Genomic DNA, 57,046 nt, shown 5'->3' on the forward strand with positions numbered 1-57,046 from the left:
GCTCGCCAGCGGCAATGACCTCGTCTCGCTCAGCGGACGGGTGATCAATCCGACCGACGCGACCCAGGCGGTGCCCGCGCTTCAGGCCGACCTGCGCAATGGAGCCGGCAAGCTGGTTTACAGCTGGACGATCGCCCCGCCTGCGCCGCGCCTGCCACCGCGCGGCAGCACCAGCTTCAACGCCGCAGAACTCGGTGTGCCGGCCGACGCGACGTCGCTGACCCTCCGCTGGGCTAACTAAGCTCCTAGCTTTTCAGGGAAATTCGACCAACTGTGCAGACTGCCGCTGGCCGTCGATGCGGACCGATGCCCGATGAAACAAACCGCTCTCCGACGGGCGCGATCGGTCGAAATGCACTCTTGCACCCTCGATGATCCGAACCATTACGCGGGCTTCTCCATGAACTCGGCCGTTCGGCACGAAGCCAATCGGCCCACGCGCCGGCGCGGTGGCATAAACGCTGGCCGCGGCGAGGAGGAGCGCGATCATGCCCCCTCAACGCACGTCCTGGCGCCAAGGTAAACAGCGCGTTTACCACTGTCCCGCGCCGGGACCCGATCGTGCCCGGCCGATTGGCCCACGCCGTGACCCCAGCGGGCGCGGCCGATTGGCGTTGCGCGGCCGGAAACGCTTTGCTAGTGGCCGCGCCTTGCCAGAGGCTCCCGATCGTTGAGCCTGTTCACGTGCGGTCGTGGCGGAATGGTAGACGCGCAGCCTTGAGGTGGCTGTGGCCGAAAGGCCGTGGAAGTTCGAGTCTTCTCGACCGCACCAGAACCGAGCGACCCGCTCACCGCCCCCCAACGGCGAAGTCGTCTCAGACGACTATGGTTAATGCAGGGCCGGTCCCGGCGACGCATTGGACGCGATCTGGGGCAGGGTCGTCGGGCGGATCGGCCCGAGCCGGACGGTCGGCTTGCCGCCAGTGACGACAATCGCCGTTTCCAGCGTGGTTGCCGAATGGATCGCGGCGGCCGAGGTAGCTGCGATGCGCGCGGTGTAATGACCGTAAGCAACCGAATCGAAGAGAAAATATCCGTCATAGTCGCTTCGCGTGGTCGCGACGGTCCTGCCGGCAGCGTCGACCAGTTCGATGTCGACACCTTCGAAGCCGCCGCCGCCCTCCTTGACCAGCACGCCTTCGACTGTGCCCGCGCCGACCAGACCGATTTCGACCTCGGCGGCGATGCCGGGGCGCGGGGTGACGACCTGCAGCGCCTTGCGCGGCGTGAGTGTCGGATCTCTGAGGCTCGACTGGTCGATCCCGACCGCAACCGGCTGATAGATGGCGAGGCCACCGACCGTCGCCTGGCCGCGCTTGTCGGTCGGCTGGGTCGCGGTCCGGGTTCCGGTGGTGATCAGCGCGCCGGGCTCGTCGGGTTCGCCCGGATCGCGCTGGCCATTGTCGTTGGAGTCGCGATAAACTCGCGCGCGGACCATGCCGGCGCTCGCCAGCGGCTGGCGCGACGGGCGGAAGCCGCGCGACGGGTCGAGCGAGAAATTGAGGTTGAAGCCGACCGCGACCGAACCGTCGGTCGCCGCCTCGGCGGTCAGCGCGACCGCCATCGAGTCGAACCGGCGGATATGCGACAGGCGGGCGCGACCGCGGCGGAACTGGCCATCATAGCCGAGCCCCGCCTCCCAATCGGCCTTTTCCGAGGCCGACCAATAGGCCGAAAACTCGACCTGCTTGATGCGGGTCGAGGGTTTGACGTCGAACGTGCCGCTGCCGCGCAATCGAACCCGGCCGATATGGCCAGCGCCGATCAACGAGGCTTCGACGGTGTCCGGCGGCGCCGGGCCGTGCGCGTTGCTGGTGTGACGGTAGCGCAGGTCGGTGCCGAGGTTGAATCGCCCGATGTTCGCCGACAAGCGCCCCGCAGCCTCGAGCTCGCGCGACGAATCGGCGCGGTCGACGATCCGCAGCGAGGCGGTCGCGGGGACGACCGCACGGCCGATATGGAGCGGTGCCGACAGCGCGAGTTGCGCCTGGCGAATCGATCGCTCGCGGATCCCGTTGAGGCGGAAGTCCCTGGCAACCAACGCTTCTCCGGAAATATTGAGGCCGCCGAGCTTGGCCAGCAGCGCGCCCCGGCCGGCGAGCCCGCCGTGACTGTCGCGCACCCCGGCGACTTCGATCAGCGCCTTGCCGATCGACCGGCGCACCGTTCCCTCGACGAAGGTGAGCCGCTCGTCGTTGACCATCTGCATCGTCGCGGCGAGCCCGATCGAGGTGCGTTCGTCGAGGCCGTGTTCGAGCGCGGCGGTCGCCTGGAGCTTCGGCACCAGCTTATTGTCGCGTGGTGCGCTGCGAAGTGCGACGAGGTCACGCGCGGGCTGGTTGACCCCGGTCCAGTACCAGGTCTTGCCGGGCGGCGCGGCGGCGTCGGCGACGTTGACCGTCTCGGTCCGGCTGCGCAGCTGGCCTTGCGGGCCGTAGAGCCGAATTTCGACCTGGTTTTCGCCATAGTGCAACGGCACGTCGTCGAAATGATAGCGCTGGTCGCTACTTGCCGGCGCGAATCCGAGCAGTTCGCCGTTGCGATAGAGTTCGGCCTCCCATCCGGCGGGCAATTCGCCTTCGAAATGGGTGCGGTCGAACGCGGTCGGGGTGAACAAGGGGCGATTGGTGACGACCGCGCCGCGACCGACCGCGCCCGATCCGATCAGCCGGCTGTCGAACCCGGCGACATCGCCAAACCCGAAGTGGGTCGCCTTGAGCGGGCCGAGCAGGGTGGCGTCGGGATCGGACTTGAAGGCGTGGAAGCGCACGCTGTTGGGCTTGCCGCGCACGTCGGTCGCCATTTGCGCGTCGTAGGACAGCGTCGCGACTTCTCCGGCGGCGAGCAGCGAGGCGCGGCGATCGACGCGGGTGCCGCTGCGCGCGTCGTAGGTCACCCCGCCGCTGACGACGAAATCGAGCGCCGGGGCGCGCCACAGTCGGTAGGGTAGGCGGACCTGCGGCAATTCGCCGAGGCTGAGGCTCGCCTTGTGGAGCCTGGCGGCGCGATCATGGCGTTCCCTGGTCAATTCAACCGGCAATTTTGCTTCGGATTCAAGCAATAACATCGATCCGGCGAGCGACGGCTTGACGCCAATCGCGAACCAGCGGGCGAGCGCCCCAGTCTCGACGCACCAGCCCTCGGGGGTTTCGCGGACGGTTCCGCTCGACAGCATCTCGTGCTTGCCCGCGCCATAGGCGACCTGGCCGGTGCCGAGGTCGATGCTGATCCGGTTCTTTTCGTTGAACGCCCAGCCGCTGGCCTTTTTCGCCGCGAGGTCGATGTGCATCGGCACGTCGAGCGTGGTCAGGAAATCGCCAAGCAGGACGCACGTCCCTTCGGGGGTGCCATAGGCGCGGACCCCGTCGCCAAGCCGCAACTGGCGGATGTTGACCTCGAGCATATACTGGTCCTCGGGGTCGGCGGTCCACGACGCGCCCGAAGGGGCCGAGGCCGCACCCGTGGCGACGCTGCCCGCGGCGAGCGCCGGCAGCGTCAGCGCGGCAACGAGGCCGCGGACCAGGCTGCGGGCAAGCCGCAAGCGTATGTGCCCCCTGGCCTTCCCGTGGTCCTAGCGCAGCACCGCGCTGGTCTCGGCGATCACTTCGGGTCCCATTTCGGTGGTTTCGACATATTGCACCGTGACCGGGCCGCTGGCCGAGGCGAGCAGCTTTTCATTGACCGGGATGGCGATGCTGCGCGTGGCCAGTTCGGTATAGATCGCGACGCCACGCTGGATCGCGATCGGATCCTTGATCCCCGCCTTCATCACGCGCACTTCGCCGAACGTCGAGCGGGTGCCGCTGCGGCTCAAGTCGAGCGCGACCGCCGGCTTGCCGTCTTCCTTGACGAGGTGGACGTTGGCGATGCCGGCCTTCGCCTGGAGATTGCCGAGGCGGACGATCACCGGGATGGTCACGCCATAGACCGGGGTGAGCGCAAAGCTGATGCCCTTGGCCTCGGTGGTCGGGGCGGCGACCGGGCGTGGCGCCGGGATCGCGCGAAACAGCAGGTGGACGCGATACTCGCCATCGGCCAGCCCGGCCGGAGCGCGCGCGGCGATGTTGATCGTCTGCGGCTGGTTGGGCGGTAACGTGACCTTGCGCGGGGCGTAAAGGATCATGTCGGATGCGGCCTGTTCGGCGCTGTTCGGGGTCGGCACGTCGACCAGCGTCCCGTCAGCGGTCATCCGGCGCATTTCGACGCTGATGCGTTAGGTGGCGACGTCGTCACCGATGTTGTTGAGGATGATCTGCGTGCCGCGGCTGCCGTTGAGCACGATCCGGGTGGGCGCGACGAGCAGGTCGCCGATGCCGGCGCTGGCCGGGGTGGCGACGGCGCACAGCGCGAGTGGCGCGATGACGGCGAGGCGGGCGATACGCGAAAAAATGGTCACGAGCAGGTCTCCATCCAATGTGGAGCTTTTCTGCGTCCGAACTGGTTACTTTATCGCTAACCATCGCGAAACGAATTGCCGGCGCGCCATGGTCGGGTCACGAAAAAGGGGCCGCCGTTGCCGGCGACCCCTGCTGGTCTTCGATCGAACGCGTCGAACTTAATAGTCGACCGTCACGATCAGGTTGCCGGTGTAAACGCCATCGGTCGTCGCGGGGTCGATGGCGAACGCCCCGCCGACGTTGAAATTACTGCCCGGTGCTCCCGAGTTGGTCAGCAGCACGGTGGCCGGCGCGCTCGGTGTGAACAGCAGGTTGGTCGTGCCGTTGGTGATGTTGGCGGCGGTGGTGGCGATCTTGACCGTCTGGTTGTTCGACCCGGCGACATTGAAGATCGCCTGCTTGCCGGTGGCGGAGCAGGTCAGGCCGGTGCCGCAGGTGATCGCGCCCGCCTGGCTGATCGACACCGCGGTCGAAGCGGTGACGGCGGTCAGCAGGATCGTGCCGAAATCGATGCTCTGGGTCGCAGTAAGCACGAGCGGCTTGACGATCTGCGCCCTGGCGGTGGCTGGCGTGGTCGCGCTGACCGGGGCGGCGAGCGCCGGCGTTATGGTTAGCGCAGCGGCGGTAACGACGGCGGTGGCCGCCAGGATACGAGCGAAATTCATAAGATCAGTCCCCACTGGTCTCGACCCGAACCGACGGGCCGTGGTGAGGAGGCTGTTAACCAAGGCGGGTTGCGACTTTGCTCAGCGATATGGTTACCGCGCCGTTTACGAAGCCGCCGGATCGGATCAGCTTCTTGCAACGAAAAAGGGGCCGCCGTCGCCGGCAGCCCCCCAAACTCATACCAACGGGTTATCGAAATCAGTTATAATCGACGGTGACGTCCATGTTGCCGGAATAAACGCCGGCAGGGGTCGTCGGAGCGACGGCGATGCTGCCACCGACCGCGAAGCTCGCGGCGCCGGTTCAGCTGAGCGTCAGCGGGCTGGCCGATGCCGCGGCGGGCGTGAAGAGCAGCGTCGCCGCCCCCGGGCCAGTGATCGTGGTCGGGGCGACGTATACCTTGACGACCTGGTTGGCCGAGCCGGCGACATTGAAGTTGGCCGCGCTGGTGGTTCCGCCGCACAACAGCTGGCTGGTGCACGCGACGACGCCGGCTTCGCTGATGTTGACCGTCTGGGTTACGACCATGCCGTTGCGGATCAGCGTTCCGAAATTGAGGTCGCTGGTCTTGGTCAGCGTCAGCGGATCGACGATCTGGGCGGTGGCGGTTGCCGGAACCGCGGCCCCGACGGGCGCGGTCGCGGCATAGGCCGGCGCGGCGAACGCGGCGCTGGCGGCGAGCATGGTCAGCGTACGAGCGAATCTGGTCATCTGAAGTCCCCACTTGGTTGCAAAAGCTGGCGGTTTTCCGGACCGACCGGCCAACCGTGAGGAGCGCATTAACCGTGTCGGCTTTCGCTTTTCCTCCGGGACAGGGTTACCGGCGTGTTCACGTTTGATCCGTGGTGGATGTATTTGCCCGGCAGGTCCGCGTGACGTCAAAGATAGTCGACGTCGACCTGGAAATCGCCGCGGAAGTCGCCGTCCACGGTCCCGGTGACGTGGAGCTCGCCGCCGAAGCGAAAGCTCAACATCCCGTTCGCCCCGATGCGGGGGAGGGTCGGAAGATCGCTGCGGATCGAATCGATGCGGACCTCGCCCCCCGAAGTTCCAAACAGGCTGATCGACTGCGGCAGGCCGATGCGCACCGCGCGCCCGGGCTCGCCACGCACCGTGACGGTCCCGGCCATCGCCCGCCCGCCGATCGACATGACCGCGCCGCTGGTCTGGTGCGATCCGTCGGGGCCGAGCGTCGCCGACCCCGCGCCAACGCCGGCGAGGACCAGCCGGTCGAAATCGAGATTGGTCTCGACCTCGAGCTTGACGGGTATCGTGGAGTCGGTTTCGGGCGTGGCGGTCGGCGCGACGCACAACCGGCATTGGGCCGCGACCGGCTGCGCAAGCGCAAGCGCCGCAAACCCCAGCGCGACCGCTGGCAACAAGGACAAGATGCGCACCACCATGCATCCTTCGCTAGCAAGGAGGCGTTGAAAGAGGGTTAAGCGCACCCTAACTGGATGGGCGCCTTCCAATCGCGGAGTAAAGCATGGCCGACAAGATCGAACGCAGCGAAGCCGAGTGGCGCGAGCATCTCGGCGAGGAACGGTACCGGATCCTGCGCCAGGCCGGCACCGAGGCCGCCTTCTCCGGCGAGTTGCTGAACAACAAGGGCGACGGCGCCTATGTCTGCGGCGCGTGCGGCGAGCCATTGTTCGCGAGCAGGACCAAGTTCGAAAGCGGCTCGGGCTGGCCCAGCTTCACCGCTCCGGTCGCGGGCGAGGCGGTCGAGGAAATCACCGATCGCAGCCACGGCATGACCCGCACCGAAGTGCGCTGTGCCAAATGCGAAGGCCATCTCGGGCACGTCTTCCCCGATGGCCCCGGACCGACCGGCTTGCGCTATTGCATCAACTCGGCCTCACTCGATTTCGCGCCAGGGGACGAATCCGCGAAGGGTGAACCGGCGGCCAGCGGGGAGCGGCGTTGAACGAGGCGCTTGGCGAACCGACCGGCCGCCTCTAACCTTCGTCGCCAATGGCTTCCGCATCCTCCGCCCGCTCGCGGTTCAAGAGCATCCTCATCTGGGCCGGCGCGATCCTCGCTTTCCTGCTGGTCGTGCTCGGCATCGCGGTCGCCGTCGCGACGTCGCAGCTGCCCGACTATGACCAGCTAAGGAAGCGCAGCGACCTTGGCCAGATGATCCGCATGCGCGCCGCCGACGGCACCGTGCTGGTGTCGCTCGGGCCCAGTTTCGGGCGCTGGCTGACGTATGACGAGATCCCGCCGACGATGCGCGCGGCGATGATCGCGATCGAGGACAAGCGCTTTCGGTCGCATCCCGGCGTAGATCCGATCGGCATCGCGCGATCGCTTCAGGTTCGGGTCGCCAGCGGCAAGTGGAAGCAGGGTGGGTCGACGATCACCCAGCAGCTCGCCCGCAACATCTTCCTCAACAATAATCGCACCCTTTCGCGCAAGCTGCAGGAGGCGGTCCTCGCGCTCGCGCTCGAGGTGAAGTTCAGCAAGAACCAGATCCTCGAGCTCTATCTCAACCGCGTCTATTTCGGCGGCGGGTCCTATGGCATCGATGCGGCGGCGCGGACGTTTTACGGACATGGCGCCGACCGGCTCAGCCTCGGCGAAGCGGCGATCATCGCCGGGCTGGTCAAGGCGCCGTCCAATTACTCGCCGACCGCCGACGCCGAAGCCGCCAAGAGCCGCGCCAAGGTCGTGCTCAACTCGTTGGTCGAAAATGGTTTCATCAGCCGCGCCGCGGCCGACGGCGTCGATCCGGCGACGGTCCGCCTGACCGCCGCGCCGCGCCAGAACAGCGTGCGCTATTTCACTGACTGGGCGATGCCGCAGCTCGACACGCTGATCGACGAGACGCGCGAACCGATCGACGTGTGGACCACGCTCGATCCCGGGATGCAGGTCGCCGCCGATCGGGCGATCAACGCCAATGCGCCGGGTGGAGCGCAGGGCGCGCTGGTCTCGCTCGATCGCGACGGAGCGGTCCGCGCGATGGTCGGCGGGCGTGATTACGTCAGCTCGATCTACAACCGCGCGACGCAGGCACAGCGCCAGCCGGGGTCGTCGTTCAAGCTGTTCGTGTACCTCGCCGCGCTCGAAAGCGGGATGAAGCCAACCGATACGATGGTCGACGAGCCGGTCGAAATACAGGGCTGGAAACCGCGCAACTCGACCCGCGGTTTCGCCGGGACGGTCACCCTGCGCGAGGCGTTCTCGCGCTCGATCAACACGATCAGCGCGCAGATCGGCGCGAAGCTCGGCTTTTCGACGATCGCCGACATGGCGCGCCGCTTCGGCCTGACCAGCGAGATCTCGACCTACCCGGCGATGGTCCTGGGCACGAGCAATGTCCGGCTGATCGAGATGACCAAGGCGTTCGCGTCGGTTGGCAATCACGGCGTCGCGATCGTCCCCTATGCGATTCGCAAGGTGGTCACCGCCGACGGTCGGCTGCTCTACAATCGCGAAGCGAACGACAGTCGCGTGCTGGTCGCGCCGTGGGTCGCGGCGGAAATGACCGACCTGCTGCAGTCGGCGGTGCTTTCCGGCACCGGCCGCGCGGCGCAGATCGGCCGGCCGGTGGCGGGCAAGACCGGGACCACCAGTTCGAACAAGGACGGCTGGTTCATCGGCTTCTCGTCGGGGCTGACGACCGGCGTGTGGATGGGGCGCGACGACGCCCGGCCGATCCCGGGCCTGCAGGGTGGCACCGCTCCGGCGCGCGCCTTCCACGACTTCATGACCGTCGCCACCGCCAACCGCCCGATCGAGCAATTCGAGACGCAGGTGCCGATTCCCGACTGGCAGCTCGAGCCCGACGAGGAAGCAATGGGGCTCGGCCTCGACGGCAATCTCGTCGCACCCGAAGCGCCGCTGGTCGATGCCGACGGCAACCCGATCCCGCCGACCGATCGCCAGCTGCCGATGCCGAATGGTACGCCAGGACAACCGGCGGTCCGCCCCGATGGCACCGGGCCCGACCAGAACTGGCTCGACGACGTGCTCAATCGCGGGGCGCAGCGCAGGCCCGCCGCACCGGCGCCCGTGCGTCGCCCGCCGCCGGTGCCGTCAGACCCGGCGACCGACCCGGCGCAGGACGGGGCTCAGCCGCCGCAGTAATAATCGCGCCGGAGCGACCGGGCCGCCGTAGAGTGCCGCTTCCGCCGCCTTGAAGCGCGGGCCGTGGTCCATGTGGAGACGGTGTGCGACTTCATGCGACACGACGAAGCGGCGGACATGCGGCGGCGCGAGGATCAGCCGCCAGCTGAAGCGGATCGCGCCCGTCGCCGAGCAGCTGCCCCAGCGCGAATCGGCGTCCCCGACCGAGACCGCGCTAACCGTCACGCCGGCTGCTTCGGCGACTGCCCTGGTTTCAGCCGACAGCGTGTCGCGGGCGCGGCGCCTGAGCCACGCCTCGATCCTGGTCGCGAACGATTCGCGCGGCCCGCCGCAGCTGAGTGCGCCGGGGGCGTGGACTATCGTGCGGGTCGCGCCTTCGATCCAGCTCAGGAGCACCTCCTCTCCGTCGAGCGGGATCGTCACGCCGGGTTCGAACGGCAGCGGGTGCGGCTGGCGAGCGAGCTGTGCTTCGACCCACCGCTGCTGCTCGGCCGCCCAGGCGAGCGCGGCGCGGCGCGGGGTGCGCGGCGGGACGGTCAGCATCAGTCCGCCGCTCTTCTCGTCGAAGCGCAGTTTGAGCCGCCGCGCGCGCGGATGGACCCGCAGCGTGAGCGGCACCCCGGCGACGAAATCCTTAGAGAGGGCGGTCGACAATATGATGCTCGAGCTCGCCGGCGTCGACTTCGCTGACCGTCCAGCCACGGGTCGACTGGCCCGCCGCGTGGACGCTCTCGCGGTCGCCCGAGATGAGGTAATGCCATTCGAACAACGGCTGGTCGTCGCCGCGCAGGCGATAGGCGCAGGTCGACGGCAGCCATTCGAGTTCGTCGAGCCGGTCGCGGTGAAGCACGACGCAGTCGGACACATATTTGCGCCGATGCGTGTAGTCGGTGCATTGCGACGTCTTGCGGTCGAGCAGTTTGCACGCGACGTTGGTCGGGTGAAGCTCGCCGCTGTCCTCGTCCTCGAGCTTGTGCAGGCAGCAGCGGCCGCACCCGTCGCACAGCGCCTCCCACTGTCCGCGATCGAGTTCGCGCAGGGGTTTTTCCCAGAACGGCATTGGCTTATTCATTTAGAGCCTGATCGGTTGAGGTGGAAGCGCTTCGCGCTTCCACCGAGAGCGTGAATCAGGCTCTAATCATATGCTTAGACCATGATTCACGTTTTAGACTGGTTCAGTCTAAAACGATCATGGTCTAAAGGCCAGCAATGGGCTGGCACGGCGACGGGTTCAAGGTGAGGCGGAGAAATATGCGCGGCAGGACAGGCTTGGCGATCATCGCGCTGGCGCTCGCGTCCGCTCCGGCGGCGGCGCAGTTGGGCGGGGCCAAGGGCGAATCATTCCTGAGCGCGGTGCGCGACGTCGACGGCAACAAGGCGACCGAGCTGCTCGACGCCAATGGCTCGACCGTGCTGTCCTATCGCGGCGCGAAGGGCGAGACCGCGCTCAACATCGTCACGCGGCGGCGCGATTCGACCTGGCTCGGCTTTCTCATCAGCCGCGGCGCCGATCCGAATGTCGGCGACGACCGTGGCGAGAACCCGCTGCTGATCGCGGCGCGGCTTGGGTGGGAAGATGGCGCGACGCTGCTGCTGGGACGCGGAGCGCGGGTCGATTTCACCAATCGCCTCGGCGAGACCGCGCTGATCGTTGCGGTCCAGCAGCGCCAGACGGGGCTTGCCCGCCAGTTGCTCGAAGCCGGGGCCAATCCCGACAAGAAGGACGCCGCCGCCGGCTTTAGCGCGCGCGATTATGCCAAGCGCGACAATCGCGCGACCGACCTCGTGCGATTGATGGAGACGGTCAAGCCGACCAAGAAGATCATCGCCGGACCCATCTGGAAGTAAAGCGACGGGCGCGCTGAGACTTTAATTCCAGCCGCCGAACGTCGGGTCGATCTGCGCCGACAGGCGCCGCGCCGCGCGGCGGGCGAAGCGGAGCAGTTCGGCCTTGCGCCGCGCCGGGGCGAGCGGGCGCAGGACGGGTTCACGCAGCACCGCGGCATCATAACGGTCGGCGACGATCAGCCCCGCTGCCTCGGGCAGGAAATGCTCGGCCTCGGTCAGCTGCGCCAGCGACTGCGGCACCGCCCAATAGAAATGGTCGCAATAATCGAGGTAATCGCGCCACTTGCCGTCACCGAGCAGGTCGGCCTTGGCGACCTTAATCTCGACGATCGTCAGCTGGCCCCGGGCGTCGATCGCCATCAGGTCGGCGCGGCGTCCGTTAGGCAGCGGCACTTCGCAGATCGCGAACAGGTCGCGGCGGCAGAACAGCCGCGTGACGCCGCGAGCCACTTCCCCCGCGATCGGCGGGGCGTCGACGAAACAGTCGGGAATCAAGACACTCGCCATCCGCTACGCCTAGAACAAAGCAGGACCGGATGCCAGTGACATCCGGTCCGCCAGGCCCTCTCCCAGAGGGTGTTCTCCGCCGTTGTGGCGGTTGAAGCCTGTCCGACCGCCTCAGCGGTAGAAGATGTGGTTGCCGATCGTCGCGACCCGGGTCGCGTGCCACGCCGGCGAGACGCGGGTGGCGTGGAAGAACAAGGCACGCGGCGCGGCAGAGTTCTTCAGCCGGGCGTCAACGATCGCGGCGATCGCGACGGCGGTCTTCCACTGGTTGCCCGAGCGCGCGATGCCGGGCATCGCGTGACCGCGCACGAAGCTGAACTGGCCGCGCTGGAACACCACACCGCAATAGGTCGAGGCGAAGCGGCCGGACTTGGCACGGTTGGCGATGACTTCGCCGACGGCAAGCTGGCCGGCGAGCGGTTCGCTCTTCGATTCGAAGTAGATCGCGCCGGCGAGGCATTCCTGATCGCGGCTGGCGGGGGTGGCGCTCTTCAGGCGCGACACCATTGACGCCAGCGATTCGCCGGGAACCGATTTGATGACATTGATGTCTTGCTGATCGGACCCATCGCTTTGGGGGCCCGCGGTCACCACGGGATCAGCTTCGGGAAGCGCCTCGACCGGGACCGGCGTGATAATTCTGGGAAGCTCGTTGGAAGCAAGGAGCGGTTCGGGTGCCATGTTCGTCGAGGTGACGAGCGAAGCAGGAAGAACCTGCGCCGGGGCGACCGAGGAAGAGGCCAAAGCGGCCAGCACCAGGATGGTGGTGCGAAACGACACGGGCATTCAAACCATTCAAGATGCGGTGATCAGGCGCGAGGAGTGAGGCGTATTCGCCTTCTGTTTCCCTCGGACTTGGTCCCCGTCTGCGTGGCATTCCCAGGCCCGAATGGCCGCGCGGAATGCCCCCCGCTCTGTGTGAGCGGCGGCTGTTGACCGTCACGGCGGTGTAATCAACCCGCCGCGCTCGTTTCAGCGATGAATCGTTCCGCCGACGGGATGTCCAGTTCAATCTGCCACTCGTCGGGGTCGTTGCGGCGGCGTTTTTCGAGGAACGAACTCAGGATCGCCGAATCGGCCGGCGGGGGGCCGACGCGTATCCATTCATAGCCATTGCTGCCGAGCGACCGCGCCAGGCAAGCAACATGCTGGCCGCGCTCGGCGATCGCGAGGAGCAGCGTGCCGCGCTCGGCATCTCCGCGATGCAGCACCGTCCCAAAGCCTCCCTCGACCTCGGCGCGGCGAACGAAGGCCGAGGCCTCGAACCCCGCCGCCAGCCGCGGTTGATCAGGCGGCGTCGCGCTCATCCGCCCCCATCAGCACCGCTGCGAAGGCATCGCGGCTCCGCGCCCCGCGCAGCTTCTCGATCGTCGCGGCATTGCGTACCACCCGGCTGATCGCGGCGAGCGCCTTGAGGTGGTCGGCCCCCGCATCCGGCGGCGACAACATCAGGAAGACGATATCGACCGGCGCTCCGTCGACCGCCTTGAAATCGATCGGGTCCGATAGGCGGACGACCATCGCATAAACGGTTTTCAGGCCCGCGACCTTGCCGTGCGGGATCGCGACTCCGTTGCCGAAACCTGTCGATCCGAGCCGTTCGCGCTCAGCGATGCACGACTGTACGGCGTCGGGATCGAGCCCCATCCGCTGAGCCGCGTACAGGCCAAGCTGGTTGAGCAGGGCGCGCTTGGTCTTGGCCGAAACGCCGGTGCGGATCGAGTCGAAATCGAGCAATTCGGATAGCAGCATTGAAGGCACTCACCCTTGACGACAGGCCCGTCGCCTTCCCCCGAAGCGCCAAAGCCTGATCGTTCGCGCTTTTGCCGGACACGTAAATCAGGCTCTGATCATATATTTAGACGACGATTCACGTCTTGGATTATATCCAATCCAAAACGATCATGGTCCGCGCCGATAGGCCCAAGCACCATGAATGTCAGGCCCCGCCGGGTTCAACCCAGCCGATCGTGCCGTCGTCCCGCCGATAGATCATGTTGAAGTCGCCGGTTTTGGCATTCTTGAACATCAGCGCGTTGGTGTTGCGCAGGTCGAGCATCATCGCCGCGTCGCCGACGCTCGCCTCGGGGATGTCGACCCGCGTTTCGGCGATGATCGCTGGGCTGCCGGGAAGGGGCGCTTCGTCGTCCTTGGGCGCCGCGAACACGGTGTAGCCGGCGTTCGACGGGATCTCGATCGCGGTGCCCGTCTCCGCGCCATTGCCGCGCCGCTCGCGCAGCCGCTTCACATAGCGCCGCAACTGCTTCTCGATCTTGTCGGCCGCGCCCTCGAACGCGATATGCGCATTATTGGCGCGGTTCGACGCCTTCAGCACGACCCCTTGCGCGACCGGCGAAACGATGTCGCAGGTGAAATCGTCATACGGCCCGCGTCCGAAAGTGACGTTGGCCCCAACCGCGCGCGAGAAATATTTGTCGGTGATCGCGCCCAGCCGATCGCTGACATGCGTGCGAAGTGCTTCACCGGTATCGACCTGGTGACCCGAAACCCTGATGTCCAATCTTGTTCTCCTGTCGCGAATGTCGACGGCGCGATTTCCGTTCAAACTCAGACCGCCGGCAGGAAACGCTCCCACAGCGGCTGCTTGAGCCGAGCAATGAACGCACGATGGCGGGCAATTTCTTCGTCGCTCGCAAAATGAGGCCGCGCTTCCCGGACGGGCCGGTCGATTGGCGCGGTCGCCGTTGCCTGTTCAACCGCGGCAACCTCGGCGACCAGCCCCAGACCGATCTGGCGCCCGCCGGTCAGCTCGATATAGACCTGGGCCAGCAATTGCGCGTCGAGCAGCGCGCCATGCTTGACCCGCTGGCTGCGATCGACCCCGAACCGGCTGCACAGCGCGTCGAGGCTGTGCTTCGCCCCCGGGTGCCGACTGCGCGCCATGACCAGCGTGCACACCATCCGGCTGAGGCTGATCGGGTCGCGCCCGCACAACGCGAGCTCGCGGTTGAGGAAGCCGAAATCGAACCCGGCGTTGTGCGCGACCAGCGGCGCGTCGCCGAGGAACTCGACCAGTTCGTCCGCCTTGTCGCGGAACAGCGGCTTGTCGCTGAGGAATATGTCCGACAGCCCGTGGACCGCCTCGGCCTCGCTCGGCATCGATCGTTCGGGGTGGAAATAGGCGTGGTATTCGCGCCCGGTTTCGACCCGGTTGATCATCTCGATACAACCGATTTCAACGATGCGGTCGCCCCCGGCCGGATTGACCCCGGTCGTTTCGGTATCGAAAATAATCTCGCGCATGGCCTGCTTATCGACCCGTTGGCAGCCCGAGACAAGCGAGGATCCGCGTGACATCGGCGCGGGTTTGATCGAGGCTGCCGCCGGTATCGATGACGAAGTCGGCGCGCGCGCGCTTGGCCTCATCGGGCAGCTGGCGGGCGATGATGCCGTCGAATTTGGCGCGCGTCATGCCCGACCGGGCAAGCACCCGGTCGCGCTGGAGCTCGGAGCGCGCGGACACGACGATCACCTTGTCGAACGCCATCTCGCCGCTGGTCTCGAACAGCAGCGGAATGTCGAACAATAGCGCCGGGGCATCGCAATGCGCCTCGACGAACTCCGCGCGTGCCCGCTGCACCGCGGGGTGGACGATCACTTCCAGCGCGGCGAGTTCGTCGCGATCGCCCAGCACCCGGGCGCCAAGCAGGTCTCGGTCGACCGAACCGTTGACCACCGTCCCGGGGAAGCGCGCCGCGATCGCCGCGACCAGCGCCCCGCCGTTCGACTGCAGCCGCCGCACCTCGGCATCGGCATCGAACAGCGCGATCCCCGCCTCGACGAACATCGCCGCGACGGTCGACTTGCCCATCCCGATCGACCCGGTCAGCGCGATCTTGAGCGTCATGCGACGAGCCTTTCGCGCAGCTCGGCGTCATGCTGGCGAGGGGCCTGCACACCGAAGAATTTCTCGAACGCCACCGCCGCCTGGCCAACCAACATCTGCAATCCGTCGATCGTTGCCAGGCCGCGTTGCCGGGCGGCGGCGAGCAGCGGCGTTTCCAGTGGCGAATAGACGATGTCGTAGACGATCGCATCAGGTCCGAGACTGTCGAGCGACACCGGCAAGTCGGGCTGGCCGGCCATCCCGAGCGAGGTGGTGTTGACCAGGAGTGCGGGGTCTATCAACGGGTCGCCGATCGCGCCGGGGCGGATCTCGAGCGGCGCTCCGATCGACAGCGCAAAGTCGGCGGCACGTTGTTGGCTGCGGCCCAATACTGTCAGATTGAATTCCGCTTCGAGCAGAGCAATCGCGATCGATCGCGCCGCGCCGCCGGTGCCCATCAGGCAGGCCGTTCGCCGGCGATCATCGTCGAACCGCCCTTCAAAAGGTTCGAGGAATCCCGCCCCGTCGCTATTGTAACCGGCCAGCACATCGCCTTCCCGGACCACCGTATTGATCGCGCTGATCTTTGCCGCCGACCGATCGATCCGGTCGATCTCGCCCCCGACGAGCCCCTTGAGCGGCATCGTCACGTTGCAGCCCAGCCAATCGGCATCGGCACGCACCTGCGTGAAATAATCCGCGGCGGCCAGTGCCGACACCCGGCGCGAGCGATACTCGGCATCGATGCCCAGCTTCCCGAGCCAGAAATTGTGGATCAGCGGGGACTTCGACTGCGCGATCGGATCACCGATCACTTCGGCATACGGCCGCGTCATGACGTCATTTCGCCGCGCTCCCGAAGCGCTCCCAGCAACGGCAGCAACGGCAAGCCGAGCACCGTGAAATGGCTCCCGTCGACCGCCTCGAACAGCGTCGCACCGCGTCCTTCCATGCGAAACACCCCCACGCAGCCCGCGACTTCGGGCCACTCCGCCACCAGATAGCGGTCAATAAACGCTTCCGACAGGTCGCGCACTGTGAGGATCGACCGTTCGGCGTGAGACCAGTCGATTTCGCCACCGCGGGCCAATGCTACCGCGCTCACCAAAGACAGCGATTTGCCCGAGAAGAACCGCAGATGCTCGGCGGCCTCGCTCCGGTCGCGCGGCTTGTCGAACCGGCGCCCGGCACATTCGGCGATCGAATCGCTGCCGATCACCCACGCTGCGGGCGCCCGTTCGCTCACCTCGACCGCCTTCGCTTGCGCCAGCCGTGCGGCAAGCGCCTCGGTCGATCCATCGAAGCCGATTTTCAGCGCCTCCTCGTCGACGGCAGGCCGCTCGGCCGCGAATTCGAGCCCGACCCCGTCGAGCAGCGACCGGCGGATTATGCTCCCCGACGCGAGGATGACCGTCATCGCCTTAATCGCCGGATGGACAGACCTGTGGAAAAACTCATGATGTTCCGTAGCCCGACAGCGGGGACGGTCCAATGGGCCAACCGCGTCCCGAACCGCTCATTCACCATTCCCATGCTCATCCACAACCCGTGTTGGCCATGCGGGACGCTGTGAATCATGGGGAGGACGCGATGCGACTCGCCCATTCGCGGCGAGTCGCGTCTCCACCCTGCCTGTTGGCAAATGCGGGACGCCCCACTAAACCCCGCGACCCAGCGACCATCTACACCTTCATCTCTATCTTTAAGAATCTATAAGAATAGGAAGATAAGTGGCGTCCTCGCCTGAACTCTCCTCACTCGTTGCCGCGGCGCCCGCCGACAAGCCGCTGCTTGCCGTCCTGCGCGGCGAACGGCGCGACCCACCGCCGTTGTGGATGATGCGCCAGGCCGGCCGCTACCTCCCCGAATATCGCGCGCTCCGGGCGACCAGAGATGGCTTCCTCGGGCTGGCCTATGATCCCGAAGCCGCCGCCGAGGTCACCCTCCAGCCGCTGCGCCGCTTTGCGTTCGACGGGGCAATCCTGTTCTCCGACATCCTCATCGTGCCCCATGCGATCGGCCAGCATCTCGAGTTCGTCGCCGGCGAAGGCCCGCGACTTTCCCCTCCGCTTGCCAATGCTTCGCTGGACGACCTCCAGCCGGTGCTGGAGCGCCTCGATCCAATCTACGGCACCGTGCGCAGGGTGAAGGCTGCTTTGTCGCCTCAGACGACATTTCTGGGGTTTGCGGGAAGCCCGTGGACCGTCGCCACCTACATGGTCGCGGGCCAAGGCAGCCGTGAACAATCCGAGGCCCGCCGGTTTGCCTATGCCGACCCGGTCCGCTTCCAGGCGATCATCGAACGGATCGAGGAGGTCACGCTGACCTATCTCTCGGGCCAGATCGAAGCGGGCGTCGATGCGCTCCAGCTGTTCGACAGCTGGTCGGGCAGCCTTGCGCCGGCCGAGTTCGAACGCTGGGTCATCGCTCCGACCGCGCGGCTCGTTTCCGCGCTCAAGCAGCGCTACCCGCACATCCCGATCATCGGCTTCCCCAAGGGCGCCGGTGGCAAGCTTGCCGCTTACGCGCGGCTGACCGGAGTCGACGCGATTGGCCTCGACGAGACGGTCGACCCGGTATGGGCCAACGCCGAATTGCCCGCGGGGCTGCCGATCCAGGGTAATCTCGACCCGCTCGCGCTCATCGCCGGCGGAGAGATGCTGCGCAACGCGGTCGAGCGTATCCTCGATGCTTTTGCCGGCCGTCCGCACGTCTTCAACCTCGGACACGGCATCCAGCAGGACACGCCGATTGATCATGTCGACCAGCTCGTCGCGCTGGTGAAGGGGACGCCTCGATGAACAACTGGGTTGGCTTTCTCGGTAACGCCTATCCGTGGGTCACCGCCGCCCATGTGACCTTCGTCATCTTCTGGATGGCGGGGCTGTTCCTCCTCCCCCGTTTCTACATTTATCACCACGCCACCGCCGCCGGATCGGTCGAGGACCGCGCCTGGATCGAGCGCAACAGCCGCGTGCGGTCGATTATCCTCACTCCGGCGATGCTGATCGTGTGGGCGCTCGGGCTGCTGCTCGCGTTCCACATTGGCGCGTTCGGGCAGCACTGGTTCGATGCCAAGCTGCTGCTCGTGATCGGGCTGACCGGTTATCAGGGCTGGCTCGGCGCCTATGGCCGCAAGCTCGCTGCGGGCAAGCGACCGCTCGCGAACAGGACGCTGCGCATCATGAACGAGATCCCCGGCATCGCCACCGCGCTGATCGTCGTGCTGGTAATCGTAAAACCCTTCTAGGGTTTGCGACATCGAGAACGTCAAACCCTTCCAGGGTTTGCGACACTCCATATTGACTCGAGCAGGACCGAGACCTAACGCCCGTCGCCAGACGGCCGCACCGGCCAGTTTCCCCCTTCGTCGGTGCGCACCCCCTTTCCGAGCGGCGTCCTGTCGCGCGACGAATTTCCCTTTCGCTCCACCATAAGAGCCAGATATGCATCTCAAAGACCTCAAGAAAAATACCCCCGCCGAACTCGTCGCGATGGCCGAGGAGATGGGCATCGAGGGCGCCTCGACGCTGCGCAAACAGGATCTGATGTTCTCGATCCTCAAGGTCCGCGCCGAATCCGGTGCCGAGATCATGGGCATGGGCACGATCGAAGTCCTCAACGACGGCTTCGGCTTTCTGCGCAGCCCCGAAGCCAATTACCTCGCCGGCCCCGACGACATCTACGTTGTCCCCAACTTGGTCCGCCGCTTCGGGCTGCGCACCGGCGACACGATCGAAGGCGAGATCCGCGGCCCCAAGGATGGCGAGCGCTACTTTGCGTTGACCCGCATCACCCAGATCAACTTCGACGAGCCCGACGCGGCCCGCCACCGGGTCAATTTCGATAACCTAACGCCGCTTTATCCGGACTCGAAGCTGCGCCTCGACACGCTCGATCCGACCGTCAAGGACAAGTCGGCGCGGGTGATCGACATCGTCAGTCCCCAGGGCAAGGGCCAGCGCGCGCTCATCGTCGCCCCGCCGCGCACCGGTAAAACCGTGCTTTTGCAGAACATTGCCAAGGCGATCACCGACAACCACCCCGAGGTGTTCCTGATCGTCCTGCTGATCGACGAGCGCCCTGAGGAAGTCACCGACATGCAGCGCAGCGTGAAGGGCGAGGTCATCTCCTCGACCTTCGACGAGCCCGCGTCGCGCCACGTCCAGGTCGCCGAAATGGTGATCGAAAAGGCCAAGCGGCTCGTCGAGCACAAGAAGGATGTCGTCATCCTCTTGGACTCGATCACCCGCCTCGGCCGCGCCTACAACACCGTCGTGCCGTCGTCGGGCAAGGTCCTGACGGGTGGTGTCGATGCGAACGCTTTGCAAAGGCCTAAACGTTTCTTCGGCGCCGCGCGAAACATCGAGGAAGGCGGCTCGCTCTCGATCATCGCCACCGCGCTGATCGATACCGGATCGAAGATGGACGAAGTCATCTTCGAAGAGTTCAAGGGCACCGGCAACTCCGAAATCGTCCTCGACCGCAAGGTCAGCGACAAGCGCATCTTCCCGTCGCTCGACGTCGGCAAGTCCGGTACGCGCAAGGAAGAATTGCTGGTCGACCAGTCGACGCTGTCGAAGATGTGGGTCCTTCGCCGCATCCTCATGCAGATGGGCACGATCGACGCGATGCAGTTCCTCCTCGACAAGATGAAGGACGCGAAGTCGAACGAGGATTTCTTCGCGAGCATGAATCAGTAGATTTTCGGTTCGCAATCGGCGCTTAACGAGGGCCGGTTTGCTGGCTTGAATATACGCAAGCGCGGCGCCATTGTGCCGCGTATGAACCGCAAGGCCGACCAATGACCGATCTCCTGCTGGCCCTTCCTCTGGTCGAAGCTTCGGCAGGTCTCGGCGGACCCGGTGCGATGTGGGCGGCAATCGTCAACGACTTTTCGAATATCGGAGAACCGGCTGCCTTTGCCGTTTTCCTCCAGGTATTGATGATCGATCTCGTCCTGGCCGCCGACAATGCGATCGTCGTCGGCGCGCTTGCCGCGGGGCTCCCGGCGGCTCAGCGCAAGAAGGTCATTCTCATCGGCGTCATTGCCGCGCTCGTCCTGCGCGTCGCTTTTGCGCTCGTGGTGACGCAGCTGATGGCGATCGTCGGTCTCGTCCTGGCCGGTGGTTTCCTTCTGCTGTGGGTGTCGTGGAAGATGTGGCGCGAACTGCACCACGGCGCCGGGGAATCGGCCGGCTCGCCAGAAATCGCTGGCGACGAGGATAGCGGCCTGCGCCCCGCGAAAAGCTTTGCTGGCGCCGTCTGGGCGGTCGCCGTCGCCGATGTGAGCATGAGTCTCGATAACGTCCTGGCGGTCGCTGGCGCAGCGCGCGAGCATCCCGGCATATTGATCGTCGGGCTGATTTTCGCGGTCGCGTTGATGGGCCTCGCCGCCAACATCATTGCAAAATATATCGAGCGATTTCGCTGGATCGGATATATCGGCCTCGCGGTGATCGTCTATGTCGCGGGCAAGATGATCTACCAGGGGTGGCATGAGGTCGCCCCGCTCTTTGCCTAGATGAACTTCGGGGACACCATCGCTGCGCTGAGCAGCGGTCGCCCCCCCGCCGCCGTCGCGATCATTCGCACCAGCGGTCCCCGGGCAAACGCCGCCGCCCAGGCTCTCGCCGGCCCACTCCCTGCCCCACGCCAAGCCTCCCTGCGCACTCTTCGCCACCCGCAAACCGGCGCCGAACTCGATTCAGTCCTGCTCCTCCGGTTCGACGCCCCCCTCACCGCCACCGGCGAAGATATCGTGGAATATCAATGTCATGGCGGACGCGCGGTGGTCGCTGCCATTCTCGACGCCTTGACGTCACTTGGCCTCCGCCAAGCCGTGCCCGGCGAATTCACCCGCCGCGCGCTGGCCAATGGCCGCATCGACCTGACCGAAGCCGAGGGTCTCGCCGACCTGCTCGAGTCAGAGACCGAATCGCAGCGTCGCGCCGCGCTCGCGCTCGCCGGCGGCGCCCTCTCGCGCCAAATCGACGTCTGGCAGTTGCGCGTCGTCGACCTTTCCGCTCGCGCGGAAGCCGCGATCGACTATGTCGGGGACGAGGACGAGACCGCGACCGATACGAGCGACCTGCGCGCCGAAGCGCTCGCCCTCGCCGCCGATCTCGACCACTGGCTCGCCCGCCCCCGCGCCGAGCGCTTGAAAGACGGCATCCGCGTCGTCGTCGCCGGCCCGCCCAACGCCGGCAAATCGAGCCTCGTCAACGCGCTCGCCGGAAGCGACCGCGCCATCGTCACCGACGTCGCCGGGACCACGCGCGATTCGATCGAAGTCCCGCTCGCCATCGACGGCGTCCCGCTTGTCCTGATCGACACTGCGGGCTTGCGTGAGACGAACGATGCGGTCGAATCGCTCGGCATCGCGCGCGCCCGCTCCGAAGCCGCCCGCGCCGAGATCCTGCTGTGGCTGGGCAACCCGGCAAAGGCGCCCGCGCATCCCCACCTTCTCCTGATCGCTCCGAAATCTGACCTCGGCGCCCGGGGCGGCGATGGCGCGTCATCCGTGTCCGCACTCACCGGGGCGGGTATCCCGCAATTGCTTGGCAGGCTTGGGGTCGCGGCGACGTCGCTTCTCCCGGCGGAAGGCGACGTCGCGCTCAACCAGCGTCAAGCGACCGCCGTTGCGGAAGCGGCCGACCGGCTCAGAACCGTGCCAACCGACTTGCTTCTCCTCGCAGAAACGCTTCGTTCTACCCGTGTCGCCTTCGATCGATTGACCGGACGCGCCGGGGTCGAGGACGCCATTGATGCCCTCTTCACCCGCTTCTGCCTCGGCAAATGATGTTCCACGTGAAACACCCCTCCCTGTAGAAGGAGGGGCGAGGGGCGACTCAGCGCAGCTGAGCGGGAGTGGGTTCTTGCCGCAAGCGCCACCTCCCCGTAAACGCTCCCCATGTACGACGTCCTGATCCTCGGCGGCGGCCACGCCGGCTGCGAGGCTGCAGCTGCAGCTGCGCGGCGAGGCGCGCGCGTCGGACTGATCACTTTCTCGACCACGAACCTCGGCCAGCTGTCGTGCAATCCGTCGATCGGTGGCGTCGGCAAGGGCCATCTGGTGCGCGAGTTGGACGTTTTCGATGGCCTGATGGCCCGCGCCGCCGATGCTTCCACGATCCACCGCCGGATGCTCAATCGCAGCAAGGGCAGCGCCGTCCACGGCCCGCGCATCCAGGCCGACCGCCCCGCCTACCGCGCGGCGATTGCCTCGCTGATTGCCGACGCTGGAGTCACCCTGATCGAAGGCGAAGTTGCCCGACTCCGGCTGGAAGGCAGCGCGCTCATCGGAGTCCATTTGGCCAGCGGCCAGTCGATTGATTGCCGCGCCCTGGTCATCGCCACTGGCACCTTCCTCGGGGCCAAACTATTCTGCGGGCTGGACGAGAGTACCGGTGGCCGCGTCGGCGAGCGCTCCGCATTGGGTCTCGCCGACCAGATCGAGGAACTGGGACTGGCCGATGGCCGACTCAAAACCGGAACCCCGCCGCGCCTCGACGGTCGGACGATCGACTGGGCTCGCCTCCAAAGCCAGCCTTCCGAGCCGGCCAACTGGTCGATGTCCGCCTTCCCGCCCGGACGCCGCCTCCCTCAGGTCGATTGCGCGATCACCCGCACCACTCCCGAAACGCACGCCATCATCGAGACCAATATCGACCGATCGCCGCTCTTTGCTGGCGCGATCAAAGGCCGCGGTCCACGCTATTGCCCGTCGATCGAAGACAAGGTGAAGCGCTTCGGCGATCGCGACGGCCACCAGATCTTCCTCGAGCCCGAAGGCCTCGAAACCGCCCTCGTCTACCCCAACGGCATTTCCACCTCGCTTCCAAAAGACGTGCAGCACGACTTCGTCCGCTCGATCCCGGGGCTTGAGCGCACCGAGATTGTTCAGCCCGGATACGCCGTCGAATATGCATTTCTCGACCCCCGGCGGTTAAATTCGCGCCTCGAGCACCGCGATCTTGCCGGGCTGTTCCTGGCTGGGCAGGTCAATGGCACCACCGGTTATGAAGAGGCGGCGGCGCAGGGTCTCGTCGCCGGCCTCAACGCAGCCGCCCATGCGATCGACCTTGCGCCGGTCACCTTCGATCGCGCGGCAAGCTACATTGGTGTGATGATCGACGACCTCACGCTTCACGGCGTCACCGAGCCCTATCGGATGATGACTGCGCGCGCTGAATTCCGCCTTCACCTCCGCGCCGACAACGCCGCAACCCGTCTCGGCCAGCTGGCGATCGACGTTGGCTGTGTGGGCGATGACCGACGCAGGGCGATCGAGGAACGCCGAGTCGGTCTGGTCGGCGCCACCTGCCGCCTCGACGAACGCGCGCGCGAGTCCGAGCTGAGCGCCGAGGGCGGCCCTGTCGTGCGCTCGTTGCGCGAATGGATCGTCCGCCCCGAGTTTCGAGACGCCGCCATCGCGCGCCTGGGTGATGGCGTTGGGATCGAAGAGGTGATCGCGGATGCGCAATACGCCCCCTATTTGCAGCGGCAGAGAAGCGAATGGGTTGCGTTGCGTGAAGATCGAAACGCCCACATCCCATCGAACTTCACGTTCAGCGCCGTCTCCGGCTTGTCTAAGGAGATGGTCGATCGCTTGTCGGTAGCCCGCCCCGAAAGCTTGGCTCAGGCTGGTCGCGTGCGGGGCATCACCCCCGCTGCATTGTCCGCGCTTCACTTCGCGCTGGTTCGCGCCGCCGTATGATTGATCGCTTGAAGCAGGTTTCGGGCCGCGATGTTCCACGTGAAACATATGAGCGGCTCGAGGCCTACGCCGCCCTGCTGGTCGAAGAATCCAGCAATCAGAACCTCATAGCCGCTTCGACCCTCGATCAGATGTGGGAGCGGCACCTCGTCGATTCGGCTCAATTGCTCCGCTATGCCCCGGCGGGCAGCTGGGTCGATATTGGATCGGGGGCTGGCCTTCCCGGTGTCGTCATCGCCATCCTCAGCGGCGATCCAGTCACGCTGGTCGAGCCCCGCCGCTTGCGCACCGAGTTCCTGACCCGCGTCAAAGTTCGTCTGGACTTGTCCAACATCACAATCATTCACGGCAAGGGAAGTGCCATGTGCGCGAAGTTCGAGAAGATCACCGCCCGCGCTGTTGCGCCCGCGACCGAACTCCTCGCCATGACGCACCATCTGTCCCGTCCCGACACCGTCTGGTTGCTCCCCAAGGGCCGAAGCGCGCAGAAGGAACTGGATGAAGTGCGGCGGTCGTGGCAGGGTGCGTTTCAGCTGGAGCCGAGCCTGACCGACCCCGATGCGTCGATCCTGCTCGCTACCGGCGTCGTGTCGAGGGGAAAGCGATGATCCGGATAGCAGTCGCCAACCAGAAGGGCGGGGTTGGCAAGACCACGACAGCGATCAATCTCGCCACCGCGCTCGCCGCGATCGGCTGGAAGGTGCTACTCGCCGATCTCGATCCGCAGGGCAACGCCTCGACCGGGCTCGGCATCGCCCAATCCGCCCGCGTGCGCTCAAGCTATGACGTGCTGATGGGTGAAGCGAATCTCGTCGAATCGGTCATCCCGACCAAAGTACCTCGCCTCGACTTGCTTCCCGCGACGGTCGACCTGTCGGGCGCCGAGGTCGAACTCGTCGGACTTGAGGGCCGCACCCACCGCCTGGCGCGAGCGTTCGACGCGGCTCCCCCGGGTCGTTGGGACATCTGCCTGATGGACTGCCCGCCTTCGCTCGGGCTGCTCACCGTCAACGCGCTGGTCTCGGCGCAGCATCTCGTCGTGCCGCTCCAATGCGAGTTCTTCGCGCTGGAGGGCCTTAGTCAACTGCTGCAAACAGTGGAGCGGATCCGCGTTGCCTATAACCCGTCCCTGTCGATCCTCGGCGTCGCACTGACCATGTTCGATCGCCGTAATAATTTGAGCCAGGCCGTTGCCGAGGACGTCCGTGCCTGCCTCGGCGCGACGGTGTTCGAGACCGTCGTGCCGCGCAACGTCCGCCTGTCCGAGGCCCCGAGCCACGGCCTGCCAGCCCTGATTTACGACCTGCGCTGCCCCGGGTCGGAAGCCTACGTCCGCCTCGCGCGGGAAATGATCCAGCGCCTCAACCTCGTCGACGCGAAGGCCGCATGAGCGGCCTGCGCCAACAAGCGTCCGGCCGCATGAGCGGTCTGCGCCAACAAGGGTCGGCCGCATGAGCAGGAGACCGGGCTTGGGTCGCGGACTCTCCGCACTGATCGGCGAGGCCACGCGTCCGCACGATGAGGATACTACCCCGCCGGCCGGAGCGGTCCGCGAGATCGAGGTCGCGCGCATCTATCCCAACCCCAACCAGCCGCGGACCCGGTTCGATGAGGCAGCGATCGACGAGCTAGCCGACTCGATTCGAGAGCGCGGCGTCATTTCCCCGATCCTGGTCCGCGAGATTGACGGCGGCTACCAGCTTGTCGCCGGCGAACGCAGGTGGCGCGCGGCGCAGAAGGTGCAGCTCCATCTGATCCCGGCGCTGGTCAAGACGCTCGATGATGCGTCATCGGCCGAGATCGCGCTGATCGAGAATATCCAGCGCGAGGATCTCAATGCGATCGAAGAGGCCGAGGGTTACCGCAAGCTGATCGATCGTCACGGTCATACCCAGGAGCAGCTCGGCAAGCTCGTCGCCAAGTCGCGCAGCCACATCGCCAACCTGCTGCGCTTGCTGGACCTCCCCGCCGACGTGCGCGAGATGCTGGTGATGGGTGAAATCAGCATGGGCCACGCACGAGCCATCATCGGTGCGCCAGATCCATCTGGAATCGCTCGAGAAATTGTCAAAGGCGGGCTTACAGTCCGCCAGGCCGAGGACCGTGCACGCGCCGCCAAGCCAGCGGGTACGCGCAGCACGTCGTCCTCGGGCAAGCCGCGCGCGGTCGATGCCGACCTCGCCGCGCTCGAACGCCAGCTCGGCGATCTGCTCGGGCTCAAGGTCAAGGTCGCGCATTCGGGCGCCGGCGGCACAGTAAGCCTGTCTTATTCGAGTCTCGACCAGCTCGACATGATCTGCCAGCGCCTCTCCGGCGAACCGATCTAGAGCCTGAAGCCTGCTAGCGACGCGCCGCGCGGGCGATTGCGAGCAGCTCTTGCCCCAGCGCAGCATCGCCCGGCACCGGCGACAGCATCAGCCGTCGTTCGAGCGCGCTCACCCGCTTCGCCAGCTGCGCCAGGCGCGCCGCGCTCCACTGCGACAATAGCCGCTGCATCAGCGCTTTATCTTTCCAGAACAGAGCTTTGCCCATTGACGTCATGACAGCATCGAGCCGTTCACCGCTCTCGATGCGCGCGCGCAGCGGGGCCAGCTGGAGCACCCTGCGCTGCAGCGACCGGACGATCGGCACGACCTCCGATCCGCCCGGCGTCAGGCGCTGAAGCTCGTCGGCGAGCGCGCCGAGTTGGCCATCGAGAGCGAGATCGCCGATCCGCAGCGCATCGCCCTCGCCGGTATCGGCGCCGAGTTTGTCGATCGTCTCCTGGTCCAGTTCGCGCGGAGTTTCGGGGCTGGCCCCGAGATAAAGCGCGAACTTCGCCAATTCCGACGCAATCACCGCCGAATTGTTGGCCGCCTGCCCGGCAACCCGCGTCGCGACGCCGTTGGAAATGCGCAGCCCTTCCGCCCGGCCGAGATCGGTTATCAGCCGCTCGGCGTCGCGTCCCTCGAGCGGATAGGACACGTGCGACAGCGCACCGCCGTGCGTCTCGGCTAGCTTGAGCAGTCCCGACGTCTTTTTGAGCGCGCCAGCGAGCGCGATGACCGGACTTTCGATCGCTGCGGCCCCGAGCAGCGCCTCGACGCCGGCGACGATCTCGTCCTCCGCCGGCTCGACCCAGATCGCGCGGCGGTCGCCGAACAGCCCCATCGCGCCTGCCTCGTCGGCGAGCAATGCGGGATCGCTTTTGACCGCTCCGCCAGCGACCACGAATTTCTCCGCTCCGAGCCCCTTGAGCAAGCGATCGGCGAGCACCCGTGAGCCGGCTTCATCGGCCCCGTGGAACAGGTAAAAACGGAGCGCCGCGTCGGGCTGGTCGAGCGACCGGCCAAGCGTCGCCTTGTTGGCCTTCATCGCCGCCGCGCGGAGGACGCCCGGCTCATCGCCGTCCCGCTGTCGCGGTCATGTAGCGCGCCAGACGGGCGACAATCTGATCGGCGACCAGCGCGCTCAGTCGCTCGGTCGCGGTCTGCTCGGCCGCGATCGTGGCATATTCGGAGCTGACGACGTCGATCCCGGCGTCCGACCCCGCGGTCGCGTCGAGCACCACGGCACCGCTGGCTCGCTCGACCAGCCGATAGCGTGCGCGCAGGGTCCGACGTTCGCGCGTGGTCGCGCTGTCACCGCGAATGCCGAAGCCGGTGATGCTATCGTTGAGTTCGACCTCGAGCCGGTACAGCCCCGCCGGATGCTCGCCGCCCAACCGATCGACCAGCGCGTTGCGCGTCAGCCATCCACTACGTTGCGGGATCGGGCCGACCTCGATCGAGCGAAAACCAATCGCCGCCGCGCCGCGCGAGCCGCCGTCGTAGAGCGGGTGGAGGCCACAGCCCGTCACCGCCAACGCCGCAATCAGGGGCAGGAGTTTGCGCATCAGGCGACGATATTGACCAGCCGGTCGGGGACTACAATCACCTTTCGCGGTGCAGCTCCATCCAGCTGCCGGACGACCTTGTCGCAGGCCAGCGCGAGCGCCTCGATCGCGCCGCGATCGAGCCCGCGCGCGACCGTGATCGTGTCACGCAGCTTGCCGTTGACCTGCACCGCGATGGTGACCTCGTCGTCGATCAGCATTGCCGGGTCGAAGCTCGGCCAAGCGGCGTTGGCGACCATTCCCGATTCGCCAAGCCGCGCCCAGGTTTCCTCGGCGAGATGCGGGGCCATCGGGGCAATCAGGCGGACCAGCGTGCGAATCGCGGCCTCCCGGCTCGCCGACGGCGCTGCTTTCTCTACCGCGCCGGCCAGCTCGTAGAGCGCGGCAACCGCCTTGTTGAACGCCAGTCCGTCGATCGCCGCTCCGACCGCGGCCGTCGCGCGGTGCGCGCGCTTGTCGATCGCCAGCTCCTCACCGGCAGCTCCGGCGACGCTGCCGACCAGTCGCCATACGCGCTGGACGAACCGCGCCGCGCCCTCGATGCTCGCTTCGGACCATTCGAGGTCGCGCTCGGGCGGCGAGTCCGACAGCATGAACCACCGCACCGCGTCGGCGCCATAGCGGTCGACAATCGGCTCGGGATCGACCGTATTCTTCTTCGACTTCGACATCTTCTCGATCCGGCCACGGACCACTCCGCTACCGGTCGCGCGCTCAATCACTGAAGCACTGGTGCCATATTCGATCTCGTCGGGCGAAAGCCAGCGACCGTCGAGCGACTTGTAGGTCTCGTGGGTCACCATCCCTTGCGTGAACAGCCCCTTGAACGGCTCGGCGAACCCGATCCGGCCGATATGCTGCAACGCCCGCGTCCAGAAGCGCGCGTAGAGCAGGTGAAGGATCGCATGCTCGACCCCGCCGATATATTGCGCGACCGGAAGCCATTGCTCGGCCTCGGCGCGGTCGAACGGCTGGTCGTCCGGCTGGCTGGCGAAGCGGATGAAATACCACGAGGAATTGACGAACGTGTCGAGTGTGTCGGTCTCCCGCCGGGCTTCCGCGCCGCATTTCGGACAGGTCGCCGCACGCCATGTCGGGTGGCGGTCGAGGGGGTTACCCGGCACGTCGAACGTCACGTCCTCGGGCAGGATGATCGGCAGTTGCTCGCGCGGCACGCCGACCGGGCCGCACGATCCACAATGGATCACCGGGATCGGCGTTCCCCAATATCGTTGCCGCGACACGCCCCAGTCGCGCAGGCGATACTGGACCGTCCCCTCGCCCCAGCCGCCAGCCTCGGCGCGGCGGATCACTTCCATCGTTGCCTCTTCGGTCGACAGGCCATCGAGGAAGCGCGAATGGACCGTAACGCCATACCCGGTTTCGGCCTCGTCTACCGCCGCATCGGGATCGCCGCCCTGGGGAATGACCACGCGTCGGATTGGCAGGTCATATTTGGTCGCGAACTCGAAATCGCGCGCGTCGTGCGCAGGGACGCCGAACAGCGCGCCGGTGCCATAATCCATCAACACGAAATTCGCGATCCAAACCGGCAGGCGGATGTCGGGGTCGAACGGGTGAACCGTCTCGAGCCCGGTGTCGTAACCGCGTTTTTCGGCGGTTTCGATCTCGGCGGCGGTCGTCCCGCCGGTGCGGCACCTGTCGATGAACGCTTGCGCGGCACCGTCCCGCTCGGCCACGGCGAGCGCCAGCGGATGCCCCGCCGAGATCGCGACAAAGCTTGCCCCGAAAATCGTGTTCGGCCGCGTCGTGAACACCTCGACCCGGTCGATTCCTACTTCCGGTGCGGCCAGGACGAACGCAAATTTCAGCCCCTGGCTCCGACCGATCCAGTTCTCCTGCATCAGCCGGACCTTGTCGGGCCACTGGTCGAGCGTTCCCAGCCCGTCGAGCAGATCCTCCGCGAAATCGGTGATCTTCAGGAACCACTGCGACAGCTTGCGTCGCTCGACCAGCGCGCCCGATCGCCAGCCGCGCCCGTCGATCACCTGCTCATTGGCAAGCACGGTCGCGTCGACCGGGTCCCAATTGACCTCGCTCTCCTTGCGATACACGAGGCCGGCATCGAGCAGGTCGAGGAACAGCGCCTGCTCATGACCGTAATAATCGGGCTCGCAGGTCGCCAGCTCGCGGCTCCAGTCGAGCGCGAACCCCAGCCGTTTCAACTGCACGCGCATCGTCGCGATGTTGGCGCGCGTCCACGTCCCCGGGTGAACCCCCTGCTCCATCGCTGCATTTTCGGCGGGCATGCCGAACGCGTCCCAACCCATCGGGTGAAGCACTTCGAAGCCCTGCATCCGCCGGTAACGCGCGAGCACGTCGCCCATCGTGTAATTGCGGACATGGCCCATATGGATGCGTCCCGACGGATAGGGGAACATCTCAAGGACGAAGGTCTTGGGCTTGGGCGAAGCCGAATCGGCCGTGAAGGTGCCCGCCTCGGCCCAGCGCGCCTGCCAGCGCGCATCGGCCGACGCGGGCTCGAAGCGATCGGTCATCCTCGGTGTCGCTTAACCGCGGACGGCGGAGCGGCGCAGATCGCGGGCACGGGTCAGGATGATGTCTTCCAGCTTCTGCACGGTCGCCGCGGCGACCGGCACGTCGACCCACGCGCCATTCCGGTTGACCTGGCGCGCCGCGGCGACGCGCAGCGCATCGGCGCGCAGATCCTGGTCGAGGATCGAAGCGGTGATCTTGACCCGCTCCCCGGGGGTCGCCGGAGTCGTATACCAGTCGGTGACGATCACCCCGCCGTTCGAATCGGCCTGGGTCAGCGGCGCGAACGACAGCGTGTCGATCGCCGCGCGCCACAGATAGGCGTTGACCCCGATCGTCGTCATCCGCGACGGAGCGAGCGTGGTGGGCAGGCGCCGGTCGCGCGCGCAACCGCCGAGCGCGAGCCCGGTGAGCAGGAGGATGGTGAGCGGGGTCGAACGGCGCATGGGGATTCCTCGATGAAAAACGAGGCGGCGCGAAGCCGCGGACGGTCAGGCATTCTGTGTAAGCAGAGGGCGAGGCAGGAGCAAGCGCAGTCGTGAAATGGTGGACGGGATCCAATTTGTGGTCATTGTGCCACAGCGGGAACTGATTCCGAATCCAACGTTGGAACATTCGCCCCCCGCCAGCTATATCAGGAAGTTGGAGGAACAGTCGTGACTAGGTGGGTCGAGTCGAAACGGGTGAAGCGCGCTGCGATTGCGGCGGCGCTGTTGCTTGCCGGTTCGCCTGCCGCTCTGCTCGCGCGCGGCGAGGATGCCAAGCGCCCGTCCGCTATCTCCCTCAGTTTCGACCATATTTCCAGTTTCACGCCAGCATCTGCTGATGCTCGGCTGGCTGCGGCATTCGCCAATCGCGCGCCCTCGGCGAGCGATTTCCGCTTCACCCCGGCGGCCGCCAAGGATCGCCCGTCGCAGCTGCGAGTCGCGATTCGCGCCCGCGCGACCACGGCTGGTCAGATTCGTCCGGGTGATGCCCTTGTTCATACCGAGAGCAATTCGCTGACAGCCTTGACGCCGGCGACTTACAATCTCGGCGTCGCGCTCGGCTGGCGCCGGTTTGCGGTATCGGGTGATCTCGCCAAGGTTACCGGTTCAGGCTCGCCGCTCGGTGGACGCGAAAGCGCCGCAGTGGCTCTGTCGTATAATCTCAAGCGGTTCACCGGGCGGGTCGCGCTCGGTGCCGATCGCGGCGACGGAACGCAGGTTCCGGCGCTTGTTCAGAAAGACAATATGGCGGTCGACGTTGGCGGTGCCTACTCGTTGACGCGCAACCTCGCGGTCACCGGCGGCGTCCGCTACAAGGTCGAGCATGACCGGCTTTCGACCCTCGCCGACCAGCGCCGCGACAGCCAGGCCGTCTACGTCGGAACTGCGTTCAAGTTCTGATCGTCCGTCGCGCCTGATCCCATGACTGATGTAATGTTGAGGGAGGCCGCCGAGCGTCGCGCGCGCATTCTCGCCGCGATCGCATCCGCCGCGCGATCGGCGCGGCGAGATCCGTCCGATGTGACGCTTATCGCTATCAGCAAGACCCGCAGCGTTGAGCAGATCGAACCGCTGATTGTCGCCGGCCAGCGCGACTTCGGCGAGAGCCGGGTGCAGGAAACACAGGCTAAATGGCCGGCCCTTCGCGATCGCTATCCCGACCTTCGCCTCCATCTTATCGGTCGGCTGCAATCGAACAAGGCGACGGAGGCAGTCGATCTGTTCGACACGATCCACTCGGTCGACCGCCTGTCGCTGCTCGACGCGCTGGCCAATGCCGCGATCAAGGCGAACCGCTTCCCAAGTGTCTACGTCCAGGTCAACATCGGCGACGAGAGGCAGAAGGGCGGCATCGGGCTCGCCGACCTCCCCGCCTTCATCGACCAGGTCCGCGCCACGCCGCTCGCGCTCGCCGGCCTGATGGCGATCCCCCCGCTCGGCCCGGAACCCGGCCCTTACTTTGCGCTCCTCGCCAAGCTCGCGCGCCGTCATGGCGCCACCGGCCTCAGCATGGGCATGTCGAGCGACTATTCGGCCGCAGTGATGCTCGGCGCGACCGCAGTAAGGGTCGGAACGGCGATGTTCGAGGACGCAAACGCTTAAGCGAAGTGACCGCTGCGCCCGTGTTTGGTGGCGATATAGTCGGCATTGTGCGGATTGACCGGCATGTGGTGCGCGACCCGCTCGACAACGGCGATCCCCGCCGACTCGAGTCCCGCCAGCTTGGCCGGATTATTCGTCAGCAACCGCACCGCATCGATACCCAACGCGCGCAGCATCGCCGCCGCCAGCCCATAATCGCGCGCATCGTCGGCGAACCCGAGCCGACGATTGGCATCGACCGTATCGAGCCCGCGATCCTGCAGCTGATAAGCGCGGATCTTGTTGGCCAACCCGATCCCGCGTCCCTCCTGGCGAAGGTAGAGCAGCACTCCGCCACCCGCATCCTTCAGCAACCGCAGCGCCTCGTGCAATTGCGGCCCGCAGTCGCATTTGAGGCTGCCGAACACATCGCCGGTCAGGCATTCGCTGTGCAAGCGTACGAGCGGCGGCTTGCCCCCGAACGCGCCGATCACCAGCGCAACATGCTCCTCCCCCGTCGCCCCATCGCGAAAGGCGACGATCTGCGCCTCGCCAATCCTATCGATTGGGAGCTTCGCGCGGGCGACGATGATCGCCTCGGGCGCCGCCGCCAGCACCGCATCGACCGGAATCGTTGGGATAACTTTAATGACATTTTCCAGCAACCACAGCGCCGGAAGCAGCCCTGCCCGCCGCGCCAGCACCAGTGCCGCAATCGCCGACTCCTCATCCTCAACCCGAACTGGGTGAAGCGGCCCGATTGGTCCTCGCGCCATATCTTGCGCCGGATCGACCAGCGCCAACGCGGTCACCGCGTCAAGCCACTCGGCCCGCGCGACCACGGCGGGCCTCACCGGGTCCGCGGCATTTCCCTCATTGGCGAGCCCCAAGGCGGTCGCGCGCTCGCCACTGATCAGCAATTGCGCCGTCGCGTCCGGATCGAGCAGCGCCAGCATGTCGGCGCCACCGGTCTCGACCGACAAGACTGTCGCGCCTCCAATCCTAACAGCCCGGCCGGCGCGCAGCGAGGCGATGACCGGCCCGAGCGATCCGCTTGCGCTCAAAGGACGAGCTCGACGACCAGCGGCACATGATCCGATGGCCGCTCCCACCCGCGCACGGGTTCGAGCACGACATGTTTGGTCGCCTGCCCGGCGAGCGCCGGGCTCGCCCACATATGATCGAGCCGCCGCCCGCGGTCGCTCGCTGCCCAGTCAGCCGCGCGGTAGCTCCACCAGGTGAAGTTGCGCGCCGGAGCCGGGATGAACCTCCGCCCCAAATCGACCCAGTCATGCGCCGCCTGCAGCCGGCCAAGCGCCTCGACCTCGATCGGCGTATGGCTGACGACATCGACCAGCGCCTTGTGCGACCAGACATCGCATTCGAGCGGGGCGATGTTGAAATCGCCGACGATCAAAGTCGGCTCAGCCAACTTTTCGCTCCACCGCGTCATTCGTTCGACGAAATCAAGTTTTTGGCCAAACTTGGGATTGAGGGTGCGGTCGGGCACGTCGCCGCCAGCCGGGATGTAGACATTCTCTATCCTGAGCCCGCAGTCGAGCCGAGCGCCGACGTGCCGTGCCTCGCCATTGTCTTGCCAGTCGTGGCGCAGATCGTCGTGCAGCGGCAGCTTGCTAACGATCGCCACGCCGTGGTGCATCTTCTGCCCGTTGAGCAGCTGGTGGCGATAGCCCAACCGGTGGAACAGGTCGGCCGGGAAGACCGAGTCCATCGCCTTTGTCTCTTGCAGGCAGAGGATGTCGGGCGCTTCCTCGACGAGGAGCCGCTCGACGATCCCGGCACGCGCGCGCACCGAGTTGATGTTCCACGAAGCGATCTTGAGACTGGTCACCGGCCTCGCTTAGAGCCTGATCGGTCGAGGTGGAAGCGCCTCGCGCTTCGACCGGGAGCGTGAATCAGGCTCTCAACCAGTACCATCAAAGCTCCGCTCCTTTGCGAGCAGGCGGAAAGGAAAAGGCCCCCGCTCCGGGGGCATGGAGCGAGGGCCAACCAAGCGTATTCGTCACGCAAGGCGATTGCCGAGGCCGGGGGTAACAGGGGGAAACCCCTTGGCGCTGCAGCGATCTTACTTGTTCTACTGCGTCGTCCCTGTCGCGGGGATGAACAAGTTGCTGAAGGCTACGCTTTTTGCGCAAGTCGGCCCGTCAGCCACACAATATTATCCGCGGCGCTTCTTTTGAGGCTCGGCGAACTGGAAGGCGGAATCCGGCACGCCGACATTATACCGCTGCTGGTCGAGCTTGATCGTCGTCTTCTTGTTTTGCGCATCGGTCGCGGTCCAGCCTTCGAGCTGCAGCCCGCCCGGCGCATCTGGCGCCTTGATGAAGGCCAATACCATCGTCCCGAATTCCGGGCGCCGCGGATCGCGGACGCGCAACAGCACGACGCGCGGGTCCTGGGTCGGCAGGGTCCGCGAAATCCGCTTGAGGTCGGGGCTGCTCGACAGCAACGGCGCCAGCGGCGACTTGGCGATCGGCCAGCGGTTCTTCTGCCCGACCTCATAGTCGAGAAAATAAAGGTTAGCGCCGTCCGCAACCATCAGCATGTTCGCCTGCGCACCGTAATCGAAGCGCGCGCGGCCAGGCCGCTTGAGCGTCAGCTTGCCGCTCAGCTGCTGGCCCTTGCCGTTGGTCTGGACGAAGTCGGCAGTCATCGACTGGGTCGCCGCGAAGCTCTGCTCGACCTGGGTTACCACCGGATCGATCGCCGCTGCGGCAGGGGCCGCCATCGCGACGATTGCGACCGGCGCGAGCAGGCGCGCGAAACTATTGGCCATGTCTTGTCTCCAGAAATAGTAATCGGCCAAGTTTTGGCTTCGCGCCATTGAATGCGTCCTGAACCCTGTTGTTCCCCGGCGTTCAGGTCGAAGCCGCGTATCTCACAGCGGATGACCGTCGGTGTCCATCAGCACTTCGCGCCGCCCGACATGGTCCGGCTGGCCGACCCGGCCGTCCTTTTCCATTCGCTCAATCAGGCGGGCGGCGCTGTTATAGCCGATGCGCAGCTGGCGCTGGATATAGCTGGTCGAAGCTTTCTGGCTTTCGGCCACCACCTGGATCGCCTTCTTGTACATCGCGGTTTCGGCGTCGTCTTCGCCCGTCGGCTGGCCGTCGAACAGGTAGCCGCCATCCTCCGGCTCCTCGGTCACCGCCTGGATGTAATCCGGCACGCCCTGCTTGCGCCAATGCTCGGCAACCGCGCGGACTTCCTCGTCGCTGACGAACGGGCCGTGGACGCGGACGATCTGCTTGCCGCCTGGCATGTAAAGCATGTCGCCCTTGCCGAGCAGCTGCTCGGCCCCCTGCTCGCCGAGGATCGTGCGCGAATCGATCTTGCTCGTCACCTGAAAGCTGATCCGGGTCGGCAAATTGGCCTTGATGACGCCTGTGATGACGTCGACCGACGGCCGCTGGGTTGCCATGATCAGGTGGATGCCCGCAGCGCGCGCCTTCTGTGCCAAGCGCTGGATGAGGAATTCGACCTCCTTGCCGGCGGTCATCATCAGGTCGGCGAGCTCGTCGACGATCACCACGATCTGCGGCAGAACCTCGTAATCCAGCTCTTCGGTCTCATAGATCGGCTGGCCGGTCTCGGCGTTGTAGCCGGTCTGTACCCGTCGCCCGAGCTGCGCGCCCTTGGCCTTTGCATCGCGCACCTTGGCGTTGAAGCTGGCCAGCGCGCGCACGCCGAGGCTGGCCATCATGCGATAGCGTTCCTCCATCTGCTCGACGGTCCATTTCAGCGCGCGGATCGCCTTGCCCGGCTCGGTTACCACAGGCGCGAGCAGGTGCGGGATGTCCTCGTACATCGACAGCTCGAGCATCTTGGGATCAATCATGATCATTTTGCATTCGTCCGGCCCGAGCCGATAGAGCAGCGACAGGATCATGCAGTTGAGCCCGACCGACTTGCCCGACCCGGTCGTGCCGGCGACGAGCAGATGCGGCATCGGCGCCAGGTCGGCGATGACCGGGTCGCCGGCGATATTCTTACCGAGAATCAGCGGCAGCGACATATTCTGGTCTTCGAATGCCTGGCTGCCGATCAATTCGCGCAGCGCTACAGCCTCGCGCTTCACGTTGGGCAGTTCGATCCCGATCACGCTCCGCCCGGGGATAGTCGCGACGCGCGCCGACAGCGCCGACATGTTGCGCGCGATGTCGTCGGCGAGCTGGATCACCCGGCTCGCCTTGATGCCCGACGCCGGCTCCAGCTCGTACATCGTCACCACCGGACCGGGACGCACTTCGACGATGTCGCCGCGGACGTGAAAATCCTCGAGCACGCTCTCGAGCAGGCGGGCGTTGCGCTCGAGACCGGCGCGATCGATTTGAGGTTTGCCCGTTTCGGGCGGCGGAGCGAGAAGGTCGATCGCCGGCATTGCGTAGCTGTCGCCGAGCGCGAGGCTGGCCTGGCCCGCCGCGCGACCCTTGCGCACCGCGTCCCAACGTTGGGACGGCGCGATGCCGCTGGTCGACTCGGTCACCGCGACGGCTGGGCGCGAGCGCGGCGGGGCCGGTGCGGCATCGTTCATCGCCTCGCGGGGCTTGCGCCGTGGCTTCGGCTCGCGCGGCAGGGCAGCAGGATCGCGGCGGAAAAAGCCGGCAAGCCAAGCGCGTTCATCGGCGCCGATCGCGCAGGCGACCCACAGCACGGCCAGTCCGCCGATCGCCAGCAGCGCCAGTAATGTCAGACGTAGCGGGCCGGCGATTGACGGGTTACCGATCAGCCCGAGTCCCGCGTCGATCCCGTGCGCGCCGGCAAGACCCAGCGCACCGCCCCACGCCGCGGGCAATCCCGACACCGTCGACCCGCGCATCAGCCCCAGCGCGACCCCGACCAGCAGCACGCCGATCGTCGCCACGAACAGCGCGCGCCCGAAGTGGCCGCGAGCTCCCTCGCGCATCAAGCGCAGCCCGAACAGCGCGATCACCGGCAGGAACAGCGCGGCACCGGGCCCGAACAGCAACAGCAGCAAGTCGCTCGAAAAGGCGCCGAAGCCGCCGAGCCAGTTGACCGGCGGCCCGCCCGCCGCAGTGGTGAAGCTCGGGTCGGTGCTGCTGTGCGTCGCCATCGCCAGCCCGAGCGCCAGGCTCAGCGCAACCAGCACCGCGCCCATGGTCCGTCGGGCAAAGCGCCGCACCGAGGCGGCGAGCGTGTCGCGCCAATCCGGACCCAGGTCCCGTTTCTGTGCGCGTTGCGCGACGGTCGCCATTAATCTTCCCCCGCCTTCGTGGCGTCACCCAAATCGATGCGCCACAATGCCTTGAGGCGGACTCCCGGCGCAAGGCTTTCCTGTTGCGCCCGGAAAGCCTAGAGAAAGCGCCATGCAAAGCAGCGACGTGATCATCCTTGGTGGCGGCCTTGTCGGCCTTGCTCTCGCCGCCGGGCTCGACGCCAGCGGCCTGACTTCGGTCGTGGTCGATCCGGCCGACCCCGACCTCCGTCTCGACGCGGTGTTCGACGGGCGGACCAGCGCGGTATCTTCCTCGTCGGCTCGAATGCTCGACGCTGTCGGTGTCAGCGGGCATTTCCTCGTCCCCGGCGGCCCGATCCGCCAGATCCGCACGTCCGATGGCCTCGCGCCCGGAAGCCTGACGTTCGATGCCGGCGAGGAGGGTGAGGCGCTCGGCTGGATGCACGAGAATCGTAACCTGCGTGCCGCACTCCGCGCCAGGGCGGAGGCAGGGAAGAGCATCGACCTGCGTTACAAGACGCGCGCCACGGCGATCGAGCGTGGCGAGCATGGTGTCAGGATGACGCTAGACAACGGCGAATCGCTTAGCGCACCGCTGCTGGTCGTCGCCGAGGGGCGCAACTCGCCAAGCCGCGACGCCGCCGGTATTCGAATCGCCAGATGGTCTTACAACGATAGGGCGATCGTCTCGGTGCTGCGCCACGAAAAGCCGCACGACGGCATCGCCTACGAAATCTTCTACCCGACTGGACCGTTTGCGCTGCTGCCCATGACCGACGACGAGCATGGCCATCGCTCGGCAATCGTCTGGTCGGTTCGTGAAGCCGACGCCGACGGCTTCCTCGCGCTGTCGGACGAGCAGTTCGCAGCCGAAGTGAAAGCGGCGATGGGCGGCTTCCTCGGTGCGGTTTCGACCCTCGCCGCGCGCTCGTCCTACCCGCTCGGCTTCCACCACGCCGCGCGGATCACCGACAATCGCCTCGCGATGGTCGGGGATGCCGCCCACGGGATTCATCCGATTGCCGGGCAGGGCCTCAACCTTGGCTTCCGCGACGCTGCCGCCCTCGCCCAGGTGCTGGTCGAAGGCGCGCGTCTCGGCCTCGACCTTGGCGACCGCCAATTGCTCGATCGCTACGAGCGGTGGCGCAGCCTCGACACGCTGATGGTCGCGATGTCGACCGATGGTTTCAGCCGGCTCTACTCGGTCCCCGGCAAGACGGCGTCGGCGGTGAGGCGATTCGGCATGGGTCTGGTCGACCGCATCGGGCCATTGAAGGACCGGCTGATGTCCGAGGCGCGCGGAACCAGCGGCGACTTGCCCTTGCTCCTGCGGGGCCTTCCGATCTGATCGACTGCGGCCAAGTGACGCCACGCAGCAACAGGCCGGCGCAAAAACGGTGCGCTCCCCTTCACAAGCGGCCTCTGAAGGCTTAGCTGGCGACCACCACAACCATATTCGGAGACCTCGCTATACCACCGCCCTATCCGCGCCGTTCGATGGCGCCGCCGGTCATGACCGGCCCCCGCTACAACGAGTTCATTCAGGCGCAGAAAGTCCGGGTGATCGACGAAAATGGCGAGAACCTGGGCGTGATGTATACGCGCGAGGCTTATGAGCAGGCAGTCAGCGTCGGCCTCGACCTGGTCGAGATCAGCCCGAACGCCGATCCGCCAGTCGCCAAGTTCCTCGACATCGGCCGCTTCAAATATGAAGCGCAGAAAAAGGCCAATGAGCAGCGCAAGCGGCAGAAGACGCAGGAGATCAAGGAGATCAAGATGCGTCCGAACATCGACGACCATGACTATGATACCAAGATGAAGAAGGTCGTCGAGTTCCTCGGCGACGGTGACAAGGTCAAGGTGACGATGCGCTTCCGCGGCCGCGAGATGGCGCACGGCCAGCTCGGCATGGCGGTGCTCCAGCGCGTCCAGGCAGAGACCGGCGAGATCGCCAAGGTCGAAGCGCACCCGCGCATGGAAGGCCGTCAGATGCTGATGGTACTCGCGCCAAAGTAACGCACTTTAATTTGTTGGTCTCAAATTGGCTCGTCTTGCCCTTACGGCAGGCGGGCCTTTTTATCGTGACGACCGCTGGCTGTTGCATCTGTGCCGCAACTTGCGATGAAATCGGAGGAAACGCAGGCGGCGTGTTCACTTCGCCACCTTAGGCGACTAGCTTCGGCGACAATTAGAAGACTGCCCGTGGAGAGGAACATGATGAACAAGTCGCTCTGGCTAGCTTCGGCCGGCATCGCCGTCCTGACGACGACCCCGGCATTCGCCCAGACCACAGGGCAAATCGATCCCACGACACAGAATAGTCCGACGGCGGAGCCGGGCGCGGTCGCGTCGAACGCCACGGCGCAGACGCCGGCCGATACCGGCGAAATCATCGTCACCGCTCAGGGTCGCCGTCAGGCGTTGCAGAACGTTCCAATCGCCGTCACGGCCGTCTCGGGCGACTCACTTAAGAATTCTGGCGCCACCGATATTCGTTCTCTGAACCAGCTCGCCCCGTCTCTGCTCGTTTCTTCGACCGGAACTGAAGCCAACGGGTCGGCGCGGATTCGCGGCATCGGTACGGTCGGCGACAACCCCGGGCTCGAAAGCTCGGTCGCGGTGTTCATCGACGGCGTCTACCGTTCACGCTCGGGCATTGGACTCTCCGAGCTGGGCGAGATCGACCGGATCGAGGTCTTGCGCGGGCCGCAAGGGACGCTGTTCGGCCGCAACGCTTCGGCCGGCCTGATCAGCATCTTTTCGAAGAAGCCGTCGTTTACCTTCGGCGGTTCTGGCGAAGCGACGATCGGCAATTACAACCTGCGCCGGTTTTCGGCCGGGCTCACTGGCCCGATCTCCGACAGCCTCGCCTTCCGGGTCGACGGAGTCTACGTCAAGCGCGACGGCTTCTACCACGACAGGAACAACGGTACCGACGTGAACGACCGCAACCGCTACTTTGTCCGCGGCCAGCTGCTTTATCAGCCCGACAACCGGCTCAGCATCCGCCTGATCGGCGATTACACCCATCGCATCGAAAAATGCTGCGGCGCGGTTTATGTCAACAACGAGATCAACAGCAACATCGGCGGTCTCAACGATCCGGCGCAGAATAATATCATCGGCGTGCTTCGCGATCTTGGGCAGGACCTGTCGGCGTTCAACAATCCCTACAGCCGCAACATTTCCGTGTCGCGGGGGCGCAGTTTCAGTGCCAAGACCACCGACGGAGGCGTTTCGGGCGAGATCGGTTATGATCTCGGGGGCGCCAAGCTGACGTCGATCACCGGCTACCGCAGCTACAAGGCGAACCAGCAGGGCGACAGCGACTACAGCACGGTCGACATCCTCTATCGCCCCAACGACGGCAAGAGCTTCCGCCAGTTCAAAACGTTCAGCCAGGAATTGCGGCTGCAGGGCTCGGCATTCAACAAGAAGCTCGACTGGCTGGTCGGCGGTTATTACGCCAACGAGAACCTGACGCTTCAGGATGAGCTCCGCTTCGGCACCCAGTATGGGCGGTTCGTGGCCTGTCGCCTGGTCTCCGGCAGCGGCCTGGCGGCATTGTACAACCCGGCTGCGGCGGGCTGTCTTGCCGCACGTCCGGCGGCGTTCGGCGCGGCTTCGCCGATCTTTTACGCCGCGATCGACCGGCTCGATGGTATCAATGATCGCGGCAGCACCGGCGATCTGTTCAAGCAAAACAGCCGCAACTTCGCGGTCTTCACGCACAACATCCTACACATCACCGATCGGCTCGATGCGACGGTCGGCGTGCGCTACACCAGCGAACGCAAGCGTCTCGATGCTCAGTTCGGCAATGATAACCTGGCCTGCGTCCAGAATCAGGCCGCGCTCACGCCGTTCCTGGCCATCTCGGCGCTCGCCCCGACAGCAGGCGCCATCATTGGGCTCAGCTGCCAGGCCAATAACACTGCCGAATTGAACGGCGTGAAGATCAATGGCAAGCGCAAGGAGCATCGCTTCACCGGCACCGGCGTGCTGTCGTACAAGCCGACCGACCACCTGCTGCTCTATGGCAGCGTCTCGAGCGGCTACAAAGCGGGCGGCTTCAATCTCGACAAGTCCGCGCTCAAGTCGCCGATTCGGTCGTTTGCAAGCCTCGGCGGGGCGCAAGCGCTGGCGGGCAATCTGCAGTTCGATCCGGAAACCGTCAGGGCCTATGAACTCGGCGGAAAGTTTACCGCGCGCGGCATCACCTTCAACGTTTCCCTGTTCCGCCAAGAGTTCAAGAACTTCCAGCTCAACACGTTCGACGGAACCGTGTTCATCGTCCAGAACGTCAATAGCTGCAAAACCAGTCTGAACGGCGGTGACCAGGATCAGTCGAAATTCACGACCGCCCCGAACTACAACCCGGCCGCTGCGACGACCGGCGCCTGCCCCAGCGCTGACGTGCAATACGGCGTTCGCAGTCAGGGGGTCGAGGTTGAAGCGTCCTACCGTCCGATGCCTGATCTCAACCTAACCGCCGGCCTGACGTTGGCGACGACCAAGTATCGCGACAACCTGATCGGTAAGGACACCGGTGCCCCGCTCAATCAGGCGTTGCGCCGCTTGCCGGGTCAGTATCTATCGAATGCCCCGCGCACGGTTGCCACCGGATCGATCGGCTATACGCCGCGGATCGGAAACAGCGGCCTCTCGGCGCTGTTTTATCTCGATGGGCGTTACTCCGGGAATTACAATACTGGATCCGACCTGTTCCCGCAAAAAGGCCAGGAAAGCTACACGCTGGTCAATGGCCGCGTCGGATTGCGCGGTCCCGACAACCGCTGGTCAATTGAGCTGTGGGCGCAGAACCTGTTCAACAAGAACTATGCGCAGGTCGCCTTCAACTCGCCGTTCCAGGAAGGCAGGACTGGCGCGCCATTCACTGATCCGGCCTACCCCGGCGGGCGCCAGATTTTCTCGGCCTTCCTTGCTGAACCGCGCACCTTCGGCCTGACGCTCCGTGCGAGCTTCGCGGCGCCGAAAGCTCCGCCAGTGGTTGCGCCTCCTCCCCCACCGCCGCCGCCGCCGCCACCGCCGCCAGCGACGCAGACCTGTGTCGACGGCAGCGTGATTGATGCGACTGCGACCTGCCCGCCGCCGCCGCCGCCACCACCGCCACCGCCACCGCCGCCATCGAAGGGCGAGCGCGGCTAAGGTCGAAACGCTGATCGAAGGGAGAGGGCCTCGCGGGTGACCGCGGGGCCCTTTTCTTCAGGCGGCGCAAGTGGGCTGGGTTTCGGTGAGCGTGCCGAGCAGCGCTTCGCGCAACGCCTGGACCTCGCCGGCGTCGAGCTTTCGGCCGCCCGCCGTGGTGACGTAGAAGACGTCCACCGCGCGCTCGCCATAAGTGGCGATATGTGCCGAATGAAGCTGGTGCCCGGCCTTGTAGATCGAGCGCGCGAGGCGGGCGAGGAGCGCCGGGCGATCCGGCGCATTGACCTCGATAACGGTCGTCCGGCTCGACGCCTGTTCGGCGATCAGCACGCGCGGGGCGACATTGAACACATTACCACGGCTATCGCGCCCGCCTTGTGGCAGCGCGGGTGCGTCGCCTTTAATCGCGTCGATGACGGAAGTCACGAGCCGCGCTCGCAGTCGTTTCTCGGCATAGGCGCGGCCCTGGCGATCGTGGACGAGTAGGTTGTCGAGCGCCATGCCGTCGCGTGTGGTGTGAATTCTCGCGTCGACGATGCTCGCGCCCGCCGCCGCCAGTCCCGCCGAGATGCGATAGAATAGACCCGGCGAGTCGGGAGCGAACACGCTGACCCGCGTCGCACCAGACTCGGTATCGTCCTCGGCGACGACGCTGGGCTCGTCCTTGTCGGCGGCCTCGATCTGCAGCGCATTGGCGAATTGCCATGTGGGAGGCTCGGCCACCCAGTAACTGTCGTGAAGCCTGCTGGCATGCTTCTCGGCGCGCGTTGGCTCCCAGCCTAGCTTCGCCGCCAGTTCCGCCTGGCGATAGATGACCTGTTCGCTCCTGCCGTGCTCCTTGTGACCCAACCGGAGGCGCTCCTCGGCGGCCTCGAAAATCGTTCGCAGCAGGCTGCGCTTCCAGTCGTTCCACGTCCCCGGCCCGACCGCGCGGATATCGACCACGGTGAGGATGAGCAGCAACCGCAGCCGCTCGGGACTTTGCACGGCCCGCACGAAGTCCTCGACCGTCTGCGGATCCGCGAGGTCGCGGCGGAAGGCGGTGTTGGACATCAGCAGGTGGTGGCGGACGAGCCATGCGACGGTCTCGGTCTCGCCCGGGTCGAGCCCGAAGCGCGGCCCGAGTTGAAGCGCAATCGCGGCGCCGAGCTCGCTGTGATCGCCGCCGCGGCCCTTTGCGATGTCGTGGAGCAGCACCGCGACATAGAGCGTCCGCCTCGACGAGATCTGCTTGAACAGCGCGGTCGACAGCGGGTGATCCTTCGCCAGTTCACCACGCTCGATGGCCGCAAGCAGGCCGATCGCGCGGATCGAATGTTCGTCGACGGTATAGTGATGATACATGTCGAACTGCATCTGGGCGACGACGCGGCCAAAGTCAGGGACGAAGCGGCCGAATACACCGGCCTCGTTCATCCAGCGCAGCACGAGGTCAGGCGCGTTGCGGTCGGTCAGCACCTCGAGGAAGCAGGTGTTGGCGCGGGGATCGTCGCGAACCGTGTCGGCGAGCCGGGCATCGCGCGCCGCCGCGCGCATCGCCGCGGGGTGAATCTCCAGCCGGTTCGAGGCGGCGAGCGCGAACAGATGGAGCAGCCGCACCGGGTCCTGGGCAAAGAAATCGTCCGACGGAATCGAGAGCCGCCCGCGATCGAGGACGAAGCCGTCGAGTCGGGCTGGGCGGCGGCGAAGAGACGGAAGGCCGAACCGCCGTCCGCTTCGCGCGAGCTGTTCGTCGAGCTGAGCGAGGAACAGTCCGGTGAGGTCGCCGACCGTCTTGGCGTTGAGGAAATAGAATTGCATGAAGCGCTCGACGGCACTTTTGCCGGGCCGGTCCGAATAGCGCATTGCCGCCGCGATCTCGCGTTGGCGGTCGAACCCGAGCCGCTCTTCCGCTCGTCCCGCCGCGAGGTGCAGGTGGCAGCGTACCGACCAGAAGAAACGCTCGGCTCGCTCGAACCGGCGATATTCCTCGGCGGTCAACAGCCCTGCGCCGACAAGTTCGGCGGGCTGGCGCACGCCGTGGACATATTTGCCGATCCAGTAGAGCGTGTGGAGGTCGCGCAGGCCGCCCTTGCCGTCCTTGACGTTGGGCTCGACGACATAGCGGCTGTCGCCCATCCGTCTGTGGCGCTCATCGCGCTCGGCAAGCTTGGCGGCGACGAACTCGCGATTGGTACCCGCCACCACGTCGCGGCGGAAACGAAGCGCGGTTTCGTCGGACAGTGCCTCGTCCCCCCACAAAAAGCGTGCCTCGAGGATCGACGTACGGATGGTCATGTCGGACTTGGCGAGGGCAATCGCTTCCGTTGGCGTGCGGACCGACTGGCCGACCTTCAACTTGAGGTCCCACAGCAAGTATAACAGCCCCTCGACGACCTGCTCGCACCACGGCGCGCCGCCGGGGGGAACGAGCATCATCAGGTCGAGATCGCTGAACGGCGCCATCTCGCCGCGGCCGGTACCGCCGAGCCCGACCAGCGCGACGCGCTCAGCGAGGGTGGGATTCGGGTTCGGGAACAGCTTGTGCGTGACAAAGTCGAATGCGAGGCGGACGACTTGGTCGGCGAGGAACGCATAGGCGGCGGCGTGGGAGCGGCCGCGATTCGGCTCGGCAACGATTCGGCTGGAAATTTCGGTGCGGCCTGCGGCCAGGGCGTCACGCAGGATCGAGGTCGCGCTCGGCGTGAGGTCACCTCCCCTGGGCAGCGCGGCAATCATATCCGCGAGGGCGCGACGGTCGATGATCGCGCGGCGACGCTCGGCGGCAAGCTCGGTCACGAAGCTCGCTCGTTTATGAGCCGCTTTAGGGCATAAAGCGCGTCGAGCGCTTCCCGCGGTGTCAAGGCGTCCGGGTCGAGCGCATCGAGCGCGGCATCGACCGGGTCGGGCTCGGCGGCTGCGGGCGCGGCGGCGGCAAACAGCGGCAAATCGTCGAGGCCCGCGGCAATCCCGCCGGTCGCGTCGCGGCCGGCCTCGAGTTTGGCGAGGACCGACTTGGCGCGGGCAAGGACGGTCGGTGGCACGCCCGCGAGCCGGGCGACGGCGATGCCATAGCTGCGGTCGGCCGGCCCGGATGCGACTTCGTGGAGCAGGACGAGGTCGCCCTTCCACTCGCGCGCGCGTACATGGTGGAGCGACAGCGCATCGAGCTGGTCGGCGAGCCGCGTCAGCTCGTGATAATGGGTTGCGAACAGCGTGCGGGCGCGGACCTGATCGTGCATCGACTCGACCACCGCCCAGGCGATCGCCAGCCCGTCGTAGGTCGAGGTGCCGCGCCCGATCTCGTCGAGAATGACGAGGCTGTTGGGGGTCGCCTGCGCGAGGATCGCGGCGGTCTCGACCATTTCGACCATGAAGGTCGATCGGCCGCGCGCGAGGTTGTCGGCCGCGCCGACCCGGCTGAACAACCGGTCGACGATGCCGATCTTGGCTCGCGCGGCGGGAACGAAGCTTCCGGCCTGGGCGAGGAGCGCGGCCAGCGCGACCTGGCGGAGGAAGGTCGATTTGCCGCCCATGTTGGGCCCGGTGATCAGCCACAGCCGGTCGTGCGGCCCGAGCGCGACGTCGTTGGCGATGAAGCGGTCGCCGTTCGCAGCGAGCGCGGCTTCGACCACCGGATGCCGACCGGCTTCGATCTCGAGGCACGGCTGGTCGACCAGGCTCGGCGCGCACCATTGCCCCTCGGTAGCGCGCGCGGCGTGACTGGCGGCGACATCGAGCCGCGCGATGGCGTCGGCGGTGGCGGCGATGGCTGGCGCGGCGGCAACGGCGCGGGCGGTCAGTCCCTCGAAATGGGCGGCCTCGGCGGCGAGCGCATGGGCGCCGGCCTCGACCACCCGGCTGGCTTCGGAATGAAGGTCGGGCGAGTTGAAGCGGACCACCCCGGCAAGCGTCTGGCGGTGGGTGAAGCCGCTGTCTGGCGCCATCAGCGCATCACCATGCCGCGCGCCGACCTCGACATGGTAGCCGAGCACCGCGTTGTGGCGGATCTTGAGCGAAGCCACCCCGGTCGAATCACGATACCGCGCTTCAAGCCCGGCGATCGCGCGGCGGCCGTCCGACGCGGCGAGGCGTAGCGAATCGAGCGCCGCATCATATCCTTCGGCGATGTAGCCGCCCCTGGCGCTGTCGAGCGGCGGCGACGGGACCAGCGCGCTCGCCAGCCGATCGACCAGCGCGGCGTGACCGCCAAGGTTGGGCATGGTGCGGTCGAGCAGGGCAGGGCGCTCGACTTCGCCCTCGAGCTCACGGCGCAGGGCAGCGGCGGCTGCGAGCCCGTCGCGCAGCGACGCAAGGTCGCGCGGCGAGCCCCGGCCGGCGACCAGTCGTCCCAGCGCCCGGGCAAGGTCGGGCATCGCTTTCAGCGACTCGCGCACCCGGTCGCGGCGCAGCGCATCCTGATGGAACCAGGCGACCAGCGCGAGGCGGGCTTCGATTGCCGCGCGGTCGGTCAGCGGGGCCGACAGGTCGGCGGCGAGCAGCCGCTTCCCACACGCGGTGACGCAGCGGTCGAGCGTCGCGAACAGGCTCGTGCCGCCTCCTGAGCCGCCGCCCGCGCTGCGCAGTATCTCGAGCGATTCGCGGGTCGCCGGGTCGATCGCCATGTGCGCCGACCGCGCTACCCGCCGGGGCGCCGCAAGGAACGACACCGCGTCCTTCTGGGTCGCGTCGAGGTAGGCGAGCAAGCCGCCCGCCGCCGCCAGTTCAGCCCTCCCGGGTGAGCCGAAGCCATCGAGCGTGGCGACGCCGAAACGCGCAGCCAGCGCGCGCTCCCCCGACAGGCTGTCGAAGCCGCCCTTGCCGCGAGTCGACTTGAGACCGGGAATGCTTTCGTCGGCAATCGTCTCGGCGGGGGCCAGCCGCGCGAGTTCCGCCGCAAGCTCGCTTGGTCCGCACGCGATAAGCTCGAACCGGCCGGTCGAAATATCGGCTGCGGCAATGCCCCATTCGTCGCCCGCCCGCGCCACCGCCGCGAGCCAGTTCGCGGCCGCCGAATCGAGCAGCACATCCTCGGTCAGCGTGCCCGGCGTGACGAGGCGGACGATCGCGCGGTCGACCAGCGCCTTGGGCCCGCGCGCCTTTCGCGCCTCGGCCGGGCTCTCGACCTGTTCGGCGATGGCGACGCGGAAACCGCCGCGGATCAGCCGGGCGAGATAGGCGTCAGCCGAGTGGACCGGCACGCCGCACATCGGCACCGGCTCGCCCGCCGACTCCCCGCGCTTGGTCAGGGCAATGTCGAGGCATCCCGCCGCCGCCTTGGCGTCATCGAAGAACAGCTCGAAAAAGTCGCCCATGCGATAGAACAGTAGCGCGTCGCCGGCCTCGGCCTTGAGGCGATGATATTGCGTCATCATCGGGGTTTGCGCCGGTGCGGTCGGGGGAGGGGCGTCGGCGCGGGCCATTGGCGACAGGGTAGCAGCCCGGCCTCGCAAAGGGGAGGGGTGACTTGTGCCGCCGCCCGCGCCTAAGGCTCGTTCATGTCGACCAGCAACATCACCTTCTCCGAAGCCGAGGCGCTCGATTTCCACTCGCGCGGGCGACCGGGCAAGATCGAGATCGTCGCCACGAAACCAATGGCCACCCAGCGCGACCTGGCGCTGGCCTATTCGCCCGGTGTCGCCGTCCCGGTACTCGCGATCGCCGAGGATCCGGGCAAGGCCTATGACTTCACCGCCAAAGGCAATCTCGTCGCGGTCATCTCCAACGGCACCGCGATCCTCGGGCTGGGCAATCTCGGCGCGCTGGCGTCGAAACCGGTGATGGAAGGCAAGGCGGTGCTGTTCAAGCGCTTCGCCGACGTCGACGCGATCGATCTCGAGCTCGACACCGAGGACGTCGACGCGTTCGTCAACGCGGTCGCGCTGATGGAGCCGAGCTTCGGCGGGATCAACCTGGAAGACATTGCCGCGCCCGACTGCTTCATCATCGAACAGCGGTTGAAGGAGCGGATGAACATCCCGGTGTTTCATGACGACCAGCATGGCACAGCGATCATCACTGCCGCTGGCCTCATCAACGCCTGCCTGCTGACGGGTCGCGAACTTAGGGACATCCGTGTCGTCGTCAACGGTGCCGGCGCGGCGGCGATCGCGTGCACCGAACTGATCAAGGCGCTGGGGGTGCGCGGCGACCATGTCATCATGTGCGATCGCAAGGGCACGATCCGCAAGGATCGGACCGATCTTGACCAGTTCAAGTCGGCCCACGCGGTTGATACCGACGCACAAAACCTCCACGAGGCGCTGGTCGGGGCCGATGTGTTCCTTGGTCTGTCGGCGGCGGGGGCGCTCAAGCCCGAGATGATGATGAAGATGGCGCCGAGCCCGATCATCTTCGCGATGGCCAATCCCGACCCCGAGATCAGCCCGCCCGACGCCAAGGCGGCGCGGCCCGACGCGATCGTCGCCACCGGGCGTTCGGATTATCCCAACCAGGTCAACAACGTGCTCGGTTTCCCGTTCATCTTTCGCGGCGCGCTCGATGTGCGCGCGAGCGCGATCAACGACGCGATGAAGATCGCCGCTGCCAATGCCCTCGCCGAACTCGCGCGCGAGCCGGTGCCAGAAGAAGTCGCCATCGCCTATGGCGGCGCCGAGCAGCATTTCGGACCGGAATATATCATCCCGGCGCCGTTCGATCCGCGCTTGATCGAGGTCATCCCGGCGGCGGTCGCGCAGGCGGCGATGGACAGCGGAGTGGCGCGCAAGCCGATCGCCGACATGGTTGCCTATCGCAGCCAGCTTCGCGCGCGCCTCAACCCGACCGCGTCGGTACTCAGCCTCGCCTTCCAGGCCGCCCAGTCGAACCCCAAGCGGGTGCTGTTCGCGGAGGGCGAGGAACCCAACGTGCTGCGCGCCGCGATCGCGTTCAAGGAAGGCGGCTATGGCACACCGGTGCTGGTCGGGCGCGAGAAGGTGCGCGACATGCTTGCCGAGCTTGGCGTCGATCCGGCCGGTTACGAGGTGCTCAACAGCCGCAATTCGCCGTTGGTCGGGCGCGCGGTCGACTACATCTACGCCAAGCATCAGCGCAACGGCATGCTCCGCCGAGAGATTGAGCGGATGGTCAACCAGGACCGCAACACCTTCACCGCGGCGATGCTCGCGCTCGGCGAGGGCGATGCGATGATCACCGGCACCACCCGCCCGTTCAGCCAGAGCCTGGCGCAGGTCCGCACCGTGATCGACGAGGAACAGGGTACGACCCCGTTCGGAATCACGATCATCGCCGGCAAGCGCCGCACGCTGCTGATCGCCGATACCGCGGTCAACGAACGCCCGACCGAGCAGCAGCTGGCGGCGATGGCGATCCGTTCGGCGGCGTTCGCGCGGCGGATGGGGCAGGAACCGCGCGTCGCGTTCATCAGCTACACGACCTTCGGCAACCCGCCAGGCCGCCACATCGCCGAGTTGCGCGACGCGGTGAAATTACTCGACACCCTCGCCACCGACTTCGAATATGAAGGCGAGATGGGGCCCGACCTCGCGCTCGATTATGAGGCGCAGCGCAAATATTACCCGTTCAGTCGGCTCACCGGACCGGCCAACATCCTCATCATGCCCGGGCTGCAGTCGGCCAACATCTCGTCGAAGCTGCTGCGTGCACTGGGCGGCGAGAATATGCTCGGGCCCTACCTGATGGGCATGGCGCTCCCGGTCCAGATCGCGCCGATGACCGCAAGTTCGTCGGACCTGGTGACACTGGCGGTGCTGGCGTCGGGCTTGGCCGACACCGCAGTTCGGCCTCGACCAGCCTAGAGCCTGATCATGGTCTACAGCCGCTCCGCCGAGCTGACCGCATCGGCGTCGCGAAGGGCGGCGAGGATGGCGTGGAGGTGGGCCAGGTCGTGGACCTCCAGGTCGATGTGGAAGGTGTGGAAGCTGCCGTCGCGGTGAACCAGCGCCAGGTTGACGATGTTCGCCCCCTTCGCCCCGAAAACCCCGGCCATCGTCCCCAACGCCCCGGCGACGTCGCGCAGGATGACCGACAACCGCGCGGTTCCGCCGTCCGATCCGTCGCCCCAGGCGAGGTCGAGCCAGTCGGCGTCGGTGCCGTTGGCGAGCGTGTCGCAGCCGATCGCGTGGACCTCGATGCTTTCATCCTCGCGGCGCAGGCCGACGATGCGATCGCCGGGCACCGGGTGGCAGCACGGGGCGAGCGTGTAGGCTACTCCCGCCGTGAGCCCCTTGATCGAGATGGCGGTGCGCTGTGACGGCGGGCGCGGGGCGATGTCGCCGCCGGCCGCGCCGGGCATCAGCGCTTCGATCAGCGCATCGTCGTCGACCCGCCGCTTGGCGATCGCGATCATCAACGCGTCTGCGTCTTCGACTTTGAGCTTCTTGATGGCGCGGGCCAGTGCTTCCTTCGCCAGCGGCGCGGGCAGCCGCTCGACGATCTCCTCGTAAATCTTGCGACCGAGCAGGACGGTTTCGTCGCGCTCTTTGTGGCGGACGAAGCGACGGATGCCGGCGCGTGCCTTGCCGGTCGCGACGAAGCGCAGCCATGATGGCTGGGGGTGCTGACCCTTGGAGACGAGGATTTCGACCTGGTCGCCATTGTCGAGCAGGGTGCGCAGCGGCACCACCCGACTGTTGACCTTGGCGCCTACTGTCTGGTCGCCAAGGTCGGTGTGGACCGCGTAGGCGAAATCGACCGGGGTCGCGCCCTTGGGCAGCTGGATCAGCTCACCCTTGGGGGTAAAGGCGAAGATGCGATCCTGGTACATCGCCATACGGGTATGTTCGAGCAGCTCCTCGGGGCTCTCGGCATGGTCGAGGATTTCGACGAGATCGGAAATCCACGGCACCTTGACCTCGGTGGCGGGCTTGCCCTCCTTGTAGGCCCAGTGGGCGGCAAGGCCGCGCTCGGCCTGGAGGTGCATCTCGCGGGTACGCAGCTGGATCTCGATGCGCATCTTCGAATCGTGGATGACCGAGGTGTGCAGCGAGCTGTAGCCGTTGCGCTTGGGGGTCGAGATAAAGTCCTTGAACCGCCCCGGGACCATCGGCCAGCGCTGGTGGATCAGGCCTAGCGCGCGATATACATCCTCGGCCTGCTCGACGATCACGCGGAAGGCCATGACGTCGGACAATTGCTCGAAGCTGATGTGCCGCTCGGCCATCTTCTTCCAGATCGAATAGGGGTGTTTTTCGCGCCCCATGACGTCGGCCTCGAGCCCATGGTCGGCGAGGTGCAGCTGTAACCCCAGGCCGATGCGGCTGACGAGGTCGCCGCCGACTGCGTGGAGTTGGCTGAGACGCCGCATGATCGAGGCATAGGCGTCGGGTTCAAGCTGCCTGAACGCGAGCGTCTGCATCTCGTTCATGATCTCGTACATGCCGATCCGCTCGGCCAGCGGGGCATAGATATCCATCGTCTCGCGGGCGATGCGGCGTCGCTTGTCCTCCGACGGGACGTGGTGGAGCGTGCGCATGTTGTGTAGCCGGTCGGCGAGCTTGACCAGCAGCACGCGAATGTCGTCGCTCAGCGCGAGAAGGAACTTGCGCAAATTCTCGGCGGCGCGCTCATTCTCCGACTGCGCCTCGATCTTGCTGAGCTTGGTCACGCCGTCGACCAATCGCGCGACCGAGGGGCCGAATAGTTTTTCGATCTGCTCGTGGGTCGCGACGGTGTCCTCGATCGTGTCGTGGAGGATCGCTGTAACAATCGTCTCGTCGTCGAGTTTGAGGTCGGTGAGGATGCCCGCGACTTCGATCGGGTGACTGAAATAGGGGTCGCCCGAGGCGCGCATCTGGCTGCCATGCGCCTTCATCGAGAAGACATAGGCGCGGTTCAGCAACGCCTCGTCGGCGTCCGGGTCATAAGCTTTGACCTTCTCGACAAGTTCATACTGGCGGAGCACCGCGCCAGTGTGGCGGTTTGCCCCCCCATGTTGCAAGCGCGAAAGAGCCGGTTACGGAGCTGATGTGCCCGCAACTTCATTCCGCAACTGTTATTGTGCCAAATTCTGTGATCTACTCCTCTTTCGAGAGGAGCTTGTACCGCGCGTGACTCACCGTATTGCCGATATCGATGCGTTCAAGGCCGCTGCGTTGAGCTGCCCGTTGCCACCGGCGGTGGAACTCATCGGCGAAAAATGGGCTTTCCTTATCTTGCGCGGTTCACTCAACGGGCTCGTCCACTTCGAGGAATTCCAGGCGGGTCTCGGCATCGCGCGGAACATCCTGTCCGACCGACTGGGCAAGCTCGTCGGCGGCGGGATTCTTGCCCGGACTCCCGACCCCGATGACCGCCGCAAGGTTAACTATTCGTTGACCGCGAAGGGGGAGGCCCTGCTGCCAGTCGTCCTGGCGCTCAGGCAGTGGGGCGAGGATTGGGGGCATGGGCGGCAGGAGCGTTTGCTGGTCGACCAACTCAGCGGTCAGCCGATCCAGCGGATCTGCGTACTAGGACGAGACGGCCGCGAATTGTCGGTCCGTGATCTGAAATGGGTCAGCCGCGCCGAAGCGGATGCGGCGCGCGGGGTGGCCAGCTTAGCGGCCAACGCTTGACGCAACTAGGTCGGCCGTGACCGGCACCGCCCTTCACTACTTCATTCATATAACGCTGTGGTAGACTATCGCTGAATGACCGGCATTCGGCGATTACTCGTAGTCGCCGCCCGATGGGCTCGGACGCGGCGGGGCGGCGGCGGTGAGGCGGAGCGCCTCGGCCGAGTCGGCCAGGCTCGCCAGCTCGTCGGTCTCGTCTTCGTCGTCGACGCGCAAGCGCTGCAGGCTAGACACGATCGCTTCCTCGAGATGCTTCGGCTTGACCGTCGCTTCGGCGATTTCGCGTAGCGCCACGACCGGGTTCTTGTCGCGATCGCGATCGATGGTCAGGTCGGCCCCGCCCGAGATCTGACGCGCGCGCTGCGCGGCCATCAGCACCAGGTCGAACCGGTTGGGAATCTTGTCGACGCAATCTTCGACGGTAACGCGCGCCATGGGTCGCCTCGCGGGTGAAGTGGATTCGGCAATGCCGGAAAGCGAAGGCAACTAGGGAGGGGGCGCCGCAAAGTCAACGAAAAGGGTCCGCTTGCCTTGGCGGGCGAGCCGCCCCACACAACGACGCCATGGCCGGCCCGACCGCAAGCGACCGCACCGTCACGATCGACGGCAACCAGCTGACCCTGCTGACCGAAGGGCCGCAGCGGCTGGCTGCGCTGCTCGGGCTTATCGATGGCGCGAAGAAAAGCCTGCGCTTGCTATACTATATCTACACCGCCGACCGTTCGGGCGAGCAGGTCCGCGATGCGCTGATTCGCGCGGTCGATCGCGGAGTTGGTGTCGCACTACTGATCGACGGCTTCGGCAGCGGCAAGACGCCCGAAAACTATTTCCAGGATCTGCATGCCAAGGGCGCGCGCTTCTGCCGCTTCAATCCAGCCTATGGTCGCCGCTACCTTTTGCGCAATCACCAGAAACTGGCGCTTGCCGATTGCGAGACCGACAATTGCCGCGTCCTGATCGGCGGGTTCAATGTCGAGGACAGCTATTTCGGCACCGTCGAAGAAGGCGCGTGGCGTGACATCGGCTTAATCGTCGAAGGACCCGTCGCGCGACGCCTTGGACCATATTACGACGCGCTGATGGGTTGGGCGCAGCACAAAGGCGCGCGGTTAAAAGCGTTGAGGGGTGTCGTGCGCCATTTCTCCGAAGGCGATGGTAAGTTGCAATGGCAGTTTGGAGGACCGATGCAGCGCAAGTCACCGTGGACGCTCGCCACGGTCCATGACCTCGCCCAGGCCAAAAACCTCGACATGATCGCGGCCTATTTCGCGCCGATGGCAAGTATGCTCAGCCGCATCGCGAGGGTTGCAAGCACCGGCGGCCGAGTGCGGGTGGTCACCGCGAGCAAGTCCGACAATCGCGCGACGATCGACGCGGCGCGCTTCACCTATTCAAGGCTGCTGCGCCGGCGGGTCGAGATGTTTGAATATCTGCCGACCAAGCTTCATTCAAAGCTTCTGATCATGGACAACGTGGTTCACATCGGCTCTTCGAACTTCGATATTCGCAGCCTCTATCTCAACATGGAAATGATGCTGCGCGTCGACGATCCCGACTTTGCGATGATGATGCGCGGCTATTTCGAGCACGAGATCGGCGATTCGATCGCGGTCACGGCGAAGGTCCACAAGGACCGCGGCAACTGGTTCGAGCGGATCCGCTGGTGGATCGGGTTTTTCCTCGTGAACTCGCTCGATTTCACCGTGACGCGCCGGCTCGTGCGCCGCGAGAGCTGATCCCTATTTCTCGTCGCGCCACGCCCAGAAAAGCGTTGCCGGGGGGATATTGCGCCATTCGAACCCGCGCTCGATGCGTTCGAAGAAGGGCACGATGAAATCGCGCGCCTTGGCGGTGATCTGGTAAACCAGGAATGCGCCGCCGGGGCGGACGACGCGCGACGTCGCCGCACCGATCGCTTCGCCGACACCCGCCGGCAGCGTCGAGAAGGGCAATCCTGACAAGATATAATCGGCTTTCTCGAAGCCATGAGCTGCAATGATTTTTTCGACATCGGCCGCCGATCCGGTGACCGCGATCAGCCGATCGTCGTCGATCTCGCCCTTCAGATAAGCGGTGAAGTCCGGGTTCGTATCGATCGTGATCAGCGTCGCGTCGGCGCTGAGGCGATCGAGCACGGGGCGGGTGAACGTGCCGACGCCCGGTCCATATTCGACGAACAGCTTCGTCGCCGTCCAATCGACCCGACCGAGCATCTTGTCGATGAGCCAGCCGCTCGACGGAATGATCGACCCGACCATCCGCGGATGCTTGAGGAAGCCCTTGAGGAACTGGAGCTTCGGCGACCTCCGGTGCTTCCCGGCGATACGGCGCTGACCCTTAAGCGTGCGAGCGGTCGACAGGTTCATGGTAGCTCCGAGATGGCGGGAAGTTAGGTGCGTTCGCAAATGCGGCGCCGGTTGGCAAGGTCCCACGCCGCTTTGCGCTTCGGTCCGTCGCGGCTTAGGGGCAGGTCATGCGCAGCGCTCGCTCATCACCGGTTCCGCCGACCCCGGTCGGCACGACGGCATTGCGCAATGTCCAGTTCCTGCTGCTGTTCGCGGCGATGCTGGTCGCGGCTGCGGGCAATACCGCGCTGCAATCAGTCATGCCGGCGATGGGGCGCGAGATCGGACTGGCCGATTTCTGGGTAGCGGTGGCTTATACCTGGTCGGCGATATTGTGGGTGCTGTTCGCCGGATACTGGGCGGAGAAAAGCGACCGCCATGGGCGCAAGCGCCTGATGCTGATGGGGGTCGGGGGATTCATTGTCTCGATGACGCTGTGCGGCTTCGTCCTGCTAGCGGGACTGTCGCGGATGCTGTCGCCGGTGACGACATTCGTGCTTTTTGGTCTCGCGAGGGCGATCTATGGTTCTCTCGGCTGCGCGACGCCGAGCGCAACGCAGGCTTATCTCGCCGCCCGTACCCGCCGCTCGGGCCGCGTCGCCGCGCTGTCGTCGCTGTCCTCGTCGTTCGGGCTGGGCACCATAATGGGGCCGGCGCTGGCGCCATTGTTCGTGCTGCCGTTCGTCGGCCTGCCCGGCCCGCTGTTCGCCTTCGCGCTGATTGCGGCGCTGGTGTACGTCGCGATCTGGCGCTGGCTGCCCGACGACAGTGGCGACCTTCGCATCAAGGGGCTTCGCGAGGGGCGCGGAGCGGCGATGAGCTATCCATCGATGGCCTCCGCGACGACCGGGGCGAGTGTCGTTGCCGCCACCGCGCCGCGCTCGGCCCGCGTCCGCTGGCGCGACCCGCGCATCAAGCAGTGGATGATCGCCGGGATCGTCTCCGGGCACGCCCAGGCGGCGACGCTCATCGCGCTGGGTTTTTTCGTCATCGACCGGCTGGGCCTCCCGCCGAGCGGATCGGAAATGCCGATCTCGATCGTGATGATGGCCGGCGCCTCGGCGACGCTGGCGGCGCAGTGGGGCCTGATCCCGCGGCTTTCACTCAGCCCGCGCACCCTGATCATTGCCGGCTCGATCATCGCCGCGCTCGGCTGCGTCGCGACGATCGCCGCGGACAATCTCTACGGCCTGGTCATCGGCTTCGCGCTGTCGAGTCTCGGCTTCGGTTTCACTCGGCCCGGGTTCACGGCGGGCGCCAGTCTCGC

51 protein-coding genes, 1 tRNA gene and 2 pseudogenes (1 of these 54 cut by a window edge) are annotated in these 57,046 nt (G+C 66.0%); 23 read left to right on the top strand and 31 right to left on the bottom strand.

Translation table 11 applies throughout. From position 1 onward, the window contains the following. Positions 1-241: pseudogene (locus Q0R27_RS00650) on the top strand (hypothetical protein); the annotation flags it as partial. A gap of 12 nt (positions 242-253) precedes the next feature. On the opposite strand, the gene Q0R27_RS00655 reads toward Q0R27_RS00650, so the two are convergent. Next, a complete protein-coding gene (locus Q0R27_RS00655) occupies positions 254-490 on the bottom strand; it encodes a hypothetical protein (RefSeq protein ID WP_293940140.1) in 237 nt (78 codons plus the stop codon). 196 nt (positions 491-686) lie between these two features. Between Q0R27_RS00655 and Q0R27_RS00660 the strand changes: the two genes are divergently transcribed. After that, a tRNA-Leu gene (locus tag Q0R27_RS00660) sits at positions 687-772 on the top strand. A gap of 57 nt (positions 773-829) precedes the next feature. Here Q0R27_RS00660 and Q0R27_RS00665 read toward each other — a convergent pair. The 6 genes and pseudogenes from Q0R27_RS00665 to Q0R27_RS00690 form a co-directional block, all read right to left on the bottom strand. After that, positions 830-3,541 carry a hypothetical protein gene (locus Q0R27_RS00665; RefSeq protein ID WP_293940142.1) on the bottom strand — a complete coding sequence of 904 codons (2,712 nt, stop codon included), beginning with the start codon at positions 3,539-3,541 and terminating at the stop codon, positions 830-832. A 30-nt stretch (positions 3,542-3,571) separates the two neighbouring features. Further along, a complete protein-coding gene (locus tag Q0R27_RS00670; RefSeq protein WP_293940144.1) occupies positions 3,572-4,198 on the bottom strand; it encodes a hypothetical protein in 627 nt (208 codons plus the stop codon). Positions 4,199-4,213: 15 nt separating this feature from the next. Continuing rightward, positions 4,214-4,396, bottom strand: coding sequence for a hypothetical protein (locus Q0R27_RS00675; protein ID WP_293940146.1), 183 nt, complete (start codon positions 4,394-4,396; stop codon positions 4,214-4,216). Between the two features lie 159 nt (positions 4,397-4,555). Continuing rightward, on the bottom strand, positions 4,556-5,062 hold the full coding sequence (locus tag Q0R27_RS00680) for a DUF4402 domain-containing protein (RefSeq protein ID WP_293940148.1): 507 nt from the start codon (positions 5,060-5,062) through the stop codon (positions 4,556-4,558). A gap of 199 nt (positions 5,063-5,261) precedes the next feature. Beyond that, positions 5,262-5,843 (bottom strand): annotated as a pseudogene (locus Q0R27_RS00685) (DUF4402 domain-containing protein). A gap of 98 nt (positions 5,844-5,941) precedes the next feature. Continuing rightward, on the bottom strand, positions 5,942-6,460 hold the full coding sequence (locus Q0R27_RS00690; RefSeq protein WP_293940150.1) for a DUF4402 domain-containing protein: 519 nt from the start codon (positions 6,458-6,460) through the stop codon (positions 5,942-5,944). A gap of 89 nt (positions 6,461-6,549) precedes the next feature. Between Q0R27_RS00690 and msrB the strand changes: the two genes are divergently transcribed. Beyond that, positions 6,550-6,990, top strand: a complete 441-nt coding sequence (gene msrB, locus Q0R27_RS00695) for a peptide-methionine (R)-S-oxide reductase MsrB (RefSeq protein WP_293940152.1) — start codon at positions 6,550-6,552, stop codon at positions 6,988-6,990. 47 nt (positions 6,991-7,037) lie between these two features. Then, the gene (locus Q0R27_RS00700; RefSeq protein ID WP_293940153.1) at positions 7,038-9,155 is read left to right on the top strand and encodes a PBP1A family penicillin-binding protein; all 2,118 of its coding nucleotides are present in this window, start codon (positions 7,038-7,040) and stop codon (positions 9,153-9,155) included. Here the strand turns inward: Q0R27_RS00700 and Q0R27_RS00705 are convergent. Both Q0R27_RS00705 and Q0R27_RS00710 read right to left on the bottom strand, forming a co-directional pair. Next, positions 9,105-9,809: a SprT family zinc-dependent metalloprotease gene (locus Q0R27_RS00705; RefSeq protein ID WP_293940155.1), complete on the bottom strand. Its 705-nt coding sequence runs from the start codon at positions 9,807-9,809 to the stop codon at positions 9,105-9,107. The genes Q0R27_RS00700 and Q0R27_RS00705 overlap by 51 nt on opposite strands. Further along, a complete protein-coding gene (locus Q0R27_RS00710) occupies positions 9,790-10,227 on the bottom strand; it encodes a YcgN family cysteine cluster protein (RefSeq protein ID WP_293940157.1) in 438 nt (145 codons plus the stop codon). The genes Q0R27_RS00705 and Q0R27_RS00710 overlap by 20 nt, the downstream gene beginning before the upstream one ends. 179 nt (positions 10,228-10,406) lie before the next feature. On the opposite strand from Q0R27_RS00710, the gene Q0R27_RS00715 reads away from it, so the two are divergent. Further along, positions 10,407-11,003, top strand: coding sequence for an ankyrin repeat domain-containing protein (locus Q0R27_RS00715; RefSeq protein ID WP_293940159.1), 597 nt, complete (start codon positions 10,407-10,409; stop codon positions 11,001-11,003). 21 nt (positions 11,004-11,024) lie between these two features. On the opposite strand, the gene Q0R27_RS00720 is transcribed toward Q0R27_RS00715, so the two are convergent. The 9 genes from Q0R27_RS00720 to Q0R27_RS00760 all read right to left on the bottom strand — a co-directional run bounded on the left by Q0R27_RS00720 (position 11,025) and on the right by Q0R27_RS00760 (position 16,774). Continuing rightward, entirely contained in the window at positions 11,025-11,510 is a 486-nt protein-coding gene (locus Q0R27_RS00720; RefSeq protein WP_293940161.1) for an MmcB family DNA repair protein, read from the bottom strand. Positions 11,511-11,621: 111 nt separating this feature from the next. Next, a complete protein-coding gene (locus tag Q0R27_RS00725) occupies positions 11,622-12,296 on the bottom strand; it encodes a cell wall hydrolase (protein ID WP_293940163.1) in 675 nt (224 codons plus the stop codon). Positions 12,297-12,463: 167 nt separating this feature from the next. After that, the gene (locus Q0R27_RS00730; protein WP_293940165.1) at positions 12,464-12,817 is read right to left on the bottom strand and encodes a DUF1491 family protein; all 354 of its coding nucleotides are present in this window, start codon (positions 12,815-12,817) and stop codon (positions 12,464-12,466) included. Continuing rightward, positions 12,798-13,262: a PTS sugar transporter subunit IIA gene (locus tag Q0R27_RS00735; protein ID WP_293940167.1), complete on the bottom strand. Its 465-nt coding sequence runs from the start codon at positions 13,260-13,262 to the stop codon at positions 12,798-12,800. Before Q0R27_RS00735 ends, Q0R27_RS00730 begins: the two co-directional genes overlap by 20 nt. A gap of 187 nt (positions 13,263-13,449) precedes the next feature. Further along, positions 13,450-14,031, bottom strand: coding sequence for a ribosome-associated translation inhibitor RaiA (gene raiA, locus Q0R27_RS00740; protein ID WP_293940169.1), 582 nt, complete (start codon positions 14,029-14,031; stop codon positions 13,450-13,452). Positions 14,032-14,078: 47 nt separating this feature from the next. Then, a complete protein-coding gene (dnaQ, locus tag Q0R27_RS00745) occupies positions 14,079-14,774 on the bottom strand; it encodes a DNA polymerase III subunit epsilon (protein ID WP_293940171.1) in 696 nt (231 codons plus the stop codon). 7 nt (positions 14,775-14,781) lie between these two features. Further along, positions 14,782-15,378: a dephospho-CoA kinase gene (gene coaE, locus Q0R27_RS00750; RefSeq protein WP_293940173.1), complete on the bottom strand. Its 597-nt coding sequence runs from the start codon at positions 15,376-15,378 to the stop codon at positions 14,782-14,784. Next, entirely contained in the window at positions 15,375-16,193 is an 819-nt protein-coding gene (aroE, locus tag Q0R27_RS00755) for a shikimate dehydrogenase (protein WP_293940175.1), read from the bottom strand. The genes coaE and aroE overlap by 4 nt, the downstream gene beginning before the upstream one ends. Next, entirely contained in the window at positions 16,190-16,774 is a 585-nt protein-coding gene (locus Q0R27_RS00760) for a Maf family protein (protein WP_293940178.1), read from the bottom strand. The genes aroE and Q0R27_RS00760 overlap by 4 nt, the downstream gene beginning before the upstream one ends. A gap of 313 nt (positions 16,775-17,087) precedes the next feature. Here Q0R27_RS00760 and hemE point away from each other — a divergent pair, with 313 nt between their 5' ends. The 9 genes from hemE to Q0R27_RS00805 all read left to right on the top strand — a co-directional run bounded on the left by hemE (position 17,088) and on the right by Q0R27_RS00805 (position 26,403). Beyond that, positions 17,088-18,158: a uroporphyrinogen decarboxylase gene (hemE, locus tag Q0R27_RS00765; protein WP_293940179.1), complete on the top strand. Its 1,071-nt coding sequence runs from the start codon at positions 17,088-17,090 to the stop codon at positions 18,156-18,158. Next, positions 18,155-18,607: a CopD family protein gene (locus Q0R27_RS00770; RefSeq protein ID WP_293940180.1), complete on the top strand. Its 453-nt coding sequence runs from the start codon at positions 18,155-18,157 to the stop codon at positions 18,605-18,607. Before hemE ends, Q0R27_RS00770 begins: the two co-directional genes overlap by 4 nt. 196 nt (positions 18,608-18,803) lie before the next feature. After that, the gene (rho, locus tag Q0R27_RS00775; protein ID WP_293940181.1) at positions 18,804-20,060 is read left to right on the top strand and encodes a transcription termination factor Rho; all 1,257 of its coding nucleotides are present in this window, start codon (positions 18,804-18,806) and stop codon (positions 20,058-20,060) included. A gap of 101 nt (positions 20,061-20,161) precedes the next feature. Then, positions 20,162-20,881, top strand: coding sequence for a YjbE family putative metal transport protein (locus tag Q0R27_RS00780; protein WP_293940182.1), 720 nt, complete (start codon positions 20,162-20,164; stop codon positions 20,879-20,881). After that, a complete protein-coding gene (mnmE, locus tag Q0R27_RS00785; RefSeq protein WP_293940183.1) occupies positions 20,882-22,159 on the top strand; it encodes a tRNA uridine-5-carboxymethylaminomethyl(34) synthesis GTPase MnmE in 1,278 nt (425 codons plus the stop codon). 111 nt (positions 22,160-22,270) lie between these two features. Beyond that, the gene (gene mnmG, locus Q0R27_RS00790) at positions 22,271-24,076 is read left to right on the top strand and encodes a tRNA uridine-5-carboxymethylaminomethyl(34) synthesis enzyme MnmG (protein WP_293940184.1); all 1,806 of its coding nucleotides are present in this window, start codon (positions 22,271-22,273) and stop codon (positions 24,074-24,076) included. Positions 24,077-24,084: 8 nt separating this feature from the next. Then, positions 24,085-24,684: a 16S rRNA (guanine(527)-N(7))-methyltransferase RsmG gene (gene rsmG / locus Q0R27_RS00795; RefSeq protein WP_293940185.1), complete on the top strand. Its 600-nt coding sequence runs from the start codon at positions 24,085-24,087 to the stop codon at positions 24,682-24,684. Continuing rightward, entirely contained in the window at positions 24,681-25,466 is a 786-nt protein-coding gene (locus Q0R27_RS00800) for an AAA family ATPase (protein WP_293940186.1), read from the top strand. The genes rsmG and Q0R27_RS00800 overlap by 4 nt, the downstream gene beginning before the upstream one ends. Positions 25,467-25,527: 61 nt before the next feature. After that, positions 25,528-26,403, top strand: a complete 876-nt coding sequence (locus Q0R27_RS00805) for a ParB/RepB/Spo0J family partition protein (protein ID WP_293940187.1) — start codon at positions 25,528-25,530, stop codon at positions 26,401-26,403. A 13-nt stretch (positions 26,404-26,416) separates the two neighbouring features. On the opposite strand, the gene holA is transcribed toward Q0R27_RS00805, so the two are convergent. From holA to Q0R27_RS00825, 4 genes are read right to left on the bottom strand one after another with little or no spacing between them, the layout of a single operon-like run. Next, the gene (gene holA, locus Q0R27_RS00810; protein ID WP_293940188.1) at positions 26,417-27,430 is read right to left on the bottom strand and encodes a DNA polymerase III subunit delta; all 1,014 of its coding nucleotides are present in this window, start codon (positions 27,428-27,430) and stop codon (positions 26,417-26,419) included. 25 nt (positions 27,431-27,455) lie between these two features. Further along, positions 27,456-27,950: an LPS assembly lipoprotein LptE gene (gene lptE / locus Q0R27_RS00815; RefSeq protein ID WP_293940189.1), complete on the bottom strand. Its 495-nt coding sequence runs from the start codon at positions 27,948-27,950 to the stop codon at positions 27,456-27,458. Next, entirely contained in the window at positions 27,950-30,469 is a 2,520-nt protein-coding gene (leuS, locus tag Q0R27_RS00820) for a leucine--tRNA ligase (RefSeq protein WP_293940190.1), read from the bottom strand. The genes lptE and leuS overlap by 1 nt, the downstream gene beginning before the upstream one ends. 12 nt (positions 30,470-30,481) lie before the next feature. Continuing rightward, positions 30,482-30,913: a DUF3576 domain-containing protein gene (locus Q0R27_RS00825; RefSeq protein ID WP_293940191.1), complete on the bottom strand. Its 432-nt coding sequence runs from the start codon at positions 30,911-30,913 to the stop codon at positions 30,482-30,484. Positions 30,914-31,123: 210 nt separating this feature from the next. On the opposite strand from Q0R27_RS00825, the gene Q0R27_RS00830 reads away from it, so the two are divergent. Together Q0R27_RS00830 and Q0R27_RS00835 are read left to right on the top strand one after the other, a co-directional pair. After that, on the top strand, positions 31,124-31,855 hold the full coding sequence (locus tag Q0R27_RS00830) for a hypothetical protein (RefSeq protein ID WP_293940192.1): 732 nt from the start codon (positions 31,124-31,126) through the stop codon (positions 31,853-31,855). Positions 31,856-31,876: 21 nt separating this feature from the next. After that, complete coding sequence (locus Q0R27_RS00835) at positions 31,877-32,557, top strand: YggS family pyridoxal phosphate-dependent enzyme (protein ID WP_293940193.1); 681 nt, start codon at positions 31,877-31,879, stop codon at positions 32,555-32,557. Here the strand turns inward: Q0R27_RS00835 and ribA are convergent. From ribA to Q0R27_RS00855, 4 genes are all read right to left on the bottom strand, one after another. Next, entirely contained in the window at positions 32,554-33,519 is a 966-nt protein-coding gene (gene ribA / locus Q0R27_RS00840; RefSeq protein ID WP_293940194.1) for a GTP cyclohydrolase II, read from the bottom strand. The genes Q0R27_RS00835 and ribA overlap by 4 nt on opposite strands. A gap of 77 nt (positions 33,520-33,596) precedes the next feature. Continuing rightward, positions 33,597-34,388 (bottom strand): exodeoxyribonuclease III, encoded by a 792-nt coding sequence (locus Q0R27_RS00845; RefSeq protein WP_293940195.1) that lies wholly within the window; start codon positions 34,386-34,388, stop codon positions 33,597-33,599. 327 nt (positions 34,389-34,715) lie between these two features. Beyond that, positions 34,716-35,333 (bottom strand): outer membrane lipoprotein carrier protein LolA, encoded by a 618-nt coding sequence (locus Q0R27_RS00850; protein ID WP_293940196.1) that lies wholly within the window; start codon positions 35,331-35,333, stop codon positions 34,716-34,718. Between the two features lie 102 nt (positions 35,334-35,435). Further along, positions 35,436-37,772: a DNA translocase FtsK 4TM domain-containing protein gene (locus Q0R27_RS00855; protein ID WP_293940197.1), complete on the bottom strand. Its 2,337-nt coding sequence runs from the start codon at positions 37,770-37,772 to the stop codon at positions 35,436-35,438. 112 nt (positions 37,773-37,884) lie between these two features. On the opposite strand from Q0R27_RS00855, the gene Q0R27_RS00860 reads away from it, so the two are divergent. From Q0R27_RS00860 to Q0R27_RS00870, 3 genes are all read left to right on the top strand, one after another. Beyond that, positions 37,885-39,102: an FAD-dependent monooxygenase gene (locus Q0R27_RS00860; protein WP_293940198.1), complete on the top strand. Its 1,218-nt coding sequence runs from the start codon at positions 37,885-37,887 to the stop codon at positions 39,100-39,102. A gap of 149 nt (positions 39,103-39,251) precedes the next feature. Then, entirely contained in the window at positions 39,252-39,770 is a 519-nt protein-coding gene (infC, locus tag Q0R27_RS00865) for a translation initiation factor IF-3 (RefSeq protein ID WP_293940199.1), read from the top strand. 201 nt (positions 39,771-39,971) lie between these two features. After that, a complete protein-coding gene (locus tag Q0R27_RS00870) occupies positions 39,972-42,923 on the top strand; it encodes a TonB-dependent receptor (RefSeq protein ID WP_293940200.1) in 2,952 nt (983 codons plus the stop codon). A 57-nt stretch (positions 42,924-42,980) separates the two neighbouring features. Here the strand turns inward: Q0R27_RS00870 and Q0R27_RS00875 are convergent, their stop codons facing one another. Both Q0R27_RS00875 and mutS read right to left on the bottom strand, forming a co-directional pair. Further along, positions 42,981-45,701, bottom strand: a complete 2,721-nt coding sequence (locus Q0R27_RS00875) for a [protein-PII] uridylyltransferase (RefSeq protein WP_293940201.1) — start codon at positions 45,699-45,701, stop codon at positions 42,981-42,983. Beyond that, on the bottom strand, positions 45,698-48,277 hold the full coding sequence (mutS, locus tag Q0R27_RS00880) for a DNA mismatch repair protein MutS (protein WP_293940202.1): 2,580 nt from the start codon (positions 48,275-48,277) through the stop codon (positions 45,698-45,700). Before mutS ends, Q0R27_RS00875 begins: the two co-directional genes overlap by 4 nt. Before the next feature lie 123 nt (positions 48,278-48,400). On the opposite strand from mutS, the gene Q0R27_RS00885 reads away from it, so the two are divergent. Further along, positions 48,401-50,680, top strand: a complete 2,280-nt coding sequence (locus Q0R27_RS00885) for an NADP-dependent malic enzyme (RefSeq protein WP_293940203.1) — start codon at positions 48,401-48,403, stop codon at positions 50,678-50,680. A 14-nt stretch (positions 50,681-50,694) separates the two neighbouring features. On the opposite strand, the gene Q0R27_RS00890 is transcribed toward Q0R27_RS00885, so the two are convergent. Continuing rightward, positions 50,695-52,785 (bottom strand): bifunctional (p)ppGpp synthetase/guanosine-3',5'-bis(diphosphate) 3'-pyrophosphohydrolase, encoded by a 2,091-nt coding sequence (locus Q0R27_RS00890; protein ID WP_293940227.1) that lies wholly within the window; start codon positions 52,783-52,785, stop codon positions 50,695-50,697. A 145-nt stretch (positions 52,786-52,930) separates the two neighbouring features. On the opposite strand from Q0R27_RS00890, the gene Q0R27_RS00895 reads away from it, so the two are divergent. Beyond that, entirely contained in the window at positions 52,931-53,434 is a 504-nt protein-coding gene (locus Q0R27_RS00895; RefSeq protein ID WP_293940204.1) for a helix-turn-helix domain-containing protein, read from the top strand. A 93-nt stretch (positions 53,435-53,527) separates the two neighbouring features. On the opposite strand, the gene rpoZ is transcribed toward Q0R27_RS00895, so the two are convergent. Then, on the bottom strand, positions 53,528-53,869 hold the full coding sequence (gene rpoZ / locus Q0R27_RS00900) for a DNA-directed RNA polymerase subunit omega (protein WP_293940205.1): 342 nt from the start codon (positions 53,867-53,869) through the stop codon (positions 53,528-53,530). A gap of 128 nt (positions 53,870-53,997) precedes the next feature. On the opposite strand from rpoZ, the gene Q0R27_RS00905 reads away from it, so the two are divergent. Further along, entirely contained in the window at positions 53,998-55,170 is a 1,173-nt protein-coding gene (locus Q0R27_RS00905) for a phosphatidylserine/phosphatidylglycerophosphate/cardiolipin synthase family protein (protein ID WP_293940206.1), read from the top strand. A 3-nt stretch (positions 55,171-55,173) separates the two neighbouring features. On the opposite strand, the gene Q0R27_RS00910 is transcribed toward Q0R27_RS00905, so the two are convergent. Next, a complete protein-coding gene (locus Q0R27_RS00910; protein ID WP_293940207.1) occupies positions 55,174-55,800 on the bottom strand; it encodes a methyltransferase domain-containing protein in 627 nt (208 codons plus the stop codon). Between the two features lie 107 nt (positions 55,801-55,907). Between Q0R27_RS00910 and Q0R27_RS00915 the strand changes: the two genes are divergently transcribed. Further along, on the top strand, positions 55,908-57,046 hold the 5' portion of the coding sequence (locus Q0R27_RS00915) for an MFS transporter (protein ID WP_293940208.1). Its footprint extends 184 nt past the window's final position; the window shows 1,139 of its 1,323 coding nt (coding positions 1-1,139); its start codon is at positions 55,908-55,910; its stop codon lies off the right edge, out of view.

Source organism: Sphingomonas sp. (genome assembly GCF_025362505.1).
GTDB lineage: Bacteria > Pseudomonadota > Alphaproteobacteria > Sphingomonadales > Sphingomonadaceae > Sphingomicrobium.

Coding starts and splice junctions, on each gene's coding strand:
- Q0R27_RS00655 (WP_293940140.1), bottom strand. CDS start 490: ATGATCGCGCTCCTCCTCGCCGCGGCCAGCGTTTATGCCACCGCGCCG.
- Q0R27_RS00670 (WP_293940144.1), bottom strand. CDS start 4,198: ATGCGCCGGATGACCGCTGACGGGACGCTGGTCGACGTGCCGACCCCG.
- Q0R27_RS00680 (WP_293940148.1), bottom strand. CDS start 5,062: ATGAATTTCGCTCGTATCCTGGCGGCCACCGCCGTCGTTACCGCCGCT.
- msrB (WP_293940152.1), top strand. CDS start 6,550: ATGGCCGACAAGATCGAACGCAGCGAAGCCGAGTGGCGCGAGCATCTC.
- Q0R27_RS00700 (WP_293940153.1), top strand. CDS start 7,038: ATGGCTTCCGCATCCTCCGCCCGCTCGCGGTTCAAGAGCATCCTCATC.
- Q0R27_RS00710 (WP_293940157.1), bottom strand. CDS start 10,227: ATGAATAAGCCAATGCCGTTCTGGGAAAAACCCCTGCGCGAACTCGAT.
- Q0R27_RS00715 (WP_293940159.1), top strand. CDS start 10,407: ATGCGCGGCAGGACAGGCTTGGCGATCATCGCGCTGGCGCTCGCGTCC.
- Q0R27_RS00720 (WP_293940161.1), bottom strand. CDS start 11,510: ATGGCGAGTGTCTTGATTCCCGACTGTTTCGTCGACGCCCCGCCGATC.
- Q0R27_RS00725 (WP_293940163.1), bottom strand. CDS start 12,296: ATGCCCGTGTCGTTTCGCACCACCATCCTGGTGCTGGCCGCTTTGGCC.
- Q0R27_RS00730 (WP_293940165.1), bottom strand. CDS start 12,817: ATGAGCGCGACGCCGCCTGATCAACCGCGGCTGGCGGCGGGGTTCGAG.
- Q0R27_RS00735 (WP_293940167.1), bottom strand. CDS start 13,262: ATGCTGCTATCCGAATTGCTCGATTTCGACTCGATCCGCACCGGCGTT.
- dnaQ (WP_293940171.1), bottom strand. CDS start 14,774: ATGCGCGAGATTATTTTCGATACCGAAACGACCGGGGTCAATCCGGCC.
- coaE (WP_293940173.1), bottom strand. CDS start 15,378: ATGACGCTCAAGATCGCGCTGACCGGGTCGATCGGGATGGGCAAGTCG.
- aroE (WP_293940175.1), bottom strand. CDS start 16,193: ATGACGCGGCCGTATGCCGAAGTGATCGGTGATCCGATCGCGCAGTCG.
- Q0R27_RS00760 (WP_293940178.1), bottom strand. CDS start 16,774: ATGACGGTCATCCTCGCGTCGGGGAGCATAATCCGCCGGTCGCTGCTC.
- Q0R27_RS00770 (WP_293940180.1), top strand. CDS start 18,155: ATGAACAACTGGGTTGGCTTTCTCGGTAACGCCTATCCGTGGGTCACC.
- rho (WP_293940181.1), top strand. CDS start 18,804: ATGCATCTCAAAGACCTCAAGAAAAATACCCCCGCCGAACTCGTCGCG.
- Q0R27_RS00780 (WP_293940182.1), top strand. CDS start 20,162: ATGACCGATCTCCTGCTGGCCCTTCCTCTGGTCGAAGCTTCGGCAGGT.
- mnmE (WP_293940183.1), top strand. CDS start 20,882: ATGAACTTCGGGGACACCATCGCTGCGCTGAGCAGCGGTCGCCCCCCC.
- mnmG (WP_293940184.1), top strand. CDS start 22,271: ATGTACGACGTCCTGATCCTCGGCGGCGGCCACGCCGGCTGCGAGGCT.
- Q0R27_RS00800 (WP_293940186.1), top strand. CDS start 24,681: ATGATCCGGATAGCAGTCGCCAACCAGAAGGGCGGGGTTGGCAAGACC.
- Q0R27_RS00805 (WP_293940187.1), top strand. CDS start 25,528: ATGAGCAGGAGACCGGGCTTGGGTCGCGGACTCTCCGCACTGATCGGC.
- holA (WP_293940188.1), bottom strand. CDS start 27,430: ATGAAGGCCAACAAGGCGACGCTTGGCCGGTCGCTCGACCAGCCCGAC.
- lptE (WP_293940189.1), bottom strand. CDS start 27,950: ATGCGCAAACTCCTGCCCCTGATTGCGGCGTTGGCGGTGACGGGCTGT.
- leuS (WP_293940190.1), bottom strand. CDS start 30,469: ATGACCGATCGCTTCGAGCCCGCGTCGGCCGATGCGCGCTGGCAGGCG.
- Q0R27_RS00825 (WP_293940191.1), bottom strand. CDS start 30,913: ATGCGCCGTTCGACCCCGCTCACCATCCTCCTGCTCACCGGGCTCGCG.
- Q0R27_RS00835 (WP_293940193.1), top strand. CDS start 31,877: ATGACTGATGTAATGTTGAGGGAGGCCGCCGAGCGTCGCGCGCGCATT.
- Q0R27_RS00850 (WP_293940196.1), bottom strand. CDS start 35,333: ATGGCCAATAGTTTCGCGCGCCTGCTCGCGCCGGTCGCAATCGTCGCG.
- Q0R27_RS00855 (WP_293940197.1), bottom strand. CDS start 37,772: ATGGCGACCGTCGCGCAACGCGCACAGAAACGGGACCTGGGTCCGGAT.
- Q0R27_RS00860 (WP_293940198.1), top strand. CDS start 37,885: ATGCAAAGCAGCGACGTGATCATCCTTGGTGGCGGCCTTGTCGGCCTT.
- infC (WP_293940199.1), top strand. CDS start 39,252: ATGGCGCCGCCGGTCATGACCGGCCCCCGCTACAACGAGTTCATTCAG.
- Q0R27_RS00870 (WP_293940200.1), top strand. CDS start 39,972: ATGAACAAGTCGCTCTGGCTAGCTTCGGCCGGCATCGCCGTCCTGACG.
- mutS (WP_293940202.1), bottom strand. CDS start 48,277: ATGATGACGCAATATCATCGCCTCAAGGCCGAGGCCGGCGACGCGCTA.
- Q0R27_RS00885 (WP_293940203.1), top strand. CDS start 48,401: ATGTCGACCAGCAACATCACCTTCTCCGAAGCCGAGGCGCTCGATTTC.
- rpoZ (WP_293940205.1), bottom strand. CDS start 53,869: ATGGCGCGCGTTACCGTCGAAGATTGCGTCGACAAGATTCCCAACCGG.
- Q0R27_RS00905 (WP_293940206.1), top strand. CDS start 53,998: ATGGCCGGCCCGACCGCAAGCGACCGCACCGTCACGATCGACGGCAAC.
- Q0R27_RS00910 (WP_293940207.1), bottom strand. CDS start 55,800: ATGAACCTGTCGACCGCTCGCACGCTTAAGGGTCAGCGCCGTATCGCC.